29 protein-coding genes and 2 pseudogenes are annotated in these 43,027 nt (G+C 64.7%); 17 read left to right on the top strand and 14 right to left on the bottom strand.

All coding sequences use genetic code 11. From position 1 onward, the window contains the following. Together IPF85_RS23000 and IPF85_RS23005 are read left to right on the top strand one after the other, a co-directional pair. Window positions 1–599, top strand: a 599-nt coding sequence (locus IPF85_RS23000) for a hypothetical protein (protein WP_343410388.1), incomplete at its 5' end; no start/stop codon positions are given. Between the two features lie 14 nt (window positions 600–613). Next, on the top strand, window positions 614–4,249 hold the full coding sequence (locus IPF85_RS23005; protein WP_343410389.1) for a right-handed parallel beta-helix repeat-containing protein: 3,636 nt from the start codon (window positions 614–616) through the stop codon (window positions 4,247–4,249). A gap of 6 nt (window positions 4,250–4,255) precedes the next feature. Here IPF85_RS23005 and IPF85_RS23010 read toward each other — a convergent pair whose 3' ends face one another. Further along, a complete protein-coding gene (locus tag IPF85_RS23010; protein WP_343410390.1) occupies window positions 4,256–4,573 on the bottom strand; it encodes a hypothetical protein in 318 nt (105 codons plus the stop codon). A gap of 287 nt (window positions 4,574–4,860) precedes the next feature. On the opposite strand from IPF85_RS23010, the gene IPF85_RS23015 reads away from it, so the two are divergent. From IPF85_RS23015 to holA, 9 genes and pseudogenes are all read left to right on the top strand, one after another. Beyond that, window positions 4,861–6,183: an MFS transporter gene (locus IPF85_RS23015; RefSeq protein ID WP_343410391.1), complete on the top strand. Its 1,323-nt coding sequence runs from the start codon at window positions 4,861–4,863 to the stop codon at window positions 6,181–6,183. 2 nt (window positions 6,184–6,185) lie between these two features. After that, window positions 6,186–11,195, top strand: a complete 5,010-nt coding sequence (locus IPF85_RS23020; protein ID WP_343410392.1) for a glycosyltransferase family 39 protein — start codon at window positions 6,186–6,188, stop codon at window positions 11,193–11,195. A gap of 155 nt (window positions 11,196–11,350) precedes the next feature. Then, window positions 11,351–11,533 (top strand): annotated as a pseudogene (locus tag IPF85_RS23025) (glycosyltransferase); the annotation flags it as partial. A 49-nt stretch (window positions 11,534–11,582) separates the two neighbouring features. After that, window positions 11,583–11,990, top strand: a complete 408-nt coding sequence (locus tag IPF85_RS23030) for a hypothetical protein (RefSeq protein WP_343410416.1) — start codon at window positions 11,583–11,585, stop codon at window positions 11,988–11,990. 74 nt (window positions 11,991–12,064) lie between these two features. After that, complete coding sequence (locus tag IPF85_RS23035; RefSeq protein WP_343410393.1) at window positions 12,065–12,802, top strand: class I SAM-dependent methyltransferase; 738 nt, start codon at window positions 12,065–12,067, stop codon at window positions 12,800–12,802. Next, entirely contained in the window at window positions 12,799–13,788 is a 990-nt protein-coding gene (locus IPF85_RS23040; protein WP_343410394.1) for a lysylphosphatidylglycerol synthase transmembrane domain-containing protein, read from the top strand. Before IPF85_RS23035 ends, IPF85_RS23040 begins: the two co-directional genes overlap by 4 nt. Then, window positions 13,785–14,777, top strand: coding sequence for a glycosyltransferase family 2 protein (locus IPF85_RS23045; RefSeq protein WP_343410395.1), 993 nt, complete (start codon window positions 13,785–13,787; stop codon window positions 14,775–14,777). Before IPF85_RS23040 ends, IPF85_RS23045 begins: the two co-directional genes overlap by 4 nt. Window positions 14,778–14,806: 29 nt before the next feature. Next, a complete protein-coding gene (locus tag IPF85_RS23050) occupies window positions 14,807–15,301 on the top strand; it encodes a DUF6391 domain-containing protein (RefSeq protein WP_343410396.1) in 495 nt (164 codons plus the stop codon). Between the two features lie 49 nt (window positions 15,302–15,350). Then, window positions 15,351–16,454: a DNA polymerase III subunit delta gene (gene holA, locus IPF85_RS23055; protein ID WP_343410397.1), complete on the top strand. Its 1,104-nt coding sequence runs from the start codon at window positions 15,351–15,353 to the stop codon at window positions 16,452–16,454. A 4-nt stretch (window positions 16,455–16,458) separates the two neighbouring features. Here the strand turns inward: holA and IPF85_RS23060 are convergent, their stop codons facing one another. From IPF85_RS23060 to IPF85_RS23120, 13 genes are all read right to left on the bottom strand, one after another. Then, the gene (locus IPF85_RS23060) at window positions 16,459–17,838 is read right to left on the bottom strand and encodes an MFS transporter (RefSeq protein ID WP_343410398.1); all 1,380 of its coding nucleotides are present in this window, start codon (window positions 17,836–17,838) and stop codon (window positions 16,459–16,461) included. 40 nt (window positions 17,839–17,878) lie between these two features. Beyond that, on the bottom strand, window positions 17,879–18,445 hold the full coding sequence (locus tag IPF85_RS23065) for a TetR/AcrR family transcriptional regulator (RefSeq protein WP_343410399.1): 567 nt from the start codon (window positions 18,443–18,445) through the stop codon (window positions 17,879–17,881). 26 nt (window positions 18,446–18,471) lie between these two features. After that, on the bottom strand, window positions 18,472–18,936 hold the full coding sequence (locus tag IPF85_RS23070; RefSeq protein ID WP_343410400.1) for a hypothetical protein: 465 nt from the start codon (window positions 18,934–18,936) through the stop codon (window positions 18,472–18,474). Between the two features lie 109 nt (window positions 18,937–19,045). Beyond that, on the bottom strand, window positions 19,046–20,161 hold the full coding sequence (locus IPF85_RS23075; RefSeq protein WP_343410401.1) for a hypothetical protein: 1,116 nt from the start codon (window positions 20,159–20,161) through the stop codon (window positions 19,046–19,048). Further along, window positions 20,158–20,937, bottom strand: a complete 780-nt coding sequence (locus IPF85_RS23080; protein WP_343410402.1) for a glycosyltransferase family 39 protein — start codon at window positions 20,935–20,937, stop codon at window positions 20,158–20,160. Before IPF85_RS23080 ends, IPF85_RS23075 begins: the two co-directional genes overlap by 4 nt. Before the next feature lie 2 nt (window positions 20,938–20,939). Next, window positions 20,940–22,535 carry a GMC family oxidoreductase gene (locus IPF85_RS23085; RefSeq protein WP_343410403.1) on the bottom strand — a complete coding sequence of 532 codons (1,596 nt, stop codon included), beginning with the start codon at window positions 22,533–22,535 and terminating at the stop codon, window positions 20,940–20,942. Continuing rightward, the gene (locus IPF85_RS23090; RefSeq protein WP_343410404.1) at window positions 22,532–23,242 is read right to left on the bottom strand and encodes a gluconate 2-dehydrogenase subunit 3 family protein; all 711 of its coding nucleotides are present in this window, start codon (window positions 23,240–23,242) and stop codon (window positions 22,532–22,534) included. The genes IPF85_RS23085 and IPF85_RS23090 overlap by 4 nt, the downstream gene beginning before the upstream one ends. Beyond that, window positions 23,239–24,810 (bottom strand): glycosyltransferase family 39 protein, encoded by a 1,572-nt coding sequence (locus IPF85_RS23095; RefSeq protein ID WP_343410405.1) that lies wholly within the window; start codon window positions 24,808–24,810, stop codon window positions 23,239–23,241. Before IPF85_RS23095 ends, IPF85_RS23090 begins: the two co-directional genes overlap by 4 nt. Before the next feature lie 13 nt (window positions 24,811–24,823). Next, complete coding sequence (locus IPF85_RS23100) at window positions 24,824–27,103, bottom strand: ATP-binding protein (protein ID WP_343410406.1); 2,280 nt, start codon at window positions 27,101–27,103, stop codon at window positions 24,824–24,826. A gap of 19 nt (window positions 27,104–27,122) precedes the next feature. After that, window positions 27,123–29,648, bottom strand: a complete 2,526-nt coding sequence (locus tag IPF85_RS23105) for a tetratricopeptide repeat protein (protein ID WP_343410407.1) — start codon at window positions 29,646–29,648, stop codon at window positions 27,123–27,125. Between the two features lie 71 nt (window positions 29,649–29,719). Continuing rightward, a complete protein-coding gene (locus tag IPF85_RS23110; RefSeq protein WP_343410408.1) occupies window positions 29,720–33,265 on the bottom strand; it encodes an Ig-like domain repeat protein in 3,546 nt (1,181 codons plus the stop codon). Between the two features lie 51 nt (window positions 33,266–33,316). Next, window positions 33,317–34,162 (bottom strand): response regulator transcription factor, encoded by an 846-nt coding sequence (locus tag IPF85_RS23115; RefSeq protein WP_343410409.1) that lies wholly within the window; start codon window positions 34,160–34,162, stop codon window positions 33,317–33,319. Continuing rightward, window positions 34,159–35,547 carry a sensor histidine kinase gene (locus IPF85_RS23120; protein ID WP_343410410.1) on the bottom strand — a complete coding sequence of 463 codons (1,389 nt, stop codon included), beginning with the start codon at window positions 35,545–35,547 and terminating at the stop codon, window positions 34,159–34,161. The genes IPF85_RS23115 and IPF85_RS23120 overlap by 4 nt, the downstream gene beginning before the upstream one ends. 503 nt (window positions 35,548–36,050) lie before the next feature. On the opposite strand from IPF85_RS23120, the gene IPF85_RS23125 reads away from it, so the two are divergent. The 6 genes and pseudogenes from IPF85_RS23125 to IPF85_RS23150 all read left to right on the top strand — a co-directional run. Next, the gene (locus IPF85_RS23125) at window positions 36,051–37,625 is read left to right on the top strand and encodes an efflux RND transporter periplasmic adaptor subunit (protein WP_343410411.1); all 1,575 of its coding nucleotides are present in this window, start codon (window positions 36,051–36,053) and stop codon (window positions 37,623–37,625) included. 85 nt (window positions 37,626–37,710) lie between these two features. Next, window positions 37,711–38,415 carry an ABC transporter ATP-binding protein gene (locus IPF85_RS23130; RefSeq protein ID WP_343410412.1) on the top strand — a complete coding sequence of 235 codons (705 nt, stop codon included), beginning with the start codon at window positions 37,711–37,713 and terminating at the stop codon, window positions 38,413–38,415. Further along, window positions 38,412–39,737, top strand: coding sequence for an ABC transporter permease (locus IPF85_RS23135; RefSeq protein WP_343410413.1), 1,326 nt, complete (start codon window positions 38,412–38,414; stop codon window positions 39,735–39,737). The genes IPF85_RS23130 and IPF85_RS23135 overlap by 4 nt, the downstream gene beginning before the upstream one ends. Before the next feature lie 476 nt (window positions 39,738–40,213). Then, window positions 40,214–41,632 carry a type I glutamate--ammonia ligase gene (glnA, locus tag IPF85_RS23140; protein WP_343410414.1) on the top strand — a complete coding sequence of 473 codons (1,419 nt, stop codon included), beginning with the start codon at window positions 40,214–40,216 and terminating at the stop codon, window positions 41,630–41,632. An 82-nt stretch (window positions 41,633–41,714) separates the two neighbouring features. After that, window positions 41,715–42,074, top strand: a complete 360-nt coding sequence (locus tag IPF85_RS23145; RefSeq protein WP_343410415.1) for a rhodanese-like domain-containing protein — start codon at window positions 41,715–41,717, stop codon at window positions 42,072–42,074. A 120-nt stretch (window positions 42,075–42,194) separates the two neighbouring features. Further along, a pseudogene (locus IPF85_RS23150) lies at window positions 42,195–42,830 on the top strand (sulfite exporter TauE/SafE family protein); the annotation flags it as partial. Window positions 42,831–43,027 lie beyond the last annotated feature (197 nt).

A 43,027-nucleotide genomic window follows, 5' to 3' on the forward strand; every position in this document is an offset into this window, starting at 1 on the left:
AAAGGACGAGCATGATCTCATTGGAACAGGAAGTCAAAGCCTATTTCCGCAGCCAGAACATGGCCTTCGAGGACAATTGCAGGTCCTTTTCCCGTCTGGACTTCGCGTTTGGCAACCGCCAGCAGGGCCGACGTTTCTTCTTCGATGCCAAAGAAAAACGCCAGCCGCTCAACATGCAGAACTGGCCGATCTCAACGGTGCCCCAGGAGCATCTCTTTGTTCTGGATGATCTGGCCGCGCGTAAAGTGCTGGCCTACGCGCCCCAGTCTGGCCTGGTCATCCGCGATAACCTGCGCCAATCGTACCACCTGCTGACCGTGGTTGACCTCTTCCTGATGCCCAAGCAGCGCGTCAACCGCCCGATCGAAAACGAAGTGCAGGTCATGAAGGGCAAATGGCTGCTCGATCTGCGCAGCAGCTTCACCAGCGCGGGCCTGGATGGCATTGTGGCCCGTGTCAACACCTACCTGGACCAGCACGACGCCATCTTTTTCAAGCAACTGGCCTGCTACGGCCACTATGCGGGCGAAGAGGTCCACGACCAGGGGACGATACGCCGGCCAGGGCATTGGGAAATTGACATCAGCGCCACGCGCTGAGCAGGAGGTTGGTGGTGAATCGTTCTGGCTTGATTCTGCACCCTCGACGGATGCTTGTGCTGACGAGCGCGCTAGTCGCGCTGGCGCTGCTTGGGCTGGCCGTGGCTGCCGGCGCCTCAACCCGCAGCAGCCTCCCCGCCAACAGCCCCATCAGCGTCAACACGCTGGATGACGGGGCCGATACGAACGCGAACGACTGTCTGTGCGCCACCGACGATAATCTCTGCTCGCTGCGCGCCGCGCTGCAAACGGCCAATGCCTGCCCTGGCGCTGACCTGATCCAGTTTGCCATCAGCGGCACGATTGCGCCCTATTACTCCCTGCCGGCGCTGAGCGACAGCAGCGGCGGCGTCACGATTGATGGCTACAGCGCGCCCGGCGCCAGCCCCAACACGGCCCCGTTGACCGGTACGTTCAACGCCAGCGTGACGGTGGCGCTGGATGGTCGCGATCTTGCCTTCGACGGCCTGACCGTCACCAGCCACCACAACGTGGTGCGGGGGCTGGCGATCTACGGCTTCGATGCCAACGTGGGCGCGCCCTACTACAACGGCATTGTCATCGCCGGCGGTCGCGAAAACCTCATCGCCGGCAATTTCCTGGGCCTGACGGCCGATGGCAGTCATGTCTCCAGTTTTCAACGCGCGGGCGTCAACGTGCGCGCGCTCGCCAAGCAAAATGTGATTGGCGGCACGCTGCCCGCGGACCGCAATGTCATCAGCGGCAACCGCTTTGCCGGCGTGCGCATCGAGGGCAACCTGGCGCTGACCAACACCGTACAGGGCAACCTGATCGGCCCGGCGTTGGATGGCGCGTCGGTGCTGACCGACAGCCAGCAACTGTACGGAGTTCACCTCACCAATATCGCCTATGACAACCTGGTGCTTGACAACGTCATCTCCGGCAACAGCGTGGCGGGCGTGGTGCTTTCGGACAGCGCGGGCGGCAACCTGGTGCGAGGCAACATCATCGGGCCAGCCGCCGGCGGAGAGGCGCTCCTGGCCGGCAGTGTCCAGAGCGACGGCGTGTGGATCAACACCAGCGCCAGTAATAACCTGGTGCAGGCCAATCTGATCAGCGGTAACCGCGCCAACGGCGTGCGCATCACCGGCAGCGGCGCCTTTCGGAACCGGGTGTGGGCCAACACGATCGGGCCGGCCGCGGCCGGAGGTCCCCTGCCCGGCAGCGTCCAGGCGGTGGGCGTGCGTCTGAGCGATGGCGCGACCAGCAATGAGATTGGCAGCGGCGCAGATGCAGCGGCGTCCAATCGCATCGCCTACCACACCCTGACCGCGGTGACCATCGAGGGCAACAGTCCCTACAACCGGGTGCGGCGCAATAATCTGGCGGATAATGGCCCTTCTCTGTTGCCGCCGGCCGCGCCCGGGCTTGATTTGGGCGCGGATGGCATCACGCCCGATGACCCCGGCGATGGCGATAGCGGCCCCAATAGCCTGCAGAACCGGCCGCTCATCGGCAACATCAGCGCGCTCATCAACCAGATACAGCTCGATATCTTCGTGGACAGCAGCCCGGAGCACACGCAATATCCGCTGACGATTGATTTCTACCGGGCCGAGGCCAGCGCTGTGCTGGGCCAGGTGGCCGCGGGTCAGGCATGGGTGGGCAGCCTGCTCTATGAGAGTACCCAGACCACGATCACGCAGCGTTTCCCGGCCGCCGTCATTCCCAATGACACCGACCTCATCGTGGCGACGGTGACCGATGCCTCTGGCAACACCAGCGAATTCAGTCAGGCCACCGCGCTCAGTCAGAACGCATTTGCGGTCACCAACCTGGGCGACAGCGCCGATGCCAACGTGGGCGATTGTCTGTGCGCCACGACGGACGCCGGCTGCACCCTGCGCGCTGCGCTGGAGGAGGCCAACGCCTGCTCAGGACCACATGCCATTGGCTTCCTGGTCGCGGGCGTCATCGTCCTCACCTCCCCGCTGCCGGCCTTGACCGACCCCGCGGGCCTGTGGATTGACGGCACGACCGCGCCGGGCGCCCGTGTCAACACGGCCGCGCTCTCCAGCCCCATCGACGCGCTGCTCACGATCACGCTGAGCGGAAACGACCAACTGCCTGACGGACTGATCCTGGCCAGTGACAACAATCGCATCAACGGGCTTGTCCTCACGCAGTTCACCAACCAGGGCGTCGTCATCCAGGGCAGCGCCAATCTGTTGACCGGCAACTTCATCGGCGTGGCGGCCAACGGCATCAGCGGCGCCGCGCAGCAGCAAGTGGGCATCGCCATTGAGAACGGCGCGGCCGACAACCAGATCGGCGGGACGATGCCGGCCGACCGCAACCTGATCAGCAGCAACCTCAGCGCCGGTATCATCATCACCGGCGCCGGCAGCGACCGCAACATCATCATCGGTAACAGCATTGGCCCCAGCGCAAGCGGCAGCATCCTGCCCGATGGTCAGGAGCAGCAGATTGGCGTGTGGATTGGCAACGGCGCGCAGGAGAATCGCATTGGCGTGACTGCCAGCCTGGATGCCGCGTCACAACTGACAGGCAGCAGCAACCTGATCAGCGGTAATCGGCAGGCCGGCATCTATCTCGGACCGGGGTCGAGCCGGACCCAGGTGATGAACAACACGATTGGGCCGGCGGCCAGCGGTCAGAGCATCATCTTTGGCAGCGCGCAGGCCGATGGGATCGTGATCGAAGGGGCGAGCGATAACCAGGTGGGGCGTTTGGGCCAGGCTAACCAGGTCAGCGGTAACGATCAGGCCGGGGTGCGCATCACGGGCGCGACAGCCAGCCACAATCTCATTTTGGCTAACCTGATTGGGCCGGCCAGAAGCGGCACGACGCCGCTCACCGGCAGTCAACAGCAGCATGGGATCGTCATCGAAGAGGGCGCGCACGACAACCAGGTTGGCGACACCGCGGGCAGTCTGATCATCTGGCCGGGCAACGTTGTGCGCTTCAACAGCCAGGAAGGCATCGTCGTGACCGGCGAGGAGACGCTCGGCAACCGGCTGTCGGGCAACATCGTGGTCAATGGGCCTGGTCGCGCCATTGACCTGGACGGCGATGGTCTCACGCCCAATGATGAGGGCGATCCCGACCTGGGGCCAAATCGGCGGCAGAATTACCCATCCATCGCGACGGTGCTGTTCACTGACCCTGATCCCGGCGTACTGGCGCAGTATGAGCCGATATTGATCAGCTACCGGGTAGATTCGGCGGTCATTTACGCCTCCTACCCGATCACGGTCGAGTTCTACCGGGCCGATAGCATGACTTCCGGGCAGGCGCTGTCCTACCTGGGCGCCACCAGCTACACGTTCAATGTCGCGCAAAACATCACCAGTGTGCTCTTGGAGCCGGTGCAGGCAGCGAATCTTTGGTGGCCCATGGTGGCGACGGCAACCGACCGCAATGGCAATACCAGCGAGCTATCGGATCCCTTCTGCCCCGGCGCTTACCCGGATGTTGACCGCTCCGGCAGCGTGGATATTGTGGACATCATGCTGGTTGCGCATCTCATCGGACGTTCGGCATATCTGTACGACGCGAACTGCGATGGTTTCCTGGACGTGACGGACCTGGCCACACTGGTGACGGCATGGCAGTCTTGCCTGGCCGCCAACACGCCGCCCGGTCAGGCGCCTGTCGCCTGCCGCTGAGGGGCCTTACAACAGGGTGTGAAGTTCGTGCAGGCGTTTTTGCACGCCCTGGTAGAGGTCGTAGAAGATACTCCACTCGACCACATCAATGTCCGCGCCCAATTCACTGGTGCGAAAGCGGCTGTAGAAATCGGCCGAGGTCATGTGGTAGCGCTGCTCGTAGTGTTCCAGTTTTTGTCGTAGACGCCGCAACTCGGCCTCGGTGTTGTCCGCTTCGGTGGCAATCACCTGCTGGATTGCACGGTCAATAAAGGCGCTCTGAAATCCCTGCGCGTAGAGGTTCTGCAATCCTTGCAAGCGCACTATGGTTGATGAATCGCTCATGCTATCTTCCTCATGATGGCGGCCCAGGCGGCCATTGGCTGTAGCGAGTGGCTGTCATTGTATCACAAAGCGTCCCATTGTGTGAAACAGGATGGCTACCCCCACACAATTGACCCATTGCCTGTCACCGTGTACAATACGCACCCGTTGCCCATGATTCGTTGCCCATACTGCATCGGTTTTGATGAACCTGGCATCGCCAGGATCGCCCTGGATGCGCGACGCCGGGCATCCACCACGCCTGAACAGATTCCGTCAGAAAGTCTGTGAGACAGAAGGAGCTGCCCATGAACGACAAGCGTGAGATTCGCGCCTGGTATTTTTACGATTGGGCCAATTCGGCCTTTTCCACCACCGTTGTCACCGTCTTCTTAGGCCCGTATTTGACCTCCATCACCAGGGCGGCCGCAGACGCCAATGGCTTTGTCTACCCTCTCGGCATCCAAGTGGGCGCCGGCTCCTTCTTCCCCTACATGGTTTCTCTTTCCGTCCTATTACAGGTCGTTTTTCTGCCCATTCTTGGCGCCATCGCCGACTACTCGCATCTGAAAAAGCAGATGCTCACCCTCTTTGCCTACATCGGCGCCATCGCCACGATGTGCATGTATTTTCTGCAAGGCAGCAACTACCTCCTGGGCGGCCTGCTCTTTCTGATCGGTAACCTGAGCTTTGGCGCTTCCATCGTTTTCTATAACGCCTACTTGCCGGAAATTGCCAGCGCCGACCGCCGCGACAATGTCTCGGCCATGGGCTTTGCCACCGGCTACCTCGGCGGCGGTCTGCTCCTGGCCCTCAATCTGGTCCTGTTTTCAAAGGCCGCAGACTTCGGTCTGGATACCGCGATGGCGGTGCGCATCAGCCTGCTGTCGGCCGGCGCATGGTGGGCGCTCTTTACCCTGATTCCCATCCGCATGCTGAAGTCGCGTGAGCCGCGGCGCCGCTTACCCGCCGGCGAACGTTACACGACCGCCGGTTTCAAGCAACTGCGCGCCACCCTGACCAGGCTCCCCAGCTATCCGCAAACCATGCTCTTCCTGATCGCTTATCTGCTCTACAACGACGGTATCCAGACCGTCATCGCCCTCTCATCCCAGTTCGGGCAGGAAGAATTGAAACTGTCCATTGATACCCTGACCGCGGTCATTCTGATGGTGCAGTTCATCGCCTTTTTTGGCGCGGCCATCTTCGGCCGCATTTCCCGCTATGTGGGCACCAAGCGCGCTATCTTTGGCAGCCTCGTCATCTGGACAGGCGTCGTCATCTACACCTACGGCGTGCTCAAGGCCGAAGATGCCGCCGGCTTTTTCGCGATCGGCGCCGTCATCGCGGTGGTTCTTGGCGGCAGCCAGGCTCTCAGTCGCTCGCTCTTCTCCCACATGATCCCATCCGGCCAGGAGGCCGAATACTTCAGCCTCTACGAGGTCAGCGAACGCGGCACCAGTTGGCTCGGCCCACTCCTGTTTGGCCTCAGCCTGCAATTTACCGGCAGCTACCGCATTGCCATTCTGTCGCTGATCGTCTTCTTTGTGGCCGGCATGCTCCTCCTCACCCGGGTCAACGTGGCCCAGGCCATCCGTGAGGCAGGCAATGAGGTACCGGCGCACCTCTAGTGATGACAAAACCCTTGCATTGGAATCACCGCGCCGGGGCGTTGGGCGCCCTGGCGCTGGCCTTACTGGCCCAATCCCTGCTCACTCAGACGCCTTTCGCCCTCCCCCTGGTTGACACCTTGCGCGTCGAGACGGCCCATCTCCTGGCCTATGGCCTGCTGGCCGCCGCCATGCTCCTGTTTGCCCTGGCGGCCGCGCCTGAACCGCGCGCGCCTGCCTGGCCTGAACCGCCGCGCCCGCAGCCGCGCCTGGCCCTGGCCTTCACCTGGCCCGCGTTGAGCCTGGCCCTGGCCCTGCTGGGCTACCTGGCCGGCCTGGCGCTCTATCTCAGCGCCGGCGAGAGCCTGGCGGTGCGCGCCTTGTGGCTGGCCGGTCCGCTCCTGTTCCTCGCCTCCTATCTGCCCATGCGCGCACGCCCGGACCGCGTCGCCACCCTGCCGTCTGACACCTGGTGGGAATGGGCCTTGCTGGCCCTCATGACGGCCGCGGCCTTTGCCCTGCGTGCCCGCTACCTGACCGCCATCCCCGGCAACATTGACGGCGACATCACCGTCGTCGGGCGTGAAGCCCTCGCCTTGATCGGCCAGCCGGCCTGGATCGGCATCAACACCTACTTCCAGTTCCCCCAGTTCTTCTACATGCTCTCCGCCCTCTCCATGCGCCTGTTCGGACAGGACCTCTACGGGCTATTCCTCGGCTCCGTGCTCATCGGTACCGCCACCATTCCTGCCGTCTTCTGGCTGGGGCGTGAGCTGGCCGATCGCCGCGTCGGGCTGTTGGCGGCCGCCCTGCTGACCATCAGCTACACCCACAACCACCTGAGCCGCATCGTCATCCCCAGCGCGCCCCTGCTCATCGTCACGCTGTTCTGCGCCTGCCTCTGGCGCGGCTTGCGTACAGGCCGCGGCGTCTGGTTTGCACTGGCCGGCATCCTGTTCGGCCTCAGCCCGCTGGTCTATTACGGCGCGCGCGTCGCCTTCGTCATCCTCCCGCTGCTGTTTCTGTGGCTGCTGATCTGGCAGCGCCGCCAGATCAGCGGCCAGTGGCGCCACTGGCTGGCCCTTGTCTTTGGCGCCCTGCTGGCCTTTGGCCCCATGCTGGGCTATGCCCTACGCCAGTTCGACGTCTTCATGGGCCGCACCGGGACCGTCACCCTCACCAACCCCACCGTCTACGAACATCTGCTCAACAAATACGGCGTCTCCACCCTGCCGGCCCTGCTCGTGCGCCAGATCGAACGCACACTTCTCACCTTTCACCTCTACAGCGACACCAGCCCGCAGTTTGCCTTTCCCGGTCCCATGCTCGACTGGCTGACCGCCGCGCTGCTGACGCTGGGCCTGGGTCTGGCGCTCGCGCGTCTGCGTGATGCGCGCTCCTTCCTGCTCGTGACTTGGTTCGCGGCCAGCCTGGTCCTGGGCGGCGTTCTCACCAATGACCCGCCCAACTGGGTTCACCTGGGCATCGTCCTGCCCGCGGTCGTCATCCTGGCCGCGCAGGCCGGCGTTTACCTGTGGGGCCTCCTGGCGCGGCCGCTCGATCAGTATGGCCGCCTTGCGCTGGCCGCGCTGCTGGTCATTGCGCTGGCCGCGGTCGGCGTCAACAACTGGCGGACCTACGCAACCTGGTCCGTGACCAGTGTCCAGCCGCGCACCAGCATGGCTCGCTTCATCAGCCGCCTCCCCGGCGACACCCAGGTTCTGCTGGTGCAAGAGCCTTTCTCCTGGGATGACAGCGTCTTTCAGTTCTTGAACCACAATGTCAACGGCCGCAACATCACCTTCGAAGAGATTCGCCAGGGAATCTTACCGCCCGCGCCCGTGCAAGAAGATGATCCGCCGCTGGCGTTCATCGTGCCGACCGAGCAGCGCGATCTGCTCCCGGTTTTGCAGGTCGCGTACGGACCGCCCTATCCCGGCGGCGCTGTGCAGGAAGGGATCGAGCACGGCTGGCCGACCTTCAGCGCCTACCTGGTGACGCCGCCCGGCTACACGCCAACGGTCCCACCCGCGGGCCTGGGCGGCGACAATCCCTGGCCGGGCCTCCTGGCGATCGGCGGCCTGGTCGCGCTCTTTCTCCTGCTGGCGCTGCGGGCCTGGCGCCGCCGCGCGCCCATCGTGCCGCCGGCCGCGGACACCCCCACCGCGGCCGTGCCCTTTGCCATGACCCCGGTTGCAACTGCGGGCGCAGCCCCGGTTGTGGCGCTGACCGACAGCGAAGCCGTGATCCCGGCGCCGGCGGCTGAAGACTCAACGCCCGTCCCTGCCTTGCCTGACACACTGACGGCCGCCCCGCCGGCTGGGGATACACCACCCGCGCCCGCCATGATCGCCAAACGGCTGCTGCACCGCCGCGTTGGGCGCTATGAACTAAGTCTGACCCGGCACGACCTGGCGGTGGCGGAATCAGAACAGGATGCAGCGCTTGCGGCTGCTGCTGAACCGGAGCCTGCGCCGCCGCCTCTGCCGCGCGTCACCTGGCGCAGACTGGCCGGCATCCTGCTGGCACTGGCACTCGCCTACCTGGCGCAGGCCTTTTATGACGGCGCCGGTCTGCGCCAACTCCTGGCCAGCACCCTGGGCAACGCCATCTCATTGGCCTGGTTCGAGCCGAACCGCTTGCGCATCGGCACGGCGCTCTACCTGCTGGCCCTGGGCCTTTTTGCCTGGCTGACGCCCGCCATCTGGACACGCCCGGATCAGCGCGTCCGTCGTCAAGCGCGCGCGGGCAGCTTGGTCAACCGGGTTGGGCGTAGCCTGCTCTTGCTCGCGGCCCTGGGCAGCGCGGCGTTCGGCCTGCAGCGCTTTGCCTGGCAGGGCGAAGACGGCAGCGTCCAGGCGATCTGGCTGCTCAGCATCCTGCTCTTCCTGGCCTCGCAGACGCCCTGGCAGCTTCTGCGACGGGCCGGCGGCGCGACGCGGCGCATCTGGCCGGCCCGTGCCACCCTGTTCAATTTGCTCATCCTGGTCGTCATTCTGAGCGCGGCCTTCTGGCTGCGCGTCAATCGCCTGGAAATCATCCCCTACGATTTTCACGGCGACATGGCCTCCTACGGCATTCAAGGCCGCGAGATCATCATGGGCAACCAATGGCGCCTGTTCCAGGAGGGTTGGGCCAACATCCCCATGATCGGCTACCTGCCCACCGCGGCCGCCATGGCCCTCTTCGGCAACAACCTCTTTGGCCTCAACATGAGCGCGGTCATCGCTGGTATGCTCAGCCTGCTGGCCTTCTACCTGTTCATCTGGCGCCTGTTCGATAGCCCGCGCCTGGCCCTCCTGGCTACTGCGCTGGTGGCGATCAACGTCCCCCATATCCATTTCTCGCGCCTGGCCGCGTACATGGACCCCTGGCCGTTCAATCTGTTCGCCCTCTTCCTGCTGGTGGATGGCTTACGTGCGCGTCGCAACTTTTCCCTGGCTCTGGCCGGGGTTCTCCTCAGCTTTGGCCTGCAAATGTACTACTCGGGCCGTGTCGTCCTCTTCATCATCGCCGGCTTTCTGCTCTTCGCCCTGCTCTTCCGCCGCGACTGGATCAAGGGCAACCTGATCGGCCTGACCCTCATGGCGTTGGGCCTGCTGATCGGCCTGGGCCCCAGCCTCATCTACTTTGCCCGCAACCAGGATGCGCTGGTCGAACGCAGTCGTTCGGTCTTCCTCTTCTACCCGGCCGTCATGAACCACCTCATGGGCAAGTACGGCGTAACCACGCCCTGGGCCGTCTTCCTGGAGCAGACGCGGCTCTCGCTGTTGATGTTCCATGTCAGCGCGGACTCCAGCACGCAGTTCGGCTACCGGCACCCCATGTTCAGCTCCGCTATCTCGCCGCTCATCGCCCTGGGCTTTGGCTACGCGCTGCGCCGCTGGCGCACACCCGGCGCCGCCCTGGCGCTCATCTTCTGGGTGCTCAACCTCTTCATCGGCAGCATCCTCACCGGCGACGCGCCCTTCTGGCCGCGCCTGGTCGGCATGACGTTCGCCGGCGCCTGGTTCGCCGCCCTCGCCCTGGACCGGTTGGGGCATGAGGGCTGCGCCCTCGTGCCCTTACGCTGGCGCCGCCTGGGGCATGAGGGCTACGCCCTCGTGCCCCTACTGGTGATATTGACCCTCGTCGGCTGGCAGGACTGGAATCTCTACCGCGAAACGGTCAAAATCGCCGCGCGGCCGCAAACCCTCATCGGCCGCTACCTGCGCGACCTGCCCACCGACATCGCGGCCTGCGACTTTGCCGATGAATACGCCCTGCAGGTGCGCGAGACCGCATTCCTGGCCTGGCCGCGGCCCTTGATTGACCTGCCCACCGAGGCGCCCAACGGCTTGATCGAGAGCTGCCCAGGCCCGCCCTTCGTCTGGATCGTCTACCCCCACCAACCCACGCGACTCTCTGCCATCACCAGCCGCTGGCCCAACGGCGTGCTCGAAGAACACCGCATCCCCGGCGGCGGCCTGCTCTTCAGCAGCTACCTGGTGCTGAACGGCGAACCAACGCGGGGAATGCAGGTGCCGCCGGTGGTCACACCAGAGATTGGCGCGCCGCCTGCCGTTGCCGGCTATCACGCCTTTTACCCGGATGGTTCATCCTTCACGCCGGCGCAGACCTTCCTGGGCGACGAGACCGGCTCGGTGTGGCAGATCAACGCCGGCCGCGTCACCGTGACCGGAGGCCAGTTGGTGCTGCACATCGGCCCGCTGCCGGGCCATGACGGTGTGTTCGATTACGTGCGCCTGCTCAACGATGAGGGTCAGGAGATTCGCATCGAAGCCGAAGATGCGATGTTCACCACCGGTGATACCTACGCGGGTCTGGAGGGCAGTGACGGGCACTGGTGGAATCAGGCGTTCAAGCCGTTCAGCGGCGGCTACGGCGTGGTGGCGCAGAAAAACGAGATGGTGCCTGTGCTGACCACCACCATCGCCGCGCCAGACGGCGAGTACACTCTGCTCATCGGCTCGTTCAAGGGCGATCATGACAACGGCGTGTTCGGCCTCGGCATCACGGTCCTCGAGCCATAGGGCGCCGTTCACCTGGCTTTGACGCCGCGGTACCCGTGTGCTATGATGGGGCATCAGACAGACAGGAGAGACAGATCATCACCGTGAGCACAACACCCCACAGGCTGTCGGTCATCATCCCGGTGTACAATGAGCGGGGGACGATCGAGGAGATCGTGCGCCGCGTCCTGGCCGCGCCGCTCGACGGCGTTGAAAAGGAAATCATCCTGGTGGATGATGGCTCCACAGACGGTACGCGCGACATCCTGCGCCAGATGCAGGCCAAGCAGGCGGCCGCGATGCACATCGTCTTTCATGAGTTCAACCAGGGCAAGGGCGCGGCCATTCGCACCGGGCTGCACCATATCAGCGGTGACCTGGTCGTCATCCAGGATGCAGACCTGGAGTATGACCCGCGAGTACGGGGTGCTCATTCAGCCCATTCTGGAGGGGAAGGCCGACGTGGTCTACGGTTCCCGCTTCCTCGGCTCGCACCGGGTCTTCAACTTCCTGCACATGTTGGGCAACAAATTCCTGACCCTGATCACCAATCTGCTCTACAACACCATCCTGACCGACATGGAAACCTGCTACAAGGTATTTCGGTCGGCAGTGTTCAAGGACATCGAGATTCGCGCCAATCGGTTTGATTTCGAGCCGGAGATCACCGCCAAGATTCTCAAACGTGGTTATCGCGTCTTCGAAGTGCCCATCTCCTACAACGGGCGTGACGCCGACGAGGGGAAGAAAATCAGCGCCTGGCGCGATGGTTTGCCGGCCCTGTGGGCGTTGATCAAATATCGTTTCATCGAGTAGGGGCACGAGGGCGGTAGCCCTCATGCCCCTACAACGAGCAACAAGCCCCAACAAGCCCCAACAAGGAGATTGCATTGGAATTTGCCGAACTAGACGATCCGATTGGCCGCGAGACCTTGCGCCGCATGGCGAGCGTAGATCGCTACAACCGTTGGATCTACGACGAAATTGCGCCGTACGCGGGTCGCCGCCTGCTCGAGGTGGGCTGCGGCATCGGCAATATGACCAGCTATTTCCTGGGCCTGGACGAGGTGGTTGGTCTGGATCGCCTGCCCAGTTCGGTGCGCTACGTGCGCGCCGCATTTGCCGACCGCCCCAATGTCCATATCTGCGAGGGCGACATCACCACGCGTGACACCGTGGCCCAACTGGCCGGCCATCGCCTTGACACCGTGATGTGCCTCAACGTCCTGGAGCACATCGAAGATCACCAGACCGCGCTGCGCCACATGGCCGAACTGCTGACGCCGGGCGGCCGGCTGCTCCTCTTCGTCCCGGCCGGCGCGTACATGCATGGCACCCTGGACAGCGCGCTGGGGCATTTCCGCCGCTATGACCGCGGCCAACTGCGCAGCCTGGTGAGCGCGACCGGCCTCACGATTCTGCGGCTGAGCTACCTGAACATCGCCGGCATTCCCGGTTGGTGGCTCAACAGCCGCGTCCTCAAGCGCGACATCCTGCCCCACGGCCAACTCAAGCTCTTCAACCTGCTGGCCCCGCTCTTCATCGGCGCCGAGCGCCTCCTGCGCCGCGTGTGGGATGTGCCGCTCGGCCAATCGCTCCTCTGTATCGCCCAGAAACCGACGCAATGACTGCTTCCACCCGCGCAACTGCGCTGCGCAAACGCCTCGACGGCCCGCTCAAACTGGCGATCAGCCTGGCGCTGATGGCCCTGCTGCTGCGCGCGGTCCATTGGCGTGAGATTTTCGCCGTCCTCACCCACATCCACGCCGGTTGGTTTGCCCTGGCCCTGCTGCTCTTTCAACTCGGCGTGCTGGTGCGCGCGGCCCGCTGGCAGATCCTGCTGCGCGCCGGCGGCGTCCCCGCGCCCCTGGCGCTGCTGGTGCGCTGGTACTTCATCGGCAGTCTGTTCAACACGGTCCTGCCCACCGGCTTCGGCGGCGACGCGGTCAAGACCGTGGCCCTGGGCCGTTACGCCGGCCGGCCCGGCGTGGTGCTCGGCTCGGTCCTGCTCGATCGCTTCAGCGGCATGGCCATGCAGATGCCCATCGGCATCATGGCGCTGCTGCTGGCGCCCGGCGCGGCCAGCCCGACCGTCGGCTGGCTCCTCGGTCTGCTGTTCGGCGCCTGTGCGCTGATCGTCCTGCTGATGGCGCGGCGCGATTGGGCGTTGGCCTTGCAGCGCCGCTTCCCGGCCGTGGCGCGGGTCAAGGCCGGCCAAATCCTGCTCGACGCCATCCCCACCTATGGCCTGCGTCCTCTCCTGGCGTCGTTTGGCGTCTCGCTCATCTTCAACGCCCTGCTCATTGGCCTCAACATCTGCCTGGGCCTGGCCGTAGGCGCCGCCATTCCCTGGCGCTACTACCTGATCTTCGTGCCGCTCATTTCTGTCTCCCTCGTGCTCCCCTCCTTCGGCGGCCTGGGCGTGCGCGAATTCAGCTACATGGCCCTGTTCACCCAGGTAGGCGTCACACCGGCGGCCGCGGCCGCGATGGGTCTGCTCTTCTACGCAGTCACGATGGGCGGCGCGCTGGTTGGCGGCATCCTCTACCTCACCCCGGCCGCCTGGTGGGAACCGGCGCCTGACAGCCGCAGCCTGGGGGTGGAACAGCCATGACCCATCCCACAGCCTCGGCGGCGCCCCATGTCTCGGTCGTGGTGCCGTTGTACAACGAGGAAGAGAGCATCGCGGGCCTGCAGGCGCAGCTCACCGCCGCGCTGACCGGCCTGGGCCGCCCCTTCGAGATCATCGTGGTGGACGATGGCAGTCGCGATGACTCCTTTGCCCTGCTGCGCCGCTGGCAATTGCAGGACCCCGCGCATGTGCGCGTGGTGCGCTTCCGCCGCAACTTCGGTCAAACGGCCGCCTTCGCCGCCGGCTTCGAGCGCGCCCGCGGGGAGATCATCGTCACCCTGGATGCCGACCTGCAAAACGACCCGGCCGACATCGGCCTGCTGCTGGACAAAATCGCGGCTGGCTACGATGTCGTCAGCGGCTGGCGCGTGCAGCGTCAGGACGCCGCGCTGAGCCGGCGGCTGCCCTCGGTCATCGCCAACGCGCTCATCTCCCGCGTCACCGGCGTGACCCTGCACGATTACGGCTGCTCGCTCAAAGCCTATCGCCGCGAGGTGCTGCAGAACGTGCGCCTGTACGGTGAACTGCACCGCTTCATCCCCGCCATCGCCAGTTGGATGGGCACGGCCGTGGCGGAAATTCCCGTCTCTCACCGGCCGCGGCAGTTCGGACGCTCCAAGTACAACCTGAGCCGCACTTTTCGGGTGATCTTGGACCTCATCACGGTGCGGTTTCTGCTCGGCTACGCCACGCGGCCGCTGCACGTCTTTGGCGGCATCGGTCTCACCCTGGGCGCTGTGGGCACGTTGATCGGCATGTACCTGACCTATCTCAAGCTGATCCTGGGACAGAGCATCGGCAGCCGGCCGCTGCTGCTCCTGGCCGTTCTGCTGGTCGTGCTGGGCGTGCAGATGCTGAGCATCGGCCTGTTAGGGGAGATGACCATGCGCACCTATTACGAGGCGCAAAACAAACCGATCTACGCGATTCGCGAGATTCTGGAAAATCAAGAGGCAACACAAGAGCCATGACAGCCAACCCATTGGAAAACGTCCCCATTGTGTCTATCGTTCGCCGCAATCACGGCATCGAACATGCCACGGTCTCTCTGCTGACGGCGCGCCGGGCCGACCGGCGTATCGTGGCGCGCAGCAACACCCGTGGTTTCATCATCTTTGGTGAGATCGAGACGCAGGAGTTGGAGCTGGCGACCAAAGAGGCGCTGCGACGCCTGCAGGCCGGCGACGCCCACATGGCGGTCCATCCTAACTGCGGCACCAACTTTGTCACCTCCGGCATGTTGGCGGGCCTGGCCGCGTGGGCCGTCACGGTGCTCAGCACGCAGGGCGAGCGCAAACGCTCCGCCTGGGAAGCGCTGCCCACCGCGTTCACAGCCGCCACCCTGGCGCTCTTCGTGGCGCAGCCATTGGGACACACCTTGCAGGAATTTGTCACCACCTCAGCCCAGGTGCAAGGCGTGCGCCTGGGCCAGGTGACGCGCCGCGCCGACCTGGGCGGCGTGCCGGTGCATTTGGTAGAGCTGATCCACCCCTGAGACTTCTGAACCCTGTGAGATTTCGCGGGTCTGGCGTAAGTGGGCACGTATGATTTATTTGATTCATGGAGACGAGGAATTCTTGCGCGCGGAGGCCCTGGCCGAGATCAAGACGGCGTTGGGGCCGCCGGAATTTGCGCAGCTCAACACCGCCGAGTTGGATGGCGCGCGCTTTTCGCGGGCGGACTTGCACCACGCGTGCGACGCCATGCCATTTCTGGCGCCGCGCCGCCTGGTCATCCTCAACGGCGCGCTGACCGCGTTCGCGCGCAAGGCGCAGCGCGGCCAGGGCAAGGGCCGCGGTCAGGCTGACGCCGCCGGCACGCGCTCCGCCGAAGATGCTGGCCCATCGGCCGGCGAGGGCGGCGAGGCGCTGCCGGCCGCGGCCAAGGAACTGCGCGGCGCCCTGATCGCCTACCTGGCGCATGTGCCGGAAAGCACCGACCTGGTGCTGCTGGAGCCGGCGCTGGTGCGCAAGACCGACCCGGTGTCGAAGGCGCTGGAGAGTGCGGCGTTGGCGCCGCGCGTGCGCATCCTGCTGTGTCAATATGACGGGGAATGGTGGAAACAGGACGAATGGCTGTTGAACTGGCTGACGCAGCGCGCGCGCCAACGCAAGATCAAGATCGAACCGGCGGCGACGCGGGCCTTGACCGAACTGGTGGGGCACGACTTGCGCCTGCTGGATCAGGAGCTGAGCAAATTGCTGGCCTACAGCGCCAACGCCCGCGCCATCAGCGTGACCGATGTCAAGCTGCTGGTGAGCGGCGTGCGCGAACGCAGCGTGTTCGAGATGGTGGAGGCCCTGGCTGGCGGCAATGGCAAGCAGGCGGTGGCGCTGCTGCAAAGCCTGTTGGCCGCCGGTGAGCAGCCGTTGGGCATCCTGGGCATGATCGCCTGGCAGTTCCGCCTGCTCTTGCAGGTCAAAGAACTGATGAGCCAGGGCCAAAGCCAGGATGCGGCCGGCGCAGCGTTGGGCCAGAAGCCATTCACCATGAAGAAGGCCTGGCCCCAGGCCCAACGCTTCAGCCTGGCGACGTTGGAATGGGCGATGGAACGCCTGCTCGAAACCGACATCGCCATCAAGACCGGCCAAATGGAAGACCGCCTGGCGCTCACCATGCTCGTCGCCGAGTTGAGCCAGAGCCGTTAGGGCATCAGGGCGCAGCCCGCGTGTCCTTGATGGTCCGCAGGCTGGCGATGAGCAGCAGCCCCATGATCGCCGCCCACAGCCAGAAGGGCGCACTGGCGCCTCCCCATTGAAAGACCACACCGCCGAGCAAGGGCGCCAGCGCATTGGCGCCGCTGAGAAACGCCGCGCTGATGCCCAGGATGCCGCCGCGCTCATTGTCGGCCACCCGTTTGGTGATCAGGCTGTTGATTGCAGGCTGCAGGACGCCGCCGCCGATGGAGGCCGGAATCATCGCCAGGAGCAGCCAGCCAAGCCCCAGCCAGCCCTTGCTGGCATCGGAGGGCAGAGCGATGGGCAGGTTGTAGGTGGGCGGCGTCTCGCCCGGCAGGCGTCGCGTACCGGCGTCAGTCGCGGTCAGCTCTTGCGTGAGAGCGGCGGTGTTGTACCAGGGCGGCGGCTGGCGCGGCGTCAGCGCGGTGAGGGCCAGGCCCAGGGTGAGGGTTGCCAGGCCCAGGTAGATCAAGCGGCGGTCGCCCCATCTCCGGCTCCAGCGGCCGATCAGACCGCCCTGCACAGCCACGACGATGATGCCCACGAACACGAAGATGATGGCATTGCCCGACGCGTTGAGACCCAGGCGGTTCAGGGTGAAGAGCGCCAGCATCTGCTCGAAGCCACCAAAAGCGATTTGTTGCGCAAAGATGAGCACCAGCAGCATGCCAACCTGGGGATGGCGCAGCGCCTCGAACATGGCCGCGAAGCCGAGCATGGGTTTGGACTTATCGGTGTTGCGCTTGTCCGGGCCATGCGTTTCTTCCAGCAAAAACCAGGTGAGCAGGATCGAGATGGCGGAGAAGATGGCGGCGATGAAGGCCGGCACATGGTAGTTGTTGGCGCTGAGGGACAGCGAGACGAAGGCGATGATCGGTCCAACGACAAAACCGAGACCAAAGGCCGCGCCCAGCAGCCCCAGGCCCTGCGTGCGCGTCTTTTCGTTGGTCACATCGCTGATGACCGCCTGCGCGGTGGCGATGTTGGCGCCGGAGAGGCCGTCAATGATGCGGGAGGCAAACAGCAGCCAGAGCGAGTTGGCCGCGCCCAGCACCAGAAAACCAACCAACGTGCCCACCTGGCTGATGAGCAGAATGGGCTTACGGCCAAAACGGTCGGACAGGCGTCCCAGGATGGGCGCGCCGATGAACTGCATCAGCGGATAGGCCGCGCCCAGCACGCCGATCAGCGCGGCGCTGGCGCCAAACGAGGTGGCGTATAGAGGCAGCAAGGGAATGATGATCGTCAGACCGAGCAGGTCAATCAAGACGATGATGAAGATGGGAAGGACTCTCTTGAAGTCCAGTTTGTCAGCGGCGTCCGTGGAGACGGCCGCAGCAGTAGTGGTGCTCATGAATGAACCTTTGTTGTTATGAATTTCTAACCCAAAGTTGTTAGTCGCGGCGCGCGGCGCCATCGAAGAAGACATCAATCATCAGATCAATGGCAGCAGCGGGCGTGCCCAGTTCGTGCTCGTGCGCCGGGTAGAAGAACGGGTACATCATCCCGAGCAAGAGCCAGGTGGTCACATGAATGTCCAGGGCGTGCAATTCCCCGCTGGCGATGCCGTTGCGCAGAATGGCCTCCACCTGGGCGATAAATTTGGTGTAATAAACCAGGCCGAAACGGGCGCGCGCCTCCTGGCTCAACTGCGGCATCTCCTGGCTGGCCAGGCGAATCAGCGCGCGCTGCTCCGGCGGCTGCGCAAAGATGGCAAGCATCAGGCTGCGCACCTGGCTGCGCGTAGACCCGCCGGCCTGCTGAATCTCCAGCAGCACGCGTTCGATCGTGTCCAGGTACGCGGTGAGGATCGCCAGCAGCAGGTCTTCCTTATCTTTGAAATGATAGTACAGACCAGCCTTGGACCCCCCCACCGCTTCGGCAATTTCACGCATGGAGATACGGTGGTAGCCCTGCGTGACGAACAGATGGGTCGCCTCTCTCAGAATGCGTTGTTGCATGAGGTCGGAGACCTCGTGCAACAACGTTAACCGAGCCGCAGCCACGGCCTCGCCACAGAGGAGAAGGGCCACGGGATGGACAGCAGCACCAGCACGATCGCCAGGCCAAAAAAGATCGCAATCTGGCGGAATTTGGCGCTGTCGCTGCTGGCCTTCTTGGCCCGAGCCCAACCGATGTGCGCCAGAACGACGGCAATCAGCATGGCGAACAGGTGGTCAACGGCAAAGAAGCGACTACCGGACTGCGACATGGCGCCGCCCAGGTCACGCAGCGCATTGGTGGTGACGGGGCTGTAGAAGAAGTAGAGCAGCAGGCCAATGAGGAGCTGCGTGTCCATCGCGCTGGTGAAGATGATGCCCAGGCGCTTGTCGAGCGCAGTCCAGGCCTGGCCGCCTCGCAACCCGCCCAGGGCGCGGCCTACAGAGGCTAACGCCGCCAGCACGATGAGCCAACGAACAATCGAATGAAGCGTCAAAAGAACGCTGTACATAGAGGGTCACTCCTAAATGTTGTTGCGGCACAAGGGTCGCACCCTCGCGCCTTACCGACCGGTCGGTCAGTTGAGTGAGATTATATTGGATACATCCATGGGTGTCAAATCAGTCGGCCGCGGTGACGAAGATGGTGATTGCTGGATGATCGAAGAGGCGGAAGGTCAGTTCGGCGCCACGGTCGTCCCAGGCGAAGGGGCCGAGCCGGGGCGTGACCTCGAAGGTCTTCAGCACGCGATAGCCGGCCTGGCCGGCGGAGAGTCGGCGGTAGAAATCGGCCTGGGCCGGGAACTGCGCGGCCGCGGCCGTGAAGCGTTCGGCCCAACTACTGCCCACGATGACATAATCGGTGGTCAACAGATTCTGTAAATAGGTCTCGGTTTGTTCGGCCGAGACTTCCGGCGCCTGATAGCGCACGCTGCTCACCCCGGCCACCTCGTAGGGATTCCAGATGCGCCACTCGTAACCCTCCAGGCCGTACTCAGCGGCGGCCCTGTGCAGCAGCAGTCCCTCATCCTTTTCCACCAGAATAGACGCGCCGGCCGGTATCTGCTTGCGAATCCAGTCCGCGGCCTGCAAGCGCACATCGGGCTGGCGATAGATCTGCACGAAGGCCAGGGTGTGCAGCAGCCCCGCGGCCACGATCAGCAGCACGACCAAACGCAGCCCCAGCCGCCAGCGCCGCGGGCCATCCCACAAGTCGGCCAGCAGGCGGCCGGCCAGGATGCACAGCGGCGGGATCAGCGGCAGCGCGTAGCGGATGAATTTGGCGTACGCGCCGCCGGCCACGACGAAATAGGCCAGCAGCCAGGCCAGCAAGAAGGCGTCGGCAAACCAGTTCCCCCATACTTGGGGGTCAGGGGGCACTTGACTGCCGCCTGAACTCGGAGCAGCAGACTCCGACGCGGCCCCGGCGCTGAAGATCTCACGCCGCGCCTGCCAGAGTCGCCAGAAGCTGTAACCCACCCCGGCCAGGCTCAAGCCGGTCAGCGGCAGGCCCAGGCCGTAGCGCAGCCAGTTCGTCACTGCGTAGAGGTAGGGCGTAGTTCCCTCGAACTGCGCCGTGTAGAGCACGCGCAGGCTGCCGGCCACAACCAGGCTTTGCGTGCGCACGCTGTCGTTGCGGTCCAGGTCGAAATAGGCGGCGGGATCGAGCAGCGCGTAAGGGTTCAGCGCCAGCCACAGGACAACGACCACCAGGCCGCACAGCATCATGTACATCATGTAGGGGCATGAGGGCCGGCCCTCGTGCCCCTACTACCGCGGATGTGCGCCAGGTGCGCGACCAGCACAGGGACCACCAGCAGCCCTGCGCCAATTTTGACCGACATGGCGAGCGCGACCGCGACGCCGGTCAGCACATAGTCGCGCCAGGCGCCGGTGCGCGCCAGGCGTGCGGCCGCCAGCAAGGCCAGCATCATCAGCAGCACCAGCAGCGAATCCACCGTGCCGAAATGCGCCTCGCGCACCGGCAGCAGGCTGATGGCCAGCAGTAAGCCGCTCCACAGCGCGGCGCGTTGTTGTCGGGGCATGAGGGCAGTGCCCTCGTGCCCCAACGCCGACGCCAACGCCATCGTCAGACCCACCGTCGCCGTGCTGGCCGCGACCGCCAGCAGGCGACCCACGTAGAGCATGGGCGCGGAATCGAACGGCAGGGCAACCAGGGTCTTGAGCCAGGTCAGCGCCCCATCGGCCAGCGCGGTGCTGAGGGCCAGCAGGTACAGGGGCAGTGCGCCGTAGGAGGAGGCCTGCGGATCGAGAGAGCCGGTCTGCGCAAAGCGCTGCGCTAACTGGCTGGCCAGGTAGACCACATGCGACTCATCTACGTTGAAGCTGTGCGGAAAGCCCCAGGTCAGACCGACCAGGCGCAAGAGCAGGGCGAGCAGGAGGATGCCGCCCGTCAGGAGCGAGAAACGTGCGATCCGGATGAGGGAGAGGAGGCGCCAAACCAGTTCGGCAGTCCGGGACTGGAGACGACGAACGAGTGCGGCGGTCCGCATGTTCACAGTTCCCCGCGCTTGAACGCGGCGATGATGCCTTCGGCGGTGCGCGTCGCCAGCGCGGAGATGGTCAGCGCGGGGTTGACGCCCGCGCCGGTGACGAAGGGGCTGCTGTCACCGATGAACAGGTTGGGCACATCGTGGGCGCGGCACCAGGCATCCACCACCGACGTGCGCGGATCGTTGCCCATACGGCAGGTGCCCAGGTAGTGCGATGACCCGCCCGGGCGATACTCAGGCTCCCAGATCTCAGTCGCACCGGCCGCCTGCAAAATCTCGTCGAAACGCTGACGGATGGCCCCCAGCATCGCCTGGTCGTTGGGCCGCGGTTCGTTGACGATGCGCGGCACAGGCAGGCCGTACAAGTCTTTGACCTCGGGATCGAGGCTGACCGTGTTGCGCAGATCGGGCAGTTGATCGCCCACCGAGGCCAGGCCGACCATGTGGCTGAACAACTCCTTGACGCGCTGCTTGTGGCCTGCGCCCCAACCGGGCGCGCGCTGCGCCACGCTGAGCGGCCACTGCCAGCCGTTGTTGATCTCCACCGTGAAGCCGCGCGCAAAGCTGTTGGCCGGATCGGTTTCGTAGAAGTCCTGAATCATGCCGCCGGCCGGGATGCCGCGCCAGGCGTCCAGCCGTTCCGCGAACCGGGCGTAGGTGAAAACGGCCAGGTGCTCGGTGAAGTAGCTGCCCACCAGGCCGCTGGAGTTGGCCAGGCCGTCGGGAAAGCGCGCTGATTTGCTCAGCAGCAGCAGCCGCGGGGTTTCCACGGCATTGCCGGCCACGACGATGGCGCGCGCCGCGATCTCCTGCTCCTGCCGATTGGCGTCGAAGTAGATGACGCTGCGCGCCTTGCCCGCCGCGTTCATGGTGATCTCCCGCGCCATGCACTGCGGCCGAATGTCCACGCGGCCGGTCGCCTCCGCCTTGCGCACATAGGTCACATCAATGCTGCCTTTGGCCGCAATTTTACAGCCCAGGCGACACGTCCCGCATTGAATGGAGGCCGGGCGCCCATTCCAGGGCTGGCTGGGCAGCGCCGTCGGTGAATGGACCATGTGCAGCCCCAGGCGGTCGGCCCCGCGCTTAATGGCCTGGCTGGCGCAGTTGTACGGGAAAGGCGGCAGCGGGAAGGGCCGGCTGCGCGGGGCATCGAAGGGATTGGCCTCCGCGCCCGTCGGCCCGGAGATGCCGATCTCGTATTCCACGCGGTCGTAGTACGGCTCGATGTCCGCGTAGGTAATCGGCCAGTTGTCCGCAACCCCGTCCGCGCTGCGCACGCGGAAGTCCGACTCATGAAAGCGCGGCGACACGCCGACGTAGACCAGGGTGGAGCCGCCCACGCCTTTGGCCCGGCTGTAGTTGAACCATTCGGCGCCGCCCGAGGTGTACAGATCGCGGCGCGGGTCTTCAGGATCGAACACGCGGGTCGAGCTGGTCTCGAAGTCGCGTTCCGTGGTGCGATAGTCCACGTAGGGGTTGAAGCGCTTGCCCGCCTCCAGCACGACGACCTGCAGGCCGGCTTCGCCCAGCTCCCTGGCGATCACGCCGCCGCCGGCCCCGCAGCCGATCACGACGACATCGGTCGTTTCGCTCATGACTCACAGCTCCCCAGACGCCCCACGTAGCCGCGCGGCTGCGGCGGGCCATCGTAGCCCAGCCAGTCCCAGGCGACCTGGCTGCTGTAGAACGCCTGCATCACGTCACTGACCAGTTGGGGGAAGAGGTCGAGCGCGGGGCCGAGGCCTTCCCAGTCGTGATAGAGGTCTTGCGCCTTGCGTTCAACCCGGTCGGGCAGGGAAATCGTGGCGCGATTGATGTTCTGCTGCGTCTGATCTACCGTCTCCAACAGCGCCAGTTGTTCGGGCCGCGCCATCTCGACGAACACAACGCCGTGCATGCGCCGGGCCAGCTCATCGAAGGCCAACAGCCCGGGCGCGTACAGCGCACGCCGGTGGGCCGACGTGGCAATCAGGCGATCCATCACGTCAACCGCCTGCGCTTCGGGCGCGCCTGGGCCGGTGTTGTCTGACGGCAGCAGGTGCGAGGCCAGCGCGCCGAGCAGGACATATTCAGCCTGGGTCGCCCAGGCAATGCCGCCGGTGGGGCGCTGGCGCTCACGTTCGGCCAGCAGCGCCCTGCGCCCCTGGCTGTCCAGCGCGACTTTGCCGCCGATGCCCGCGGCCGCCAGGCCAACCGCTCCGCCCATCAGCGTGGCACGCTTGAGAAAGACGCGCCGCCCCATCCCACTCGGTGGGTTCGATTTTGGATTTTGGATTTCTGATTCAGGATTTAAGGTTTTCATTTCGAGGTTTTCATCCACACGATCAACTCGCCGTCCGCTGCTTCAGCGTCTCGATAAACCGCCTGCCAGGGCGCAGGCAGGGTCGCGCCCTCGCGCCAGGCTTGCAGGGCCGGCCGGCTTGCCAGTTTGCGCGGCGAGGTAATGAGGACATCGGCCTGCACTGCGTCCGCATAGGTCAGCACCTGCGCCGGTGAGCCGTTGGGCATGGGCACATGCACCGCGCCGGCGTAGAACGGAACCTGGCTGTGAACCGACAGGATGCGCAAGCCGCCCTGCGGCGCCTGCTGCGCCAGCCAGACCCCGGCCCGCTGCTGGTCCACATCCACCGCGCGGCGGCTGCTCACCGTGCTGCCGCGCGGCAGCGACAGGAGCAACACACAGACGATGATCACCGTTACTGTAGGGGCATGAGGGCGCAGCCCTCGTGCCCCTACGCCTACGCCAACGCCGGCCCAGACGCACAACAACGGGAACAACGGGAACAGGTACCGGGTGTAGACCTGCGGCACGAGCGCGACGGTCAGCAGGGCCAGGCCGATGAACGAGCCGAGGTAGAGGGTGGCCGGCCGTGACGCGCGTGTCATCAGCGTGCGCAGGATGCCGGCCGCAACGGCGACCAGGAAAAGCCACGAAACCAGGTAAAGCTGCATCTCCTGGCGTACGCCCCGCAGGCCGTCCCACAACTGGCGCAGGCGGCTGCCTGACCAGGGCGGCGGCAGGTCCGGCGGCTGCGCCTGACTCAACGCCGCGGTGCGCTGCAAAAAGACACCGTGCGGCCGCCCGTCCGCGTCCAGGCCATACGCGGCATCCACGTAACTCTCGCCCTGGGCCATGCGCCCGGCGATGACGAAGTTCAAGGTGCTTTTGGTTTCGAGCGTCACCCGGTCGAGCGTCAGGCTGAGCCACAGCACGTAGGGCGCGGCCACCAGCGCGAACGCGGCCAGTAGGGGCATGAGGGCACGGCCCGCGTGCCCCAACTGACCCGGCGCGGCGACGCGGCGCAGGATGATCCACGCGACGACGAGCGCCAGCGCGAGCGCGCCTTCGACGCGGGTCAGGTAGGCCAGGCCCAGGCAAAGCCCTGCGCCGAGCGCCGAGCGCCGCCCGCCGACCTGGACAACTCGCCAACCCCAGGCCAGGCCCATGACCAGGAGCAGGGCGTAGAGGGTCTCGCTCCATTCCAGGCTGCTGTATTCGATCAGCAGCGGCGCGCCGGCGACGAGCAGGCCGGCCGCAAAGCCGGTCCGCCGGTCGAAGAGCGTGGAGGCCAGCAGGTAGGTGGCCGGAACCAGGGCCACGCCGGCCAGGAGGGAGATCAGGCGGGCGCTGAGGATGGCATCACCGCTGAGAGGCGTTAGCGAGGCGATCAGCAGAGGGTAGAGCGGCGGCACGAACGGTTCCACCGTGCCCAGGATGCCAACAAAGCCGCGGCCGGCCAGCAGATTGCGGGCAATGGTGATGGTGGTCGTGCCTTCGGTCAGCACGACCGGTTGGCTGAAGAGACCGGGCAGGCGCAGCGCCAGCGCGGCCAACGCCAGCGCCAATGCCGCGTAGGGGCGTGAGGGCACGGCCCTCGTGCCCCTACGCATCGCCCACAACGGCCTCGGTGCGAGGCAAATGGGTGAAATCGAGCATGGCTTCACGGCCGGCATGGCGGCGCGGCAGGCGGAAACAGAAGGTGGCGCCCTGGCCGTCGGCCCCGGGGCTTTCCACCCAGATGCGCCCACCGTGATGCTCCACGATATGTTTGCAGATCGAAAGGCCCAGTCCGGTGCCTTTGTACAGGCGGCTGGAGCCACCATCCACCTGGTAGAAGCGGTCGAAAATGCGCTGCTGCTCCTCCGGCGGGATACCGATGCCGGTATCGCTGACGCGCAGTTCTACCAGGTCGTCATCAGCATAGCCATGCATACTGATGGCCCCGCCGGGCGGCGTGAACTTGATGGCGTTATCCACCAGGTTGGTCACCACCTGCTCGATGCGCATCGGGTCCGCCTCGATGATGGCGAAGCTCTCCGCGACCTGATTGACGATGCTCACCTGGCCGTTGGCGGCCTGCGGCGCCAGTTTGGCGGCTACGTCAGCCACCAGTTCACCGATCGCCAGCGGCTCCATGCGCAGCTTGATCTGTCCTGCCTCCATGCGGCTGAACTCCAGCAGGTCGCTGATCAGGCGCTGCAGTTGGTTGGTCTGCTCCTTGACGGTGCCCAGGAAGTCGCGCTGCAGTTCGTTGACCGGGCCGGTCTTGCCCAGCAGGATGATCTCGACGAAGCCCTTGATCGAATGCAGCGGCGTTTTCAGCTCATGCGAGACCACGCTGAGGAAGTTGGTCTTCATGCGCTCCAGCTCCACGCGTGCGGTGATGTCGCGCAACACAGTTACGACGCCGCGGCGGGCGCCTTCCACGCTGGACATGGGAGACGCAAGGGCCTGATAGGTGTGGGTACGGCCATCACGTGCGGTCATCAGCTCCAGCTCACGTACGATCGGCTCCTCTGTGCTGCTCAGAGTTTCTTCGATGAGAGCCAACAGCGGGCTGCCCGGCAGCAGGTCTGACAGCGGCATGCCGGTGGCTACCTGCGGCAGGCCAAAGATGTGCATGGCGACCGGGTTCATCAGGAGCAGGCAGAGGTGCGGATCGGTCACGAGCACCCCGTCGCCGATGCCGACCACGACCGCCTCCAGTTCGCTGCTTTTTTCCCAGGCTTCCTGGTAGAGCTGTGCGTTTTCAATGGCGGTGGCGGCGAAGTAGGCAAAGGAGAGGCCAAGCTGACGCTCCGGCTCGCCAAAGGTGATGTGGGGGCGCGTATCGCCCAGGTAGAGCGCACCGATGGCGCGTTGGCGTGCCAGCAGCGGAATCACCAGGCAGGAGCGCATGCCCCAGCGCTGAAATAACTGCTGCTGACCGGCCGACCGGCTGTCGGCGGTATCGCTGAGCATGACTGGCTGTTCGTCGGACAACGCCGCGGCGGTGGCCGGCTCATCAGCCAGCAGGATGACGAACGGCTCGGCCGTGGCTTGACCGCCCTCGGTGGCGATGCTGCCGAGCAGGCGCCGGCCCTCCGGGTCGAGCACGGCCACGGCGCAATGACTGGCGCCGAGCAAATTGGCCAGGCGCCCCACGATCACCTGCAGCACTTCTTCCAGGCGCAGGGTGGAGGTCAGCGATTTCATGACCTCTTGCAGGGTGCGCAGTTCCAGCACGCGTTTGCCCAGGTCGGTAGCAGTGCGTTGCAGGACGTTGGTTTTCTGCGCCAGGTCGCTCTCTTGGCGGGCCAGGGCCGCGTCAAGGCTGCGCGCCGTTTGTTGCCAACGTGCCAATGTCCAGGTGGCCAGGGCGCCGACGGCGATCCAGCCTCCCAGCAGGGCATAGCGCAGCAGGAAGTCGCGCTCGCGCAGGAAGCCCAGGCTGCCGTGGTGATACCACAGGATGAGGATGTAGAGGGGACCGAGCAGAAAGGGCAGCCAGGCAATTTGCTGGCGCAGCGTGGGCGCCAGTAACACCGCCTTGAGCGCCAGTAAACCGTAGATCAAATAGAGTGGGCTGCTCACGCCGCCGCTGATGGTGATCAGGTGGCTGACGAAGGCGACATCGGCCCCGAAGCCCAGCCAGAGGAGCCAGCCGAGAGGGCGCACCTCGATCAGCCAGGTGAGGATGGTTGACAGCAGCACGACCAGCGCGTAGAGGAGCCAGGCCAGCGACAGGCCGCCGCCAAAGGGCGTCACATTGGCGGTCAGGACGATCAGCGTGCCCACGATCAGCAGCAACCAGCGCACCGGTACGCTGATGAGCCGTTCCTGGCGGTAGGCTCCGGCCAGTCCTGAAGATTGAGATGAACGAACGATCGTTTTTGTCGCCATGGTTTGCCGCAAAATCAACTCAGCGGGTCGTTGGATAGCGCCAGATGCCTTGATCGGTGGCAGCCAGCAGTTGACTGCCCTGGCGTCGGTCCAGGGTCAGGCTATGCACACGGGTCGGGTGGCGGTCGTTATCCAGCGCTTGCCAGGTGAGGCCGCCATCATGGCTGACGCAAACGCCTGCGTCCGTTTGTGCCAGGTAAAGCGTGGCTGGATCCGCGGCCGCGACGACCAACGCGTGGGCCTGTGCAGTCGCCATCGTTTGGGGAAGGGTTGTCCAGGTGGCGCCGGCGTCTGTGCTGACGAACAGGGCGCCCTCGCTCCAGGCATACAGCCGCGCCGGCTGCGAAGGCGCCTGCGCCAGCAGGGTCACAGCGCCGTGCGCCAGCAGGCGACTTTCCTCCCATCGCTCGGCCAGCGGCGACGCCAGGCGCAAAACGTAGCCGTCGCTGGTGCCCACGAACACCTGGGACAGCAGGAGACGGTCGGAAACGTCGCCGGCCCGGTCCGCGCTGACCAGGATGGTGGCAGCCGTTCCGACCTCTGCACGCCAGGCCGCTGTCTGCTGCCAGATGCGGCCGGTATCCAGGTTCCAGAGCAGGCGCTGATTGTCGGCCAGATAGACGATTCCTGCCGGACCGACGGCCAGGGCCGGGTCCTGTTCGCTGCCGGCAAAGCTGCGCGTCAGTTGCCAGGTGGCGCCGCCATCGTTCGAGCCGTACAGGCCAGATTGACTGCCGGCCGCAAGGGTGACGAGAAGATGGCGGCCGTTGCGGGTATCCACTGCGAGGCGGCGGACGACGGGCGCTCCCCAGATGCCGTGCCCGGGCAAGTTATCGTCAATGGGACGCCAGACGCTGCGCCCGCTGTCACTGCTTGGTGAACTGGCGCTCGCCTGCATCAACCCATCGGTGGGAGTCCAGGCGTAGTAGAAGAAAATCCCATCGGCAAAGCCGGTGGCCACATGCTCCACGTTGCGCCCAAGCAGGCCGGCCGGTTGCCAAGCGGTCGCCGGCGCCTGCGGGTTGAGGATCCACAGCAGGGGCAAGAAAAAAATGAGTGTACCGAGCGCCAGTGTGCGCCACGGTGTGTCAGCATGTTCGATCAGATGTTCACCGAATGGGGGTGGGCGTGGGAGGGATGGGGGTATCGGTGGGGGGATGGGGGTCGCCGTGGGGGGCGCTGGCGTCTCGGTGGGAGGAGGCGCCGGTGTATTGGTGGCCGGCACGGTGGGCAGCGGCGTCCTGGTGGGCGGAATCGGCGTGAGCGTACTGGTGCGCGTGGCCGTCGGCGTGCGGGTTGGGGTGCGGGTTGGGGTGACGGTGGGGGTGGCGGTGGCGAGCGCCTGCAGGGCCGCATTTTCTCCGGCCTGGGCCGTGGTCTTGTCTTTGATTTCCAGGGACAGGGCGCGGCGGTAATCTTCCAGGGCCGCGACATACTGAGTGAGGGCCATGGACTGATCGGCTCGCCGCAGATAGATCAGGTAGAGCAACTGGGCCGTTTGCCCGCCGGCGTAGGTGTTGCGGGTGTCGTAGACTGTGCGCAGGCGCCCTTCGGCCTGATTCCAATCGCCCACGTTGTAGGAACGGACGCCATCCAGGTAATAACTGGCTAGTTGACGCTCTTCGGTGGCCTGCACATTCTTGGGGCGCAGGCTGAGTGCGCGCCCAAAGCTCTCGATGGCGGTCTTGATGTTATCTTCGGAGGTACCCGCGACGCCGATGCGCGTGCGCCCTTCGTTCAGGTAGCAGTTGAAGAGGTATTCCTGCACGCCTTCGGCGCGGAACGTGTCATCGAGCGCGCGCACTTGCTCGAACTGCGCGAGGGCCTCCGGGCATTGGCCCTGGTCGTAGAAGCGCTGCCCGGCGTTGTAGAAGCCCAGGAGAGTTTGCTGGCGTTCGACCTGGGTCATCAGGCTCTGTGCGTCGGCTGAATAGGTGGGATCGAGGGCCAGCAATTGCTCGAGGAAACCCGCCGCGGCATCCCATTGTTCGTCTGCAATCGCGGTTTTGGCCTGCGCGGCCAGTTGCGCCAGGGTGCGCAGGCGCGTCGCGCGATCGTGTTCGGCCTGCGCCTCCAGGTTGCCCGGCTCCATCTGCAAAATGGCCTCGAAATCACGGATCGCGCCATCGTAGTCGCCCGCGCTGAGCAGCGCGACGCCTCGATTGTACAGCTCAGCCATCTGCTGCTGCTCGCCGTTGAACCAGCGTTCACGTAAGCCGCCGGGAATGAAAAAGGCAACCAATAGAACCAGGGCCGCCGCGGCGAGTGCGATCAGAAGCCAGCGCCGCTGCGCGGCCAGCGCAGCGCTAGGTGGTTTACTGGCGGGAACTGCTTCGGCGGCACTGCTGGTGGTTGCACCCGATTCCATGGATTCAAGCTGGAGAAACCAGCGCACTTCGTCCAACAGCTCATCCAGGCCCTGACGTGTCGGCTGCGTTTTTTTCAGGCGCGTGAAATACTCCAGCGCCAGCCGCCATTCGCGGCGCTGGTAATGTTCCATACCCTGGGCGTGCAGTTGTTCAAGGTCTGCCGATGATACGGCCATCACCATTCTCCAAAGAGAGATCAGGGATCAGAGACCAGAGATCAGGTGTGTGGAAGGCGGGAGTTCTGTCCTCACCTTACCTGCGGCAGGTACAGGGTGCGCCGCACGGGGGTCGTAATTCTGACGCTGTCCAGGTAGGTGTAGGTGTTGTAATAGCCATCTTGCCGGTTGAAGTTGCCAAACCACAGCCTGATCGTCTGCCCGGCGTAGGGGCTTAGGTCAAAACTGACCAATTTCCACCCCAGGTCTATCACCGGTTTGTCCGGCCCCACCAGACTCAGGTCGGTGTTGCCGTCCTGTAGCAGTCTGGTTATGGTTACGCCGGTGCTGCTCAGGACGTAGACCTCGAACGAATCGTAGTGTTTCTGGCGACCCGGGTGATACACCACGTCATAGGTGAAAACCCGGTACCAAAACGACAGACGCATGAGCGGCCATTCGGATATCAGCGGGACAGTGACCGTTTGGCTCACCGCGGCGCTGCCAACAGGCACCACCGGGTTGGGATAGCCATGGCCATAGGCGGGACTCCCCAGCAAGGCGCTGTACGCGCCGGCGCCGGTGGGCGGTGGTGCTGGCGGTGGCGCCAGGCTGGTGGGCATGGCGCCGCCGCTGGACCAGCCACTGAAACTGCCGGTCTCGAACTCGCCATTAGTGACACCGTTGATGTAGGTAGCGCTATCGCCGTTACCGCCGCTGTACGCGCCCACGTTGCCTGCCGCATCGCGCGCCCGCACGCGCACATAGGTGGTTTGCCCGATCTGACCGGTTACTTGAATGGAGGTGAATTGGGCGTTGGTGGCAATCGTTCGCCAGGTTCCGCTGCGCCCGGCCCGGGTCTGCACATCATAGCCGGTCACGCCAGAGCCAGGCTGGTCGCGGCCGCTCCAACGCAGGGTAAAGACCGGTGTCACCTGGAAGGGCGCCAGGCCTTCGATGCGCGCGCTGGGCGCGGTCGCATCTATGTTCATGGTGCGCAGTTGCACTGTCTCGTTGTTGCCGGCCACATCGGACGAGTGATACTCGATGAGGTGCTGACCGTCATAGCCCAGGGTGAACTGGGTGCCGGTGATCCAGGCGCCGCCGTTGATGCGATAGCGCGTCGACGCGACACCAGACCCCGCGTCGGATGGCGTCAGCGTCACTTCCACCGGACTGCTGTACCATCCGTTGCTGCCGGCAGTGCCGCTGGCGCGAAAGGTCGTCAGCGGAGCGGTGGCGTCGTAGCGCGCGGCGTTGAGCAGGCGGATATGTTGGTTGTGATCCACATTGCCGGCGAAGTCCTGCAGCCAGAGATACAACGTGTGTTGGCCTTCGCCTTCTACCTGCAGACCGCTGGCAAAGCTGACCCCAGGCAGATACGCGCCATCGTACGGCCCGACGGGCGCCTGGTCGAACTTGTAGTGGATACCGGCCACGCCCGATAGGTCGAGCGGGCTGGTCCAGGCCACGGCGAAACTATTGACATGGCTCCAGCCGCTCGGGCTAACGGACACTTGCTGCGGCGGACCTGGCGCGTCAGGATCAATGCGCACGGTCTGAACATGCGGGGGTTCCACGTTGTTGGCCAAATCGGTGGAGAAATAGGTCAGGGTGTGCTTATCTGCCCCGCTAATCAGCGCGATGGTGCCGGTCTGCCAGGCGCGGGTGTCCACACGAAAGAGCGTACTACCCACGCCGGCCAGGGCATCAGCGGCTGTCAATGACACGGTGACCGGGCCGACGTACCAGTTGTTCTCGCCCAGGGCGCCGGTCAACTCGGCCTGCGTGGTGGGCGGGGTGGTGTCATAGCGAAAGGCATTGGCCACGTACACTGCCCGGCGGTAATCAACGTTACCGGCGCCGTCACGCAGCCAAAGGTACAAGTCGTAACTGCCTTCGGCCGGCAGGGCAATGTTGTCTACCACCTGGATGTCGGTGAAAGTGCCATCCTGGTTGAAGGTCGGCGGTGTGCCCAGCCGGTAATAGGCGCCGGCGATGCCGGAGCGATCGTTGGGCCTGCTCCAGATGAAATCGAAGCTATTCAGGTTGGTCCAGGACAAGGGCGCAGTCTGTGGGGGCGCCGGTGTGGGGGGCGCCTGCGTGTCAATCTTCAGCGCAACCGGAAAAGGTATCTCCACATTGCCGGCCACATCCACGGAGTAGAACTCGATCGTGTGTTCGCCCTCCTGGTTGAGCACCAGGTGCGTGCCGGCTTGCCAGGCGCCGCCATCAATGCGGTAGTAGGTGTTGGCGATACCGGAGCCGAGATCAAGAGGGATCAGGGTGATGGTGATGAAGGAGCGGTACCAGCCGTTGTCGCCAACGATGCTGCTGGGGTCCGGCTGATACGCGGTGGACGGTGCGGTTTGATCGAGCGGCAGGCGCAACGTTTGGATGGCCTCCACATTGCCGGCCTCGTCCACAGCCTGAAATTCCAGGCGATGGTCGCCATCGCTGTCAAGCATGATCTCGGTGCCGGTGAACCAGGCGCCGCTGTCAATGCGATAGCGGATGCCGGTCACGCCGCTCAAGTCATCGGCGGCTGTCAGTTGGACCGTGATCGGCTGCAAATACCAGCCGCCATCCCCAGGCGTGCCGTTGATCGTGGCATGACTGGTCGGCGCCAGATTGTCAATGCGAATGTTGAGTGTGCGGGTCACTTCACGATTGCCCGCGCGGTCAAGGGCCGCATAACGCAACTCGTAGATGCCGGAGGCGGCAATGCTAAAGCTGGTGCTGGTTTGCACCGGCTGATTGTTCAACTGATGATAAATGGCCTGCACGCCAGAGCCAGGATCCGGGTCGAGTGCGCTCAGGCTGGCATCAACGCCGCTGCGATACCAGCCGTTGTTGCCGGCGATACCGCTCAACTCCACGCTGCTGGTCGGTGCGCTGCCGTCGTACCAGAAGGCGCTGAAGAGGGCGTTGCGCTGCGCCGCGTTCAGGTTGCCGGCGCGGTCCTTGAGCCACAGGTAGATGCTGTGTTTGCCGTCGCCTGGGGCAACCAACCCCGTAATGATCGGCAGGGTGGTGGCGACGTAGACGCCGTCGGTCGGTCCCTGCGGTTCCGTGTTCCATTTATAGTAAGCGCCCACGATCCCTGAAAGATCGGGCGGGTTCGTCCAGGTCAGGGTGAAGACGTTAGTGCGAGTCCAGGTCTGGTAAGGAGAGGCGCTCAGCCCGCCTGGCACCTGAATCTGGCTATCCACGATGAAGGGGCCATCGCTCTCGTCGCTGGCGCTGGCGCCATCCTGCTCCACCACCACAACCTTGATACGGGCGTCCGCGGCATTCTGCGCAGGGACAGTCCACGGATAGACCCCCGCGTCGGCCAGATTCGTTGCGATGGGCGTGTAGCTGTTACCGCCGTTCCAGGAAACGAGCAGGGTGATGGGGTTGGTGGCCGTGACAACGCCGGTTGTGGACCAAGTGATCTGCTGAACCTGGCCGCCGGCCCAGGCCTCGCCGCCGTTGGGGCTGAGGACGGTCACCGTCAGCGCGTTGCCCACCCCGCCTGGCGTCGCGCGCGCGATGCTCCACCCACCCGCGCCGAGCAGGATGACCAACCAGAGAATACTCCAGCCGCCGCGCCCGCGCAGGCGTGGGGCAATGATCGTACCGACAATCCGTTTCATGCCAAAACTCGCCATGGTTGGGACGAACTGTGGGCGCCAGCGCAAGACAAATCATCTCCGTCCCGAATCTGTGACAGGAATCCTGTCGCGGCCCATTATACCATCGCAAAGGCTGCTGGCAAAGCGGGCAAAAGCATCAATCAGTGGGCGGCCGAAGCCTTTGCTGGGGTGGAGGGGGGGGGAGGGGGGGTTTGACGGGGCGGGGGGTGGTCGCAGGGGCGGGGCCATGAGGGGCGCCTGCGCGGCCTGGCGCTCGTCGTTGAGCGCCGGGCCGGCCGGCAGGGCGGTCGCCACGCCTTCGGCCCGGCTGGCACGGTGCCCCAAAGGGGTGGCCTGTGGCGGGGCGGGGTGGCTGAGGTGGGTCTTGATCGTGTTTTCAGAAAGGTTGAGCTGCGCGGCGATGGCCTTGTTGCTGGCGCCAGACACCAGCAAGCGCAGCACGTCCAGTTCGCGCGCCGACAACTCCTCATCGCTTTCCGCACCGCTCATCCGCTCCAGCAGGCGTGCGGCGACCTGCGGCTCCAGCGCGGCGCCGCCCTGCATGACCGCACGCACGCCCCGCGCCAGATCGTCAGGCATGGCATCCTTCAGCAGATACCCCTGCGCACCGGCCGCCAGCGCCGGGCCGATGTATTCATCGGTGTCATAGGTGGTCAACACCAGGAAGCGCACCGCCGGCATCCGGCCGCGCACCTGGCGCATCACTTCGATGCCGCTAAACGTCGGCAGGCGCAAATCGAGCAGTACCACATCGGGCCGTCGCTCCAGAATCAGGCGCACCGCCTCCGGCCCGTCGGCCGCATCGCCGACCAGTTCCATGTCCTTTTCGAACTTGAGAATGGACACCAGGCCGTGCCTGACCACCGGATGATCGTCCACCACCAGTACACGAATCATGGTTTTTCCCTCATCGTTTCTCTTCCTCGCAGTTCCACGCTGCTGCGGTCACGCGGCACGCGGGCGATAACCTGCGCGCCGTCCCGATTGCGCAGGATGAGCTTGCCGCCCAACTGGCCGATGCGCTCACGCATGCCGAGCAGGCCAAAGCCGCCCCAGGGACCAGGCGCCGGCGGCGCGCCGAGCACGTCATCGCCAAACCCGGCGCCGTTGTCCTCGATGGACAGTTGAATTGCCTCCGGCTGAAAGTCAAGCGTGACCAGCGCGGCGCTGGCGTCAGCATGACGGCTGACGTTGGCCAGCGCCTCCTGGCACACGCGCAACAGCGCCGATTCGACGGCCGGCAGCAGCGGCCACGGCTCACCATGCTGTTCGAAGCGCATGGCGATGGTAGGCGAGTGCGCACGCGTCACCAGGCCAGCCAGCGCGTCGCTCAAATCGCCGCGCTCCAGGGCCGCCGCGCGCAGGTTCCAGACCGAGCGCCGCGCCTCGGCCAGGGCTTCACGGGCCATGCGCTGCGCCAGATCGAGATGCTCGGCCGCCTGCGGATCGGCGATCGCCTGTGCCCTCTGCGCAGCGCCCAATTGCACCACGATGCCGGTCAACCCTTGCGCCAACGTGTCATGAATATCGCGCGCCAGCCGGGTGCGCTCCTCCAACGTAGCGGCTTCGCGGGACTGTTCCAGCAGCGCGGCCGTCTGCGCCTGCACGCGCGACTCAAGCTCATTGCTCAATTGGCTGAGGGCCTCAGTCTGCGTGCGCGCCTGACGCAGGGCGCGCTGCAAGCCGCCGGCCAGCAGCGACGTCAGCCCGGCCACCGCCCAGAAAAGCCCGCCCCAAAAGCCGGCCGCCAAGACGGGCAGGTTCTCCTGCATGAAGGCCGGTAGTGTGGGCGTGGGGGCCACCAAGCCGTTGTTCTCCAGCCAGGCCAGGCTGATAATCATCACCGTGGCCAGACCGGCCAGGCTGATACTGGCCGTGGCGTCAATCAACAGGCCAGCCGCGCAGATCGGCAGGATCAACAGGGCCGGGAAATAGGTGACGACACCGAAACGCAGAGAGGCCACGGTGACGGCCAGCGTCCACGCGCCGATCAAGGCCAGCGCGGAGAGGGTGGGGCGCCCCAGGCGCACCAGGATGATGAGCGAGCTGAGGAAAATGACAGCGACGACGATCAAGGTCAGGGGCGTCGCGGCCGTGACGCGCGGCACGTTATCGGGCGGCGCCAGGCCCAGCAGGGTGACGCGCAGCAGCAGCCAGGTGATAATGGACGCCACCACCGGAATGGAGAGGATGGGGAGCGTGCGCAGCACCAACGCGCCGCGCCGCTGGCGCTCATCGAGCAGGAGAGGCAAATCATCCTCGTTTATGTCTTCGTTCGGCATCAGTCCCCCTCGTCTTCCCGCGGCGTCGCAGCCGTTGGCGGCCAGGAATTCCAAATGTGGTCGCTGAAAACATCTGGAATGGAGGCTTTAGCCGGTTCACTTGAGAACCCTGTGGCAGACCGGCTGAAGCCTCGATTCCGGGACCATTTGGATTTGCTGCCCGGTCCGCTGGCATTTTCATTCACGGTTGTACCCACCGGGCATGGGTCACTCATTATAACACACACCGTGCTGCGACCCATCACCCATCTCGCTACGCCTGCCTCACTCATTCGGGTGACACCCCGTCGCCCAGACTGACGAGCGTGAATCACCCGGCGTGCGGACGGCGGCGGGCGGTCGGGGCGCGAGAATGGAGACCTGAGAGCGGAGACCTGAGACCTGAGACCTGAGACCTGAGACCAACAATTGCCCGCCTTCCACGTACCTGATCTCCGATCTCCGATCTCTGATCTCTGATCCCTGATCCCTGATCTCTCTACTAACAAAGGAGTCAAATGACGATGAAAACGAACACAAGAACGCGCCGGGGGCTGCAAGGAAACTGGCTGCTGGCGGGGGTTGGCATGGTGGTGTTGGTGATTGCGGCGGCGCTGTGGTTGAACCAGGGCGCCGCGCCGGCGAAGGCGGCCGGGGTCGCGACGGTGGCGGTCACGCGCGGGGATGTGAGCGCCACGGTTTATGGTAGCGGCACGATCGAGGCGGAGCAGGCGCTGGACGTCGGTTTCCAGACCGGCGGCAGCGTGGTTGAGGTGCTGGTTTCAGAAGGCGATGTGGTGACGGTCGGCCAGGCGTTGGCCCGGCTGGACACACGCCAGTTGGAAATCCAGGTGACGAACGCGGAGGCGGGCCTGATCAGCGCGCAGGCCCGTCTGACCCAGGCCCGGCAGGGTAATGCGCGGCCGCAGGAAATCAGCGCCGCGCAGGCGCAGGTGGCATCAGCCCAGGCGAATTATGACAAGCTGCTGGCCGGCCCCACCGCCGCCGAACTAACCGCGGCGCAGGCCAATATCAAGAGTACACAGGCTTCCTACAATGCGGCGGTCAAGTCGGCGGGCGCCGCGAACACCAAGCTGGAATCGGTACGCGTGGCCCAGGAGAAGGCCGCGGCCGTCCTGCAGCAGGCGCAGGCCAAGTACGATGTCGTGGCCTGGCGGGCCGATGTCGGGCGTTTACCAGAAGCGGTTGAGCTGCAGAAGGCCACGTTGGACTACGAGCAGGCGACGGCCAACTACGAGGCGCAACTGGCAACCACCGATAGCGATGCGGCGTCGCAGATTGCCACGGCTGCCTACCAACTGGCGCAGGCCAAATCTAACCTCGCCAAGCTGTACGCCCGCCCCGAAGACCTGCGTTCGACGCAGGCCAGCCTGGATCAGGCCAAAGCGAACCTGGACAAACTGAGCGCGCCGGCCACTGCCACAGACCTGCTGATTCAACAGGCCGCGCTGACGCAGGCCGAGCAGAACCTGAAGCAGGCGCAGCTCAACCTGGGCAACGCCACCCTGGCCGCGCCGTTCGACGCGGTGGTCACGGCGGCCCATATCGTGCCGGGTAGTTTTGTGAACACTGGCCTGGGCGTCGTGAGCCTGGTGGCGCAGAGTGAGCAGCACGTGGATCTCAAATTGAGCGAAAACGACGTCGTCGAGGTGCAGTTGGGCCAGGCCGTGGCGGTGACGATTGACTCGTTGGCCGGCTGGCAGGGCGACGGCCGCGTGGCCTACATCGCCCCGGCCGGCCAGTCCAGTAACGGCGTCGTGACTTACGCGGTGCGCGTCGACTTCAGCAACGCCGACGCGCGGGTCAAGGTGGGCATGACCGCCAACGTCAGTATCATCACCGAGCGCCAGCAAGGCGTGCTGCTGGTGCCCTCCACGGCCCTGCTACCCAAGGGCGCTGGCCGTGTGGTCCAGGCGCCGAGCGCAGATGGCAAGACCGTCACCGAGATTGATGTGCGGACCGGCCTGAGCGATGGCGCCTACACGGAAATCGTCAGCGGCCTGACAGAAGGCACGCAGATTGTGGCATTGCCGGCCGGCGCGGGTAGCACACGCTCTGGCGGCTTGTTCAGTCGGTAAGGCACAAACCCGTGTTCTGCGAGAGCACGGGGTCGTGAAAGAAACCTGTGTTCTGCGAGAGCACGGGTTTATGAGGAGATGAACGATGACAGCGATGATTGCTGTGCATGATTTGCACAAGACCTACCGCATGGGCGATGTCGAAGTACATGCCCTGCAGGGGGTTTCATTCGAGATTCAACAGGGCGAGTTCATCGCCATCATGGGGCCGAGCGGCAGCGGCAAGAGCACCCTGATGAACCTGATCGGCTGCCTGGACACGCCCAGCGCCGGCGCCTATCAACTGGATGGGATTGATGTGGAAAAACTGGGCAGCGCGGACTTGTCGCTGGTGCGGGCGCGCAAATTGGGCTTTGTCTTCCAGCAGTACAACCTGCTGGCTCGCCAATCGGCCCTGCGTAACGTGGAGATGCCGTTGATTTACCGGGGCGTGGGCCGCGCCGAGCGCCATCAGCGCGCGACGACCGCGTTGGGTATCGTGGGCATGAGCGATCGCGTGCATCACCGCCCCAACGAGTTGAGCGGCGGCCAACAGCAACGCGTCGCCATTGCGCGCGCGTTGGTGGGCAGCCCGGCCGTCATTCTGGCCGACGAACCGACCGGCGCGCTCGATACCAAAACCAGCGCCGAGATCATGGGCATCTTGCAGCGCCTCAATCGCCAGCAAGGCCTGACGGTGGTGCTGGTCACGCATGAGGCCGATGTGGCCGCGTATGCGCGCCGCGTGCTGACGATGCGCGATGGCCGCCTGGTACACGATGAATCACGATCGCAGGAGGTGATCCAATGACAACATGGACCAACGTGCGGCCGGCGCTGATTGTGACCGCCGGCCAGGAGACCGTACTGGCGCCCCTGCCGGACGATACCGGGGTGATCAATGTGTGGGAGATCACCCGCATGGCCCTCAGCAGCCTGCTGGCCAACAAGATGCGTTCGATCCTGACCATGCTGGGCGTCATCATCGGCGTGGCTTCGGTGGTGGCGCTGATGGCGGTGGGAAATGGCGCCAGCGCAGAGATCACCGGCCAGGTGGAGGCCATTGGCACCAACGTGTTGACGATCATCCCCGGCTCGTTGAGCAATCGGACGCCAGGGGCGAGCGTGGCCGCGCAAACGCTGACTCTGGAAGATGCCAATGCCGTGGCTGCACTCAACTTGCCGGTGACGGGCGTGGCCCCGCAGATGGGCGCACCCGCCAGCGTGGTGGCCGCCGCGGCCGACAAGAACGCCAACGTGGTCGGCGTCACCCCAGCCTATCAGACTGTCAATGCGTTGGCCCTGACGCAGGGCAGCTTCCTGACAGAGGATCAGGTGCGCAGCGTGGCGCCGGTGGTGGTGCTCGGCTCCAACCTGGCGCAGGATCTGTTTGGCAGCGGCGAGGCGGTGGGGCAGACGGTGCGCATCAAGAACCAAACGTTGCGCGTGATCGGTGTGCTGACGCCCAAGGGCGGCGGCGCCTTCGGCTCGGTGGATGACCGCGCGTTCGTGCCGATCTCAGTGGCCCAACAACGCCTGTTTGGCGGGCGCACGCCGGACGGTAAGAGCTACCAGGTGTCCGCCATCACCCTGGCCGCGCAGAACAGCGAAGACCTGCCAGCCATCCAGCAGCGCGTGACCGCCCTGCTGCGGGATCGTCACCAGGCGAAGGCGGACGGCAGCGCAGATGATTTCAGCATCATGAATCAAGCGTCGTTCCTGAGCACGTTGAGCACGATCACCACCTTGCTGACGGTCTTCCTGGCCGCCATCGCCGGTATCTCGCTGCTCGTGGGTGGCATCGGCATCATGAACATCATGCTGGTCAGCGTGACCGAGCGCACCAAGGAGATTGGCCTGCGCAAGGCGGTGGGCGCACGCGAGCAGGACATCCTCTGGCAGTTCATCGTCGAGGCGCTGGTCATCAGCCTGACCGGCGGCCTGATCGGCCTGGTCCTGGGCGTTGGCCTGGCCCTGCTCGTCAGCCTGACAGGGCTGCTGACCGCGGCGATCACGCTCGACGCGGTGCTGCTGGCGCTCGGCTTCTCGTTGATGGTCGGCCTCTTCTTCGGCATCTACCCCGCGCGCCGGGCCGCCCGCTTGAACCCGATTGATGCCCTGCGCTACGAGTAGACGCAGGCGCCAAATTCATGCTGCAGCCCCGGGCCGCCGTTCAGCGGCGGCCCGGGGCTGTTGTCATTCCGATGTGCGGGGCATTCTCAACGCGCCGGGCAGGGGCCGGCTCCATAGTTGATGCGGGCCGGCGCGCGAGTCCCCAGCGGCCGGCTGGCCGTGATCCCAACGCCGGTGCGCTGGCTGATAAAGACGCCCATATCCTGATGATTCTGATCCGTGGCATGGATGACAATGGCGTTGCTGTTGGGCGGAGGCGCTGCCTGGCCGCGAAGTCTTGTGCGGCGGTATCGGCAAACTGGCCGGCGTTCCAGCCGGCGTTGTTCTTGAGCTTCTTTGTTTTCGTGGCCGCGGTTTCAACCGCCGGATGGTCGTTTTATGACGTATGCCATTGCCGGGTGTGCGTGAACACGCTACGATGATTGGGCATCCTGCAAAAACGTCAGCAGTCACTACTTTTCGAGGAGGAAACGACGATGTTTACCACCTTTGCCGAGGCGCAAGCCTTTGTGCGCAAACAGCAGTTCGCGATGATTGATCTCAAGTTTACCGACCTGGCCGGGCGTTGGCACCATGTCACCGTGCCGAAGAGCCAGTTCAATGAACACCTGATGCGTGACGGCGTCGGCTTCGACGGCTCATCGGTTGGCCTGCGCTCGGTCAAGTCGGGCGATATGGTGTTGATTCCTGATCTGAGCACGGCCTTCGTTGATCCCTTCTGGGATGTCCCCACCCTGAGCTTCATCTGCAGCGCGTTCGAGGCCGATACCAAGCTGCCCTTCGGTCGTGATCCGCGCAACATGGCGATTCATGCCGAAGCGACGATGCGCGCCTGGGGCATCGCCGATGAGAGCCGTTGGGGGCCGGAATATGAGTTCTACGTCTTCGACAGCGTGGCGTTCGAAAACGAGGTCAATGCCGCCTCCTACCGCGTGGAGAGCAGGGAGGCCGATTGGCAGAGCAGCCGCGGCGGACATGGGCACTTGATCCCGCGCCACGGCGGCTATCACGTCATTCCGCCCAAAGACCAGCTCTTCAATCTGCGCAGCGAAATGGTGATGGAACTGGAGAAGATGGGCATCGAGGTCAAGTATCACCATCATGAGGTGGGCGGGCCAGGCCAGTGCGAAATTGAAACGCCGATGATGGGCCTGGTGCGCAGCGGCGATGCCACGCAGATGGTCAAGTATGTCACCAAGATGGTGGCGCACCGGCGCCAGCAGACGGCCACCTTCATGCCCAAGCCGCTCTACGGCGAGGCCGGCAACGGCATGCACTTTCATCAACATCTTTTCAAGGCCGCTCAGAATGTGTTCTATGACGCGGATGGCTATGGCAAGTTGAGCCAGACGGCGCTGTGGTACATCGGCGGCCTGCTCCAGCATGGCCCGGCCGTTCTAGCCTTCACCAACCCGTCTACCAACTCCTATCGTCGCCTGGTGCCCGGCTTCGAGGCGCCGGTCAACGCCTTCTTCAGCCTGGGCAATCGCAGCGCGGCCATCCGCGTGCCCAAGTATGCCGATCAACCGGACACCGCGCGCTTCGAGTTCCGTCCGCCCGACGCCACCGGCAACATCTACCTGGCTTTGGCCGTGCAGTTGATGGCCGGTCTGGATGGCATCCGCCAGCAGATGGACCCGCGTGCGCTCGGCTTTGGCCCGATTGACCAGAACATCTTCACCTGGAGCGATGAGCAGCGCAAGGCGATCAAGCCGCTGCCGGCCTCACTGCGCGAGGCGCTCGACGCGCTGGTGCGCGATCACGAGTTTCTGCTGCAAAATGACGTTTTCGACGCCGGCCTGATCGCCGACTGGATCAAGGCCAAGTATGACGAATACTACGGCGTGCGCAACCGCCCGCACCCGGCCGAAATTGCGCTGTACTACGACGTGTGAGATTGCTGTGTAACCTTTTGCCTGTGGTTTCATCCAACACGGGAGTGTGCGACAATCCAGTAAATAGATGAGGGACAACACGATGGATTTTTTCAGGCGACTCTTGGGCGGCGGCTCGATTGCGGCGATTAGCGCGAGCGAGGCGGGTCAGCGTTTGCGCACTCAGCCCGCCCCGTTCATTCTCGATGTGCGCCAGCCCGAGGAGTACAGACTCGGTCACATTGCCGGCGCCATGCTGATCCCACTGGGCGAATTGAGCCAGCGCCTCAAGGATCTGCCGCGCGAACGCGAAATCCTGTGCGTCTGCCGCTCCGGCAACCGCAGCCGCAGCGCCACGCAGCAGCTCCTTGCCCAGGGTTTCAAGGCCGTCAACCTGAGCGGCGGCATGATTGCCTGGGAACAGGCTGGCCTGCCGGTGAAGAAGGGCGCGCCAAGTGAATAGCCTGCCGTTGGACCTGGCGCTCGGCTTCGTGATCGGCCTTTCGCTCGGACTTTTGGGCGGCGGCGGCTCTATCTTGACCGTGCCGGCGCTGGTTTACCTGGTTACCAGACGCCGCAGGTCGCGATCACCACATCGTTGGCGATTGTGGGGGCGACCAGCGCGCTGGCGGCGCTGTTTCACCGCGCGCAGGGTACGCTCAACTGGCGCGTGGCCCTGCTCTTCGGCGGCGCCGGCATGGCCGCGTCCTTCCTGGCCGCGGGCCTCTCGAAACGTTTCAGCCCTGCGCTCCTGCTCGTGGCGTTTGCCCTGCTGATGCTGATCATCGGCGGGTTGATGTTGGCGCCGCCGGCACAACGGGCAGACGCCGCGGCGCCGCGCGGCTGGCTGACGGTTATCGCCGGCGGCGCGGGCGTGGGCGTGTTGACCGGCATCCTGGGCGTCGGCGGCGGCTTCTTGATCGTGCCCGCATTGGTGATCCTGGTTGGGCTGCCGATGGCGCAGGCGGTCGGCACCTCGCTGCTCGTCATCGCTATGAACAGCCTGGCCGGCTTCTTGGGACACATCAGCGGCGGCGCTTCTGACTTGACCGCGCTGCTGTCGCTCACGACCATCTTCGCTGCGGCGGGATTGGTGGGCGCATTCACCGGCGCACGCCTGGCCGGCCGCCTGCCCGCAACGCATCTGCGCCGCCTCTTTGGCGGCTTTGTCATCGTGTTGGCGATATTTCTTTTAGTTGATAATGTGCCGAAGGTTTGAGCGGGGGCTTGTTGGGCATTGCTTACGATATGAGCGTTTTCAATTTGCCGAAAAGCCCCATCTCTCTGTCAAAGGTCTGATCCCCCATTTTCTTGGCTTCACTTTATCTGTACGCAATGATCTGCGAGTAGTTGTTATCGCCCAACAATGTAATCGCCAAATAACGCGTCTAGATCAACACCGAGAGCAAAGCAGAG

It is taken from the genome of Candidatus Amarolinea dominans, from assembly GCF_016704685.1.
Taxonomy (GTDB): domain Bacteria; phylum Chloroflexota; class Anaerolineae; order SSC4; family Amarolineaceae; genus Amarolinea; species Amarolinea dominans.

Excerpts from the sequence above, each read along its gene's own strand:
- IPF85_RS23100 (WP_343410406.1), bottom strand. The coding sequence starts at position 27,103 with ATGGCGACAAAAACGATCGTTCGTTCATCTCAATCTTCAGGACTGGCC.
- IPF85_RS23115 (WP_343410409.1), bottom strand. The coding sequence starts at position 34,162 with ATGATTCGTGTACTGGTGGTGGACGATCATCCGGTGGTCAGGCACGGC.
- IPF85_RS23085 (WP_343410403.1), bottom strand. The coding sequence starts at position 22,535 with ATGAGCGAAACGACCGATGTCGTCGTGATCGGCTGCGGGGCCGGCGGC.
- IPF85_RS23070 (WP_343410400.1), bottom strand. The coding sequence starts at position 18,936 with ATGTACAGCGTTCTTTTGACGCTTCATTCGATTGTTCGTTGGCTCATC.
- IPF85_RS23065 (WP_343410399.1), bottom strand. The coding sequence starts at position 18,445 with ATGCAACAACGCATTCTGAGAGAGGCGACCCATCTGTTCGTCACGCAG.
- IPF85_RS23090 (WP_343410404.1), bottom strand. The coding sequence starts at position 23,242 with ATGAAAACCTTAAATCCTGAATCAGAAATCCAAAATCCAAAATCGAAC.
- IPF85_RS23075 (WP_343410401.1), bottom strand. The coding sequence starts at position 20,161 with ATGATGTACATGATGCTGTGCGGCCTGGTGGTCGTTGTCCTGTGGCTG.
- IPF85_RS23135 (WP_343410413.1), top strand. The coding sequence starts at position 38,412 with ATGACAACATGGACCAACGTGCGGCCGGCGCTGATTGTGACCGCCGGC.
- holA (WP_343410397.1), top strand. The coding sequence starts at position 15,351 with ATGATTTATTTGATTCATGGAGACGAGGAATTCTTGCGCGCGGAGGCC.
- IPF85_RS23110 (WP_343410408.1), bottom strand. The coding sequence starts at position 33,265 with ATGAAACGGATTGTCGGTACGATCATTGCCCCACGCCTGCGCGGGCGC.
- IPF85_RS23020 (WP_343410392.1), top strand. The coding sequence starts at position 6,186 with ATGACAAAACCCTTGCATTGGAATCACCGCGCCGGGGCGTTGGGCGCC.
- IPF85_RS23030 (WP_343410416.1), top strand. The coding sequence starts at position 11,583 with ATGACCCGCGAGTACGGGGTGCTCATTCAGCCCATTCTGGAGGGGAAG.
- IPF85_RS23060 (WP_343410398.1), bottom strand. The coding sequence starts at position 17,838 with ATGAGCACCACTACTGCTGCGGCCGTCTCCACGGACGCCGCTGACAAA.
- IPF85_RS23105 (WP_343410407.1), bottom strand. The coding sequence starts at position 29,648 with ATGGCCGTATCATCGGCAGACCTTGAACAACTGCACGCCCAGGGTATG.
- IPF85_RS23045 (WP_343410395.1), top strand. The coding sequence starts at position 13,785 with ATGACCCATCCCACAGCCTCGGCGGCGCCCCATGTCTCGGTCGTGGTG.
- IPF85_RS23040 (WP_343410394.1), top strand. The coding sequence starts at position 12,799 with ATGACTGCTTCCACCCGCGCAACTGCGCTGCGCAAACGCCTCGACGGC.
- IPF85_RS23130 (WP_343410412.1), top strand. The coding sequence starts at position 37,711 with ATGACAGCGATGATTGCTGTGCATGATTTGCACAAGACCTACCGCATG.
- IPF85_RS23145 (WP_343410415.1), top strand. The coding sequence starts at position 41,715 with ATGGATTTTTTCAGGCGACTCTTGGGCGGCGGCTCGATTGCGGCGATT.
- IPF85_RS23015 (WP_343410391.1), top strand. The coding sequence starts at position 4,861 with ATGAACGACAAGCGTGAGATTCGCGCCTGGTATTTTTACGATTGGGCC.
- IPF85_RS23010 (WP_343410390.1), bottom strand. The coding sequence starts at position 4,573 with ATGAGCGATTCATCAACCATAGTGCGCTTGCAAGGATTGCAGAACCTC.
- IPF85_RS23120 (WP_343410410.1), bottom strand. The coding sequence starts at position 35,547 with ATGCCGAACGAAGACATAAACGAGGATGATTTGCCTCTCCTGCTCGAT.
- IPF85_RS23080 (WP_343410402.1), bottom strand. The coding sequence starts at position 20,937 with ATGCGGACCGCCGCACTCGTTCGTCGTCTCCAGTCCCGGACTGCCGAA.
- glnA (WP_343410414.1), top strand. The coding sequence starts at position 40,214 with ATGTTTACCACCTTTGCCGAGGCGCAAGCCTTTGTGCGCAAACAGCAG.
- IPF85_RS23125 (WP_343410411.1), top strand. The coding sequence starts at position 36,051 with ATGAAAACGAACACAAGAACGCGCCGGGGGCTGCAAGGAAACTGGCTG.